This window comes from Pseudomonas sp. BN102 (assembly GCF_029871245.1).
Taxonomy (GTDB): Bacteria; Pseudomonadota; Gammaproteobacteria; order Pseudomonadales; family Pseudomonadaceae; genus Metapseudomonas.
This window is the reverse complement of the sequence record NZ_SSON01000035.1, coordinates 1-51580: the sequence shown is the minus strand read 5'-3', so window position 1 is coordinate 51580 and position 51580 is coordinate 1. Positions and strand designations below refer to the sequence as shown.

General features: G+C 65.6%; 56 protein-coding genes. 28 read left to right on the top strand and 28 right to left on the bottom strand.

Translation table 11 applies throughout. From position 1 onward, the window contains the following. Positions 1-576 (top strand): FAD-binding protein (locus E8F12_RS05645; RefSeq protein WP_280324307.1); only part of this gene is annotated, 576 nt, incomplete at its 5' end. Positions 577-638: 62 nt separating this feature from the next. Here the strand turns inward: E8F12_RS05645 and E8F12_RS05640 are convergent. Then, positions 639-1568, bottom strand: coding sequence for an alpha/beta hydrolase (locus E8F12_RS05640; protein ID WP_280324306.1), 930 nt, complete (start codon positions 1566-1568; stop codon positions 639-641). Positions 1569-1683: 115 nt separating this feature from the next. Here E8F12_RS05640 and E8F12_RS05635 point away from each other — a divergent pair, with 115 nt between their 5' ends. The 8 genes from E8F12_RS05635 (at position 1684) to E8F12_RS05600 (ending at position 8976) form a co-directional block, all read left to right on the top strand. Further along, the gene (locus E8F12_RS05635) at positions 1684-2502 is read left to right on the top strand and encodes a transporter substrate-binding domain-containing protein (RefSeq protein ID WP_280324305.1); all 819 of its coding nucleotides are present in this window, start codon (positions 1684-1686) and stop codon (positions 2500-2502) included. Between the two features lie 14 nt (positions 2503-2516). Beyond that, positions 2517-2873 (top strand): DUF4398 domain-containing protein, encoded by a 357-nt coding sequence (locus E8F12_RS05630; protein ID WP_280324304.1) that lies wholly within the window; start codon positions 2517-2519, stop codon positions 2871-2873. Next, the gene (locus tag E8F12_RS05625; protein WP_280324303.1) at positions 2870-3682 is read left to right on the top strand and encodes an OmpA family protein; all 813 of its coding nucleotides are present in this window, start codon (positions 2870-2872) and stop codon (positions 3680-3682) included. Before E8F12_RS05630 ends, E8F12_RS05625 begins: the two co-directional genes overlap by 4 nt. A gap of 153 nt (positions 3683-3835) precedes the next feature. Then, positions 3836-5269 carry a PLP-dependent aminotransferase family protein gene (locus tag E8F12_RS05620; RefSeq protein ID WP_280324302.1) on the top strand — a complete coding sequence of 478 codons (1434 nt, stop codon included), beginning with the start codon at positions 3836-3838 and terminating at the stop codon, positions 5267-5269. A 123-nt stretch (positions 5270-5392) separates the two neighbouring features. After that, complete coding sequence (locus E8F12_RS05615) at positions 5393-7120, top strand: VWA domain-containing protein (RefSeq protein ID WP_280324301.1); 1728 nt, start codon at positions 5393-5395, stop codon at positions 7118-7120. A gap of 1 nt (position 7121) precedes the next feature. Continuing rightward, positions 7122-7712 (top strand): RNA polymerase sigma factor, encoded by a 591-nt coding sequence (locus E8F12_RS05610; protein ID WP_280324300.1) that lies wholly within the window; start codon positions 7122-7124, stop codon positions 7710-7712. Then, positions 7709-8380, top strand: coding sequence for a hypothetical protein (locus E8F12_RS05605; RefSeq protein ID WP_280324299.1), 672 nt, complete (start codon positions 7709-7711; stop codon positions 8378-8380). Before E8F12_RS05610 ends, E8F12_RS05605 begins: the two co-directional genes overlap by 4 nt. A 77-nt stretch (positions 8381-8457) precedes the next feature. Further along, entirely contained in the window at positions 8458-8976 is a 519-nt protein-coding gene (locus tag E8F12_RS05600; protein ID WP_280324298.1) for a hypothetical protein, read from the top strand. Positions 8977-9107: 131 nt separating this feature from the next. Here E8F12_RS05600 and E8F12_RS05595 read toward each other — a convergent pair whose 3' ends face one another. The 8 genes from E8F12_RS05595 to E8F12_RS05560 form a co-directional block, all read right to left on the bottom strand. Continuing rightward, the gene (locus E8F12_RS05595; RefSeq protein WP_280324297.1) at positions 9108-10931 is read right to left on the bottom strand and encodes a long-chain-acyl-CoA synthetase; all 1824 of its coding nucleotides are present in this window, start codon (positions 10929-10931) and stop codon (positions 9108-9110) included. 176 nt (positions 10932-11107) lie between these two features. Further along, the gene (locus tag E8F12_RS05590; protein WP_280324296.1) at positions 11108-11932 is read right to left on the bottom strand and encodes an NAD(P)-dependent oxidoreductase; all 825 of its coding nucleotides are present in this window, start codon (positions 11930-11932) and stop codon (positions 11108-11110) included. Positions 11933-12021: 89 nt separating this feature from the next. Then, positions 12022-14004 (bottom strand): geranyl-CoA carboxylase subunit apha, encoded by a 1983-nt coding sequence (atuF, locus tag E8F12_RS05585; protein ID WP_280324295.1) that lies wholly within the window; start codon positions 14002-14004, stop codon positions 12022-12024. 67 nt (positions 14005-14071) lie between these two features. Then, complete coding sequence (atuE, locus tag E8F12_RS05580) at positions 14072-14869, bottom strand: isohexenylglutaconyl-CoA hydratase (protein ID WP_280324294.1); 798 nt, start codon at positions 14867-14869, stop codon at positions 14072-14074. Positions 14870-14898: 29 nt separating this feature from the next. Continuing rightward, positions 14899-16059 carry a citronellyl-CoA dehydrogenase gene (gene atuD, locus E8F12_RS05575; RefSeq protein WP_280324293.1) on the bottom strand — a complete coding sequence of 387 codons (1161 nt, stop codon included), beginning with the start codon at positions 16057-16059 and terminating at the stop codon, positions 14899-14901. 70 nt (positions 16060-16129) lie between these two features. After that, positions 16130-17746 (bottom strand): geranyl-CoA carboxylase subunit beta, encoded by a 1617-nt coding sequence (atuC, locus tag E8F12_RS05570; RefSeq protein WP_280324292.1) that lies wholly within the window; start codon positions 17744-17746, stop codon positions 16130-16132. 4 nt (positions 17747-17750) lie between these two features. Further along, complete coding sequence (locus tag E8F12_RS05565; RefSeq protein WP_280324291.1) at positions 17751-18626, bottom strand: SDR family oxidoreductase; 876 nt, start codon at positions 18624-18626, stop codon at positions 17751-17753. A gap of 137 nt (positions 18627-18763) precedes the next feature. Beyond that, on the bottom strand, positions 18764-20554 hold the full coding sequence (locus E8F12_RS05560) for a DUF1446 domain-containing protein (RefSeq protein ID WP_280324290.1): 1791 nt from the start codon (positions 20552-20554) through the stop codon (positions 18764-18766). A gap of 192 nt (positions 20555-20746) precedes the next feature. Here E8F12_RS05560 and E8F12_RS05555 point away from each other — a divergent pair, with 192 nt between their 5' ends. Beyond that, positions 20747-21376 carry a TetR/AcrR family transcriptional regulator gene (locus E8F12_RS05555; RefSeq protein WP_280324289.1) on the top strand — a complete coding sequence of 210 codons (630 nt, stop codon included), beginning with the start codon at positions 20747-20749 and terminating at the stop codon, positions 21374-21376. 105 nt (positions 21377-21481) lie between these two features. Beyond that, on the top strand, positions 21482-22303 hold the full coding sequence (locus tag E8F12_RS05550) for a transporter substrate-binding domain-containing protein (protein WP_280324287.1): 822 nt from the start codon (positions 21482-21484) through the stop codon (positions 22301-22303). On the opposite strand, the gene E8F12_RS05545 is transcribed toward E8F12_RS05550, so the two are convergent. Then, positions 22254-23009 (bottom strand): CPBP family intramembrane metalloprotease, encoded by a 756-nt coding sequence (locus E8F12_RS05545; protein WP_280324286.1) that lies wholly within the window; start codon positions 23007-23009, stop codon positions 22254-22256. The two genes, E8F12_RS05550 and E8F12_RS05545, sit on opposite strands and share 50 nt — an antisense overlap. 48 nt (positions 23010-23057) lie before the next feature. Continuing rightward, on the bottom strand, positions 23058-23225 hold the full coding sequence (locus tag E8F12_RS05540) for a DUF2897 family protein (protein WP_280324285.1): 168 nt from the start codon (positions 23223-23225) through the stop codon (positions 23058-23060). 225 nt (positions 23226-23450) lie between these two features. Between E8F12_RS05540 and E8F12_RS05535 the strand changes: the two genes are divergently transcribed. Together E8F12_RS05535 and pyrF are read left to right on the top strand one after the other, a co-directional pair. After that, complete coding sequence (locus tag E8F12_RS05535; protein ID WP_280324284.1) at positions 23451-24185, top strand: hypothetical protein; 735 nt, start codon at positions 23451-23453, stop codon at positions 24183-24185. A 64-nt stretch (positions 24186-24249) separates the two neighbouring features. Beyond that, positions 24250-24948, top strand: coding sequence for an orotidine-5'-phosphate decarboxylase (gene pyrF / locus E8F12_RS05530; RefSeq protein ID WP_280324283.1), 699 nt, complete (start codon positions 24250-24252; stop codon positions 24946-24948). A gap of 45 nt (positions 24949-24993) precedes the next feature. Here pyrF and E8F12_RS05525 read toward each other — a convergent pair whose 3' ends face one another. Continuing rightward, positions 24994-25998 (bottom strand): NADP-dependent oxidoreductase, encoded by a 1005-nt coding sequence (locus E8F12_RS05525; protein WP_280324282.1) that lies wholly within the window; start codon positions 25996-25998, stop codon positions 24994-24996. Between the two features lie 225 nt (positions 25999-26223). Here E8F12_RS05525 and E8F12_RS05520 point away from each other — a divergent pair, with 225 nt between their 5' ends. After that, complete coding sequence (locus E8F12_RS05520; protein ID WP_280324281.1) at positions 26224-26985, top strand: SDR family oxidoreductase; 762 nt, start codon at positions 26224-26226, stop codon at positions 26983-26985. A 109-nt stretch (positions 26986-27094) separates the two neighbouring features. Here the strand turns inward: E8F12_RS05520 and E8F12_RS05515 are convergent, their stop codons facing one another. Both E8F12_RS05515 and E8F12_RS05510 read right to left on the bottom strand, forming a co-directional pair. Continuing rightward, positions 27095-28309, bottom strand: coding sequence for a benzoate/H(+) symporter BenE family transporter (locus E8F12_RS05515; RefSeq protein WP_280324280.1), 1215 nt, complete (start codon positions 28307-28309; stop codon positions 27095-27097). Next, the gene (locus tag E8F12_RS05510; protein ID WP_280324279.1) at positions 28309-28926 is read right to left on the bottom strand and encodes a LysE family translocator; all 618 of its coding nucleotides are present in this window, start codon (positions 28924-28926) and stop codon (positions 28309-28311) included. The genes E8F12_RS05515 and E8F12_RS05510 overlap by 1 nt, the downstream gene beginning before the upstream one ends. A 147-nt stretch (positions 28927-29073) precedes the next feature. Between E8F12_RS05510 and E8F12_RS05505 the strand changes: the two genes are divergently transcribed. Then, entirely contained in the window at positions 29074-29703 is a 630-nt protein-coding gene (locus E8F12_RS05505; protein ID WP_280324278.1) for a hypothetical protein, read from the top strand. Here E8F12_RS05505 and E8F12_RS05500 read toward each other — a convergent pair. Continuing rightward, positions 29700-30155, bottom strand: coding sequence for a MarR family transcriptional regulator (locus E8F12_RS05500; RefSeq protein WP_280324277.1), 456 nt, complete (start codon positions 30153-30155; stop codon positions 29700-29702). The genes E8F12_RS05505 and E8F12_RS05500 overlap by 4 nt on opposite strands. A gap of 82 nt (positions 30156-30237) precedes the next feature. Between E8F12_RS05500 and E8F12_RS05495 the strand changes: the two genes are divergently transcribed. From E8F12_RS05495 to E8F12_RS05485, 3 genes are all read left to right on the top strand, one after another. After that, on the top strand, positions 30238-31404 hold the full coding sequence (locus tag E8F12_RS05495) for a PLP-dependent aminotransferase family protein (RefSeq protein WP_280324276.1): 1167 nt from the start codon (positions 30238-30240) through the stop codon (positions 31402-31404). Positions 31405-31422: 18 nt separating this feature from the next. Beyond that, positions 31423-32025 (top strand): glutathione S-transferase family protein, encoded by a 603-nt coding sequence (locus tag E8F12_RS05490; protein ID WP_280324275.1) that lies wholly within the window; start codon positions 31423-31425, stop codon positions 32023-32025. Between the two features lie 224 nt (positions 32026-32249). After that, entirely contained in the window at positions 32250-32597 is a 348-nt protein-coding gene (locus E8F12_RS05485; protein ID WP_280324274.1) for a GFA family protein, read from the top strand. Here E8F12_RS05485 and E8F12_RS05480 read toward each other — a convergent pair whose 3' ends face one another. The 6 genes from E8F12_RS05480 to E8F12_RS05455 all read right to left on the bottom strand — a co-directional run bounded on the left by E8F12_RS05480 (position 32598) and on the right by E8F12_RS05455 (position 35532). Further along, the gene (locus E8F12_RS05480) at positions 32598-32831 is read right to left on the bottom strand and encodes a hypothetical protein (protein ID WP_280324273.1); all 234 of its coding nucleotides are present in this window, start codon (positions 32829-32831) and stop codon (positions 32598-32600) included. Positions 32832-32872: 41 nt separating this feature from the next. After that, complete coding sequence (locus E8F12_RS05475; RefSeq protein WP_280324272.1) at positions 32873-33058, bottom strand: hypothetical protein; 186 nt, start codon at positions 33056-33058, stop codon at positions 32873-32875. 186 nt (positions 33059-33244) lie between these two features. After that, complete coding sequence (gene folE / locus E8F12_RS05470; protein WP_280324271.1) at positions 33245-33793, bottom strand: GTP cyclohydrolase I FolE; 549 nt, start codon at positions 33791-33793, stop codon at positions 33245-33247. 101 nt (positions 33794-33894) lie between these two features. Next, positions 33895-34467 carry a Smr/MutS family protein gene (locus E8F12_RS05465; protein WP_280324270.1) on the bottom strand — a complete coding sequence of 191 codons (573 nt, stop codon included), beginning with the start codon at positions 34465-34467 and terminating at the stop codon, positions 33895-33897. Between the two features lie 50 nt (positions 34468-34517). Further along, on the bottom strand, positions 34518-34838 hold the full coding sequence (locus tag E8F12_RS05460; protein WP_280288018.1) for a hypothetical protein: 321 nt from the start codon (positions 34836-34838) through the stop codon (positions 34518-34520). 97 nt (positions 34839-34935) lie between these two features. Then, positions 34936-35532 (bottom strand): cysteine hydrolase family protein, encoded by a 597-nt coding sequence (locus E8F12_RS05455; RefSeq protein ID WP_280324269.1) that lies wholly within the window; start codon positions 35530-35532, stop codon positions 34936-34938. A 225-nt stretch (positions 35533-35757) separates the two neighbouring features. On the opposite strand from E8F12_RS05455, the gene prmB reads away from it, so the two are divergent. Then, entirely contained in the window at positions 35758-36672 is a 915-nt protein-coding gene (gene prmB / locus E8F12_RS05450; protein WP_280324268.1) for a 50S ribosomal protein L3 N(5)-glutamine methyltransferase, read from the top strand. A 12-nt stretch (positions 36673-36684) separates the two neighbouring features. On the opposite strand, the gene E8F12_RS05445 is transcribed toward prmB, so the two are convergent. Together E8F12_RS05445 and E8F12_RS05440 are read right to left on the bottom strand one after the other, a co-directional pair. Continuing rightward, complete coding sequence (locus E8F12_RS05445) at positions 36685-37464, bottom strand: hypothetical protein (protein ID WP_280324267.1); 780 nt, start codon at positions 37462-37464, stop codon at positions 36685-36687. Positions 37465-37519: 55 nt separating this feature from the next. Continuing rightward, positions 37520-38500 carry an alpha/beta fold hydrolase gene (locus E8F12_RS05440; protein ID WP_280324266.1) on the bottom strand — a complete coding sequence of 327 codons (981 nt, stop codon included), beginning with the start codon at positions 38498-38500 and terminating at the stop codon, positions 37520-37522. A gap of 132 nt (positions 38501-38632) precedes the next feature. Here E8F12_RS05440 and aroC point away from each other — a divergent pair, with 132 nt between their 5' ends. The 6 genes from aroC (at position 38633) to E8F12_RS05410 (ending at position 43646) form a co-directional block, all read left to right on the top strand. Then, positions 38633-39724, top strand: a complete 1092-nt coding sequence (gene aroC, locus E8F12_RS05435) for a chorismate synthase (RefSeq protein ID WP_280324265.1) — start codon at positions 38633-38635, stop codon at positions 39722-39724. Then, entirely contained in the window at positions 39721-40881 is a 1161-nt protein-coding gene (locus E8F12_RS05430) for an MFS transporter (RefSeq protein WP_280324264.1), read from the top strand. The genes aroC and E8F12_RS05430 overlap by 4 nt, the downstream gene beginning before the upstream one ends. After that, positions 40878-41492, top strand: coding sequence for a methylthioribulose 1-phosphate dehydratase (locus E8F12_RS05425; protein WP_280324263.1), 615 nt, complete (start codon positions 40878-40880; stop codon positions 41490-41492). The genes E8F12_RS05430 and E8F12_RS05425 overlap by 4 nt, the downstream gene beginning before the upstream one ends. Before the next feature lie 87 nt (positions 41493-41579). Then, positions 41580-42125 carry an acireductone dioxygenase gene (locus tag E8F12_RS05420; protein WP_280324262.1) on the top strand — a complete coding sequence of 182 codons (546 nt, stop codon included), beginning with the start codon at positions 41580-41582 and terminating at the stop codon, positions 42123-42125. 98 nt (positions 42126-42223) lie between these two features. Beyond that, the gene (gene mtnC / locus E8F12_RS05415) at positions 42224-42907 is read left to right on the top strand and encodes an acireductone synthase (RefSeq protein WP_280324261.1); all 684 of its coding nucleotides are present in this window, start codon (positions 42224-42226) and stop codon (positions 42905-42907) included. Between the two features lie 181 nt (positions 42908-43088). Further along, complete coding sequence (locus E8F12_RS05410; RefSeq protein WP_280324260.1) at positions 43089-43646, top strand: histidine phosphatase family protein; 558 nt, start codon at positions 43089-43091, stop codon at positions 43644-43646. A gap of 261 nt (positions 43647-43907) precedes the next feature. On the opposite strand, the gene E8F12_RS05405 is transcribed toward E8F12_RS05410, so the two are convergent. Both E8F12_RS05405 and E8F12_RS05400 read right to left on the bottom strand, forming a co-directional pair. Then, positions 43908-44408 carry a methylated-DNA--[protein]-cysteine S-methyltransferase gene (locus E8F12_RS05405; protein WP_280324259.1) on the bottom strand — a complete coding sequence of 167 codons (501 nt, stop codon included), beginning with the start codon at positions 44406-44408 and terminating at the stop codon, positions 43908-43910. Between the two features lie 2 nt (positions 44409-44410). Then, positions 44411-45271 (bottom strand): DNA-3-methyladenine glycosylase, encoded by an 861-nt coding sequence (locus tag E8F12_RS05400; RefSeq protein ID WP_280324258.1) that lies wholly within the window; start codon positions 45269-45271, stop codon positions 44411-44413. A 220-nt stretch (positions 45272-45491) separates the two neighbouring features. Here E8F12_RS05400 and speE point away from each other — a divergent pair, with 220 nt between their 5' ends. Further along, a complete protein-coding gene (speE, locus tag E8F12_RS05395; protein ID WP_280324257.1) occupies positions 45492-46352 on the top strand; it encodes a polyamine aminopropyltransferase in 861 nt (286 codons plus the stop codon). Between the two features lie 274 nt (positions 46353-46626). Here the strand turns inward: speE and E8F12_RS05390 are convergent, their stop codons facing one another. Genes E8F12_RS05390 through E8F12_RS05380 form a run of 3 tightly spaced genes read right to left on the bottom strand, consistent with a single transcriptional unit; the run spans position 46627 to position 49685 of the window. Continuing rightward, positions 46627-47613, bottom strand: a complete 987-nt coding sequence (locus E8F12_RS05390; protein WP_280324256.1) for an alpha-L-glutamate ligase-like protein — start codon at positions 47611-47613, stop codon at positions 46627-46629. A gap of 3 nt (positions 47614-47616) precedes the next feature. Next, the gene (locus E8F12_RS05385) at positions 47617-49143 is read right to left on the bottom strand and encodes an inactive transglutaminase family protein (protein ID WP_280324255.1); all 1527 of its coding nucleotides are present in this window, start codon (positions 49141-49143) and stop codon (positions 47617-47619) included. Between the two features lie 5 nt (positions 49144-49148). Then, positions 49149-49685, bottom strand: a complete 537-nt coding sequence (locus tag E8F12_RS05380) for an ATP-dependent zinc protease (protein WP_280324254.1) — start codon at positions 49683-49685, stop codon at positions 49149-49151. Positions 49686-49989: 304 nt separating this feature from the next. Between E8F12_RS05380 and E8F12_RS05375 the strand changes: the two genes are divergently transcribed. Both E8F12_RS05375 and prpB read left to right on the top strand, forming a co-directional pair. Then, on the top strand, positions 49990-50712 hold the full coding sequence (locus E8F12_RS05375) for a GntR family transcriptional regulator (protein ID WP_280288035.1): 723 nt from the start codon (positions 49990-49992) through the stop codon (positions 50710-50712). Beyond that, positions 50709-51580 (top strand): methylisocitrate lyase (gene prpB, locus E8F12_RS05370; protein ID WP_280324249.1); only part of this gene is annotated, 872 nt, incomplete at its 3' end. The genes E8F12_RS05375 and prpB, both read left to right, overlap by 4 nt.

Sequence of the window (51580 nt, the reverse complement as noted above, 5' to 3'; positions counted from 1 at the left end):
AGCGCCGACACCTTCAAGCGCCCGATCTACGCCGGTAACGCCATCGCCACCGTGCAGTCCTCCGCTGCCGTGAAAGTGATCACCGTGCGTGGCACCGGTTTCGATGCCGCCGCTGCCGAAGGCGGCTCCGCTGCCATCGAAGCCGTGGGCACCGTCACTGACGCCGGCAAGTCCGCCTTCGTCGGCGAAGAGCTGGCCAAGTCCGACCGTCCGGAACTGACCGCGGCCAAGATCGTCGTTTCCGGCGGTCGTGGCATGCAGAACGGCGAGAACTTCAAGCACCTCTACGCCCTGGCCGACAAGCTGGGCGCCGCTGTCGGTGCTTCCCGTGCCGCGGTCGACGCCGGCTTCGTGCCGAACGACATGCAGGTCGGCCAGACCGGCAAGATCGTCGCGCCGCAGCTGTACATCGCCGTGGGCATCTCCGGTGCCATCCAGCACCTGGCCGGCATGAAGGACTCCAAGGTGATCGTCGCGATCAACAAGGACGAAGAGGCGCCGATCTTCCAGGTCGCCGACTACGGCCTGGTGGCTGACCTGTTCGAAGCCATCCCGGAACTGGAAAAGCTGCTGTAATAGCGCTTCCCCGGCCTGCCGTACAAAAAACCCGCTCTTCGGAGCGGGTTTTTTATTGCGCCTCAGTTGCCGCTGGCGTCGAGGAAGGCCTGGTAATGCAGGGCGGTTTCCTCCGGGCGCTCGAGCATGGGCGCATGGCCGCAATTCTCCATGACCACCACGCTGGGTCTTTTCAGCAGCGGCTTCATCACCTCGATGCTGGAAGGATCGAGCACCCGGTCGCGATCGCCCCAGAGCAGCAGGGTAGGGGCCTCGATCCTGGGCAATTCCGGCTCCAGCGGGATGTAACGCTCACGGAGCTGGCGGAACACCTCGTCATAGTGGGCCTGGTTGGCCAGGGATTTTTCGGCCAGGTAGGCCTTGACCGAGGCGGGGAGGGGAGGCGGCTCAACGAAGACGAAAGCCAGCATGCGCTCGAAGTCTTCGGCGCTCCTCACCACCAGCGGGTTGGGCTGGCCGCTTTCGATCAGGCGGAACAGTTCGCTAGGCTTCGGCGCCTTCACGCCACCGCTGTCGAACAACGCCAGGCTGCGCACCTGGTTGGGGTAGCGGGCGGCGAAAAGTCCGGCAATATGGCCGCCCATGGAGTTGCCAACCAGATGCACCCTGCCCAGCTCCAGGGTCTTGATGAAGGACTCCAGGCGCTCGGCCTGGGTGCCGACGTCGTAGCTGCCGGCGGGCCTGTCGCTGTCGCCGAAGCCGGGCAGGTCAAGGGCTACGACGTGGTAGCGCTGGGTGAAGTGCCGGGCGAAGCGCAGCCAGTTGTCCTTGTTGGCGCTGAAACCGTGGATCATCAGGATGGTTTCGCCCCTGGCCGGGCCGCCCTCGTAGTAATGGATGCTAAGATCGCCCAGCGCGACCTGGCGTTCAGACAGGCCGGCGAGCTGGCGTTCCACCAGCAGCACGCTCGCCGTCAGCGCCGCGGGGGAGAAGTAGAGGGTTGCCGCCGCAGCTGTCAGGAGAGTGACGGCTGCGATGAGAAATTTCTTCATGGCCCACCTTATCGCGAATAGTTCTTGCATTCGCCTGTACGCTAGCATGAAGCTCGCCCCAGGCGATGCCGCCCGTTTGCGCGGCCAATCGAATGTCCAGTTCGGGAAACCTCAGATGCCAAGCCGATTTCGCCTTTCCTCCCTGCTCCTCGTGCTCTGCCTGCTGCCCGGGCTGGGTCAGGCCGCCGGGAAGTGCGAGCGGTTGGTGGCAACCGGCAATCCCGAGTATCCCCCCTATCTCTGGCGCGACCCGGAGAATCCCAAGCATTTGATAGGCGCCAACGCCGACCTGCTCAAGCAGATCGCCAAGGAGTTGGGCCTGAAGGTGGAAGTCATCTACACCGGCCCCTGGTCCCGTGCCCAGGACGAGGTGCGTACCGGCCGGGTCGACCTGATCGCCGGCGCTTTCCTCACCCTGCCGCGTCTGGAGACCATGGACTACGTCCACCCGGCCTTCCTTCAGACCCAGAGCATGGTCTGGGTCAAGCGCGACAAGCCCTTCCCCTATAGCGGATGGGACGACCTGCGCAGCCATCTTGGCGGCACCCTGGTGAAGAACAGTTTCGGCGAGGCCTTCGACCGCTTCGCGAAGGAGAACCTCAAACTCGAGGAAGTCCCCAGCCTGACCCAGGCCTATCAGAAGCTCCTGCTGGAGCGCACCGAGTACGTACTCTACGAACGCTACCCGGGCCTGGTCCTGGCCGACACCCTGGGCATGGCCGACGATCTGGTGGCCCTGGAACCACCGATATCCAGCGAAGGTCTCTACCTGACCCTGTCCCACAACTCGGCGTGCAACGACCCGTGGCTGCGCGGACAGCTCGCGAAAAAAATGACAGAATTGGTCGCCGCCGGGGTGCCGGAAACCCTGCTGCAGCGCAACCTGGAACGCTGGAAGACGCTGCAGATGCAGCCTGTCAGCACCCCCGAATGATTAGGAAACTTCTAGTGAGCAAGACACCCCTGTTTGCTGCCGGCCTGGCCGTGTTGGCCTTGGCCGGTTGCGCCAACGACCCGGCGCCAATAGAGCAGATGCGCCTGACCCAGAAGGCGGTGGAGCAGGCCACGGCCGTAGGCGCTACCGAGCAGATCGAGGAAATGAAGCTCGCACAGGAAAAGCTCGCCCTGGCCGAGAAGAACATGGGCGAGCAGGACTACAAGCGTGCTCGCGTACTGGCCGAAGAAGCCGAGCTGGATGCGCGACTGGCCGAAGCCAAGGTGCTGACCCAGAAGAGCCTGGACCAACTGGCCGAGCTGACCGCGCGGATCAATCGCCTGCGCAAGCAGTTGGGGGACGTTCAGTGAAGTCGAAACACCCATTGAGTCTCGGCCTGCTGCTCAGCCTCGGATTGCTCGGCGGCTGCGCCAACCAGCAGGCGACCGAACAAAACCTGGAGCAGGCCCGGCAGATGTTCCAGAAGGTCAAGGAGGACCAGAACGTCCTCAGCAGCGCACCCAAGGACGTGATCCGTGCCGGCGAATCCCTGGCCCGCGCCGAGCGGCTGTCCAGCTACCTGGGCAACGACGCCGACGTCGTTCACTACGCCTACCTCAGCCAGCGCTACAGCGAGATCGCCACCCAGCACGGCGAGCAGAGTCAGAACCAGGCTCGCGTGGCCAAGCTGCAATTGGAGCGCGAGCGCCTGCAACTGGCGCTGCGCGAAGCCAAGCTGCTCAGCGTCCAGCAGCAGGGCAAGTGGCTGGAGGAGCAGATGATCGCTCTGGCCGCGACCGAAACCGACCGTGGCCTAGTGATGACCCTGGGCGACGTACTCTTCGATACCGGCCGCGCCGACCTCAAGGCCTCGGCCAACCGCACCGTGCTCAAGCTGGTTCAGTTCCTTCAGCTGAACCCGCGGCGCATCGTGCGCATCGAGGGCTACACCGACAGCAGCGGCAAGAAACAGGACAACCTCAGGCTGTCCAGCGACCGTGCCCAGGCGGTGGCCGATGCCCTGGTCGACCTCGGCATCGACGCCAAGCGCATCCAGGTCCAGGGCTACGGCGAGGCCCATCCGGTGGCGGAAAACGCCTCCAACCGTGGCCGGGCGCAGAATCGCCGGGTAGAGATCCTCTTCTCCAATGACAAGGGCGAGCTCGGCCCGGCGCGCTGAGGGGTGACAGGGAAGCCCCGGTTGCCATTCGGCGCCGGGGCTTTTTCGTTTCTGGACAATAGCGCTGTATCGCCCACAATTTTCTGATCTGTACCGGTGCAGTTTTGCAGTCTTCCGATAGTGTTTCGGTTCAGTGATACAGGTGCCACCGTCATGACCAATCTGTTGCTCTACCAGCGCATCGCCCAGCAGCTGGCCGATGATATTCGCCGTGGCGTCTATCAGCCGGGTGAACGTGTGCCTTCGGTGCGCAAGCTCAGCTCCCAACTCAGTGTCAGCCACGCCACCGTGCTGCAGGCCTATGCCAGCCTCGAGGACCAGGGCCTGATCCGCGCCCGTCCGCAATCCGGCTTCTATGTGCACCAGACGCCAGCCCTGACCGCGCCTACCCCCGACATCGCCCGGGTCGAGCGGCCTGGTTTGGTCACCCGCGCCAGCATCATCCAGCAGGTCCTGGCCGAGTCGCGCCGCGAAGGCGTGTTCCCCCTGGGTGCGGCGGTGCCCCATGTCGACTACCTGCCGGTGCGCACCCTGCACCAGCAACTGGCCAAGGTCACCCGCTTCCACAGCCCGCGTGCGTTCAGCTACATGTTCAGCCCCGGCTTCGAGCCGCTGCGGCGCCAGGTGGCGATCCGCATGCGCGATGCCGGCGTGGTGGTGGACCCGAGCGAAGTGGTGATCACCCACGGCTGTGTGGATGCCCTGCAGATGAGCCTGCGGGTACTGACCCACCCGGGTGACCTGATCGCCACCGAGTCGCCCACCTACTACGGCCTGCTGCAACTGGCCGACCTGCTTGGCCTGAAAGTGATCGAGATTCCCAGCGACCCGACCACTGGCATCAGCCTGGAAGCCTTGCAGCTGGCCGCCAACCAGTGGCCGATCAAGGCCCTGGTGCTGACCGCGCGGCTGAGCAACCCGCTGGGCGGGACCATTCCCGAGGAGCGCCAGAAGCAGTTGCTGCGCCTGTCCTCGGACTTCGATATCCAGATCATCGAAGATGATATCTATGGCGAGCTGATGTTCGACCAGGGGCCGTCCAAGGCCATCAAGGCCTACGACCTGGACGACCGGGTGATCTACTGCTCCAGCTTCTCCAAGACCCTCTCGCCGGGCGTGCGCATCGGCTGGATGATCGCCGGCAAGTACCAGGCGGAGATCCAGCGCCTGCAGACTTTCAGCACTCACTCGGCGTGCAGCGTCACCCAGATGGGCGTGGCCGCCTACCTGGAGAACGGCGGCTACGACCGGCACCTGCGTTATATCCGCCAGGAGTACCGGAAGAACCTCACCGCCTTCCAGCTGGGGGTGCAGCAGTACTTCCCCGAGGGGACCCAGATGACCCGCCCGAACGGCGGCTTCATCCTCTGGATCAGCCTGCCGGCCAAGGTCAACACCAAAGACCTGCATGTACGCGCCCTGCAGCAGGGCATCAGCATCGCCCCGGGGCTGATCTTCAGTAACACCGAGCAGTTCAACCACTGCGTGCGGCTGAACTGCGGCATCCCGTGGAACCGCGAGGCCGAGCGCGCCATCATGACCCTCGGCATGCTGGCCAAGCAGCTCTGCCAGGAGGCTGGCCTGTAGGGGCGAATTCATTCGCCAAGGGCTGCAAGGCAGCCCCACAGGAAATCAGCGCAGCCTTAACCCGTTCAATGGAGGGCGTCCGTCTACTGGTGCGAATGGCTCATTCGTTCCCAGGAGGCGTCCATGTCCAGCCATAACTTCCTTCAGCAACAACCCCTCGCCGCCGGTTTCACGGCCGGCCTGCTGCTGGTCCTGGCGGCCTGCAGCGCCCAGGATGCCTCCGCGCCGCCCGCCGGCAAGCGCGAGGACGCGCCAGTGGTGAACCAGCCCGAACCGGAGCTGCGCGAGGAGCGCAAGGCCAGCGCGCCGGCCGAACTGGCCAAGCGCGCCGACTACTCTGCCGAAGCCCGGCAGATGCCGATGGTCGCGCCCATGCCCATGTCCATGCCGGACTCCGGCCTGCCGGGCTACCGCGACGTGCCCCGCGAGCAATACCAGCACATGGCCGACAACCCGGTGCACGCGGTGGCCAGCGAGCCAGTTTCCACCTTCAGCATCGACGTCGATACCGGCAGCTACGCCAATGTGCGGCGCTTCCTCAATGGCGGCCAGCTACCGCCGGCCGACGCGGTGCGTCTGGAGGAAATGGTCAACTACTTCCCCTACAGCTATCCGTTGCCGGAGGGCGATGTGCCCTTCGGCATCGGCATCGAGCTGGCGCAGACTCCCTGGAACCCGCAGACCCGCCTGTTGCGGGTGGCGATCAAGGCCTCTGACCGCAGCCTCGACCAGTTGCCGCCGGCCAACCTGGTGTTCCTGGTGGACGTTTCCGGATCCATGGACAGGCGCGAAGGGCTGCCCATGGTGCAGGGCACCCTCAAGCTGCTGGTGGACCAGCTGCGCCCGCAGGACCGCGTATCCCTGGTGACCTACGCCGGGGAGGCGAGGGTGGTGCTGGACTCCACGCCCGGCAGCGACAAGGCGAAGATCCGCGCCGCCATCGAACAGCTCAGCGCCGGTGGCTCGACGGCTGGCGAGTCGGGCATCCAGCTGGCTTACGCCGAGGCGCAGAAGGGGCTGATCCCGAATGGCATCAACCGCATCCTGCTGGCCACCGATGGCGACTTCAACGTCGGCATCAGTGATTTCGAGAGCCTCAAGCAACTGGCGGCGCAGAAGCGCAAGGGCGGGGTGTCCCTGACCACCCTGGGCTTTGGCGTGGACAACTTCAACGAGCGGCTGATGGAGCAACTGGCCGATGCCGGCGATGGCAACTACGCCTACATCGACAACCTGCGCGAGGCGCGCAAGGTGCTGGTGGACCAGCTCGGCTCCACCCTGTCCGTGGTGGCCAGGGACGTGAAGCTGCAGCTGGAGTTCAACCCGGCCGAGGTCAGCGAATACAGGCTGCTGGGCTACGAGAACCGCGCCCTCAAGCGCGAGGACTTCAGCAACGACAAGGTGGACGCCGGTGAAATCGGCGCTGGGCATACCATCACCGCGCTCTACGAGATAGTCCCAGCCGGTGCCAAGGGCTGGCTGGAGCCGCTGCGCTACCAGGCGGCCGCCAAAGCCGACGCCAAATCCGGCGAGCTGGCCTGGCTGCGGGTGCGCTACAAGGCGCCGGGAAGCGAGCAGAGCCGCCTGCTGGAGCGCCCGATCGCGGCCGGCCAGGTACCCAGCCTGCAGGATGCCAGCGAAGACTTGCGCTTCGCAGCGTCCGTAGCGGCCTTCGCCCAGCAGCTCAAGGGCGGCCAGTACACCGGCGAGTTCGGCCTGGCCGACAGCGCCCGCCTGGCCCGCAACGCCCGTGGCGAGGATCGCTTCGGCCTGCGCGGCGAATTCGTGCAACTGGTGGAACTCGCCCAAAGCCTGCAAACTCCCGCCCCATCCCAAGCGCGGAAGGAATGACGTGAACCCGATCCTCACGGATGACGACGCCGCCTTGCTGCGGCGTTACCGCAGCGGCAATGCCGAGGCCTTTGGCGTGCTCTACGCGCGCCATCGCCTCGGCCTTTACCGTTTTCTCTGCGGTCTTTGCGGCGACGGTGCCCTGGCCGAGGAAATCTTCCAGGAAACCTGGCTGAACCTGATCCGCAGCGCCTCCGAACAGCGCGGCCAGGCCAGCTTCAAGACCTGGCTCTACCAGATCGCCCGCAACCGCCTGATCGACCACTGGCGCAAGCATGGTCGCCAGCAGGGCCGCGAAGAAGCCTTCGACGAAGCCCTGCACGGCGAGGCGCTACCGGGCAGCAGCCCGGACCCCGAGCAGGAGCTGGCCCTGAGCCAGGACCAGCAGCGCCTGCGCGCGGCACTGGAGGAACTGCCGGGCGAGCAGCGTGAGGTCTTCCTGCTGCGTGCCCACGGCGACCTGGAGCTGCACGAGATCGCCGAACTCACCCGCACGCCCGCCGAGACGGTAAAGAGCCGCTTGCGCTATGCGTTGCAGAAGTTGCGTCGGCTGCTGGCCGACCCGGCCGCGGCCGAGGAGGTATCCGCATGAACCGAGACCCGCACAAGCCGGACGATATGGAACAGGCCCTGCTCGAACACTACCGCCGGCACAGCCAGGAAGAGCCGTCTGCTGCGCTGGACCAGCGCATCCTCGCCGCGGCGGCGGCCCAGGCGGAACAGAACCGGGCGGCGCATCGTCCCTCCTTCGGCGAGCGCCTGCATGCCTGGCTGTTCGGGGTTGGGGGCCGGCAGCGCTGGGCCGTGGCCATTGCCGGTTTTGCCAGCCTGGGAATCGGCCTGAGCCTGACCTTGCGCACCCAGGAAGAGGCCAAGGAACGCTTCGATGCTCCCCCGTCCAGCGTCGCGCCGCTTTCCGCGCCGGCGCCAGCGGCGGCGCCCATGCCCAGGGCGGCGCCAGCGACCTACGCCAGCCCGCCAGCCCAGACGGAGAAGAAGGCGTCCGCGATGGCCGATAGCAGCGCCGAGCTGCAGGAGCGACAGACCGAGCCGCTGCGTCTGGAGGAGGAAACTTCACCCAAGGCGGAGCTGGCCAAGTCGGCACCGCCTGGGGAACCGGAGGCCAGCCTGCGCCGGGTACTGGCACTGCAAGAGGCGGGCAAGCGCGAGGAAGCGCACAAGCTGTTGGATGAGTTGCAGGCGCGCTTTCCCCAGCGGGATATCGTCGCCGAACTGCGCGAGTTCGAGCGTGACCGCTAACAGCGGTCGCGCGACGCTTGCCTCACGGCTGGCGAAGGTAGAGCATGGCGCCATTACTGACTTCACCCTGATCGTCCATGCATCCGATTCGTCTTGTTTGTGCCTGCCTGGCACTGACCCTGCTGGTGGCCTGCGACAAGGAAGCGCCGCCAAAGCCCGGGGCGCCTCCCGCACCGCCCCCAGTCTCCTCCAGCCCGCCGCCCGCCCCACCGGCCCCCGCCGACGTCCCGGCGCCGCCGGTGGAGCCTGTCCCGGCCGCCGATCCCAAGCCCATGCCGCCTCCGCCCGCACCGGCCCCCAAACTGGTGCCGCCGGCCCCGGCGCCGATCGGGCCGAAGGAGACGCTGACCACGGTCAAGGCACACTTGCCCAATGCCAAGCTTGACCTCAGCCTGCCCAAGGACCTGGTCATTCAGCTGGAGCCGGGCGACGCCAAGGACGATGTGCGGGGCCAGACCGTGCTGCCGCAGCTGTTCGCGGATAAGCCCGCAGAGAACTCCTTCGGGCTCAATGGCAAGCTGATCACCAACGAGCGGGAAGCTGACGCCTGGCACTCGGTCGAGGGTGCCGAGCTGCAGTTCGAGTTCAAGCGCTAAGGCGCACTGGCTGTAGGTTGGGCCGGGCAGCGTTCCGCGAGCCGAGCGAAGCCCAACGGTCCAGCCCGTCACGTTGTGCTTCCCAGGCCCAGTGCCAGCCGACAAGAAACCAGCCCGGCTGCCCACATCCCTCAGAAGCGGTACTCCCCGCGCTGGATCGCCTGGTAGATCTCGCCATCCAGTGGCCGGAACGCCTGGTCGCCGGGCAGGCGGGCAAAGAGCGGGGCCCTGACCGCTTCCGGGTTGTAGGCTTCCCGCTTGAGGTCGGTCTTCTTGTACTTGAAGGTCCCGGTGGTCTCCACTTCCTCCAGCAGGCGCACGAACAGCGGCGCGGCATAGGCCGGCAGTTCGCGGTCCAGGTGGACGGCCAGCGCCTCCCGGTCCAAATGCGCGCCGTGGGCCAGGCGCAGGGCCGCCATGCCACAGCGGCCGTTGGTGCCGGGAATCTCCACGCCATAGACCACGGCATCCTCCACCCCGGGGAAGGCCCCCAGGGCGTTCTCGACCTCGGTGGTCGAGACGTTCTCACCCTTCCAGCGGAAGGTGTCGCCCAGGCGATCGACGAACTGCGCGTGCTTGCAGCCGATGCTGCGCATCAGGTCGCCGGTGTTGAACCAGGCATCGCCCTTCTTGAACACATCGCGCAGGACCACGGCTTCGCTCTTGGCCGGGTCGGTATAGCCGTCGAAGGGCCACTTGGGGCTGATCTCGCTGATCAGCAGTCCCGGCTCGCCCGTGGCCACTTCCTCGAGGAAGCCGCGGTGGTCGCGCAAGGGACGGTCGTTCTCCAGGTCGTAGCGGACCATGGCGAAGGTGGCGGGGGAGAAGCCCACGGTATTGTCGAAATTGAACACATTGGTGAACCCGATGTTGCCTTCGCTGGAGGCGTAGAACTCCATCACCCGCTCGATGCCGAAGCGCTCCTTGAACTCCGCCCAGATCGATGGGCGCAGGCCGTTGCCGATCATGCAGGTCAGGCTATTGCCCTGCTCTTCGGGGCAGGGCGCCTGGTTCAGCAGGTAGCGGCAAAGCTCGCCGATGTAGCCGAAGCAGGTGGCCTGGTATTGCGCCACGTCCTTCCAGAAGTTGCTGGCGGAGAACTTGCGGCGCAGGGCGATGGCGGCGCCGCCGGCCAGCACCGAGGCCCAGCTCACGGTGACAGCGTTGTTGTGGTAGCAGGGCAGCGTCAAGTAGAAGACGTCGCGCTCGGTAAGGCCCAGACCCGAGTGGCCGAAACCGCCGTAGGCCTTGATCCATTTGCCGTGGCTGAGGATGGAGGCCTTGGGCAGGCCGGTGGTGCCCGAGGTGTAGATGTAGAAGCAGGCATCCTTGAGGCGTATCCGTCCAGTTTCCACCGGGTTGCTTTCCGGCTGCCCCAGGGCGAGGCGCATCAGGTTCCGCCAGCCGGGCGGGGCATCAGCGGGACCGGCCAGGCTGTCGCCGTCGGCGACCCAGTAACAGTGGCGGGCATCCTCCAGCTCGCAACGGACTTCCTCGAAGGCTTCACGCAGCTCCTCGCCGACGACGAAATGACGGGCCTTGACCAGGTTCAGGCTATGGCTCAGCACCTTGCCGCGCTGGGTGGTGTTCACCAGGGCGGCGATGGCCCCGAGCTTGGCCAGGGCGCCCAGCGCCGCCAGCACTTCGATGCGGTTTTCCAGCATCACCGCTACCACGCTGCCATGGGTTACGCCTTCGGCCTTCAGAGCGTGGGCCAGGCGGTTGCACCAGGCATTGAACTCGGCATAGCCGAGGCGGCGCCGCTCGTCGATCACTGCTGGGCGCTGCGGGTACAGGCGTGCCGCACGCTCCAGGGCCCAGCCCAGGGACAGCGCCTTTTCGCGGTTGCGGATGCCGGTGTAGTAGAGGCCCAGCAGCATGCGCGGCAGGCGCGGCAGGTTGCTCGGCAGGCGGGCGATGAAACGCAGCGGGGAGATCAGTTCTGCTTGGCTCATGGTTCTCGCGTGTTGTCGTTGTTGTACGCAGGCATGGCCTCACTCTAGGACGGGGCGCAGGGCCCCGCCATGACCCTGGCGCGTTGGTGGCCGGGCAGATGGGCAAATGGTTGGGGCCGATTTCTTGTAGGGGCGAATTCATTCGCCCCTACAGGTTCACCGCCCAAGACCCTGCCTCAGTCCAGGAACAGATCCGGCACCAGCGAGCCACCCTGCGGGTCGAAGCGGTACTGCTCGAACTCGGTCTGGCCCTGTTCGCGCAGCAGTTCTTCGTCGATCAGCAGGCGCCCGGTGATGCTGCGGCCCTGGCTGGCGAGGATGGCGTGGGCCGCATCGGCCATGATCGCCGGGGTGCGGGCGCGCTTGAAGGCTTCGCGGCTGCCCAGTTCGAACTCGATGGCGGCGGTGGCGATCATGGTTTGCGGCCACAGCGAGTTGACGCTGATGCCGTACTTCTTGAACTCCTCGCTCATGCCGAGGGTGAGCATACTCATGCCGTACTTGGTGACGGTGTAGGGGCCGTGCTGGGCGAACCATTTCGGCGCCAGGTTGAGCGGCGGCGACAGGTTGAGGATATGGCCGCCGGCGCTTTTCTTGAGGTAGGGCAGGGCGGCCTGGCTGCAGACCATCACCGCGCGGGTGTTGATCTGGTACATCAGGTCGAAGCGCTTGGGTTCCAGGTGCTCGACACCCGTGAGGCGGATGGCGCCCGCGTTATTGACCAGTGCATCGATGCCGCCGAAGTGCGCGGCGGCCTTGGCCATGGCCTCACGCACGGCGTTCTCGTCGCGCACATCCAGCTGCATGGGCAGGGCCTTGCCGCCAGCGGCTTGGACTTCCTCCGCCACGCTGAAGATGGTGCCGGGGAGCTTGGGATGGGGCTCGGCGCTCTTGGCGGCGATGACGATGTTGGCGCCATCGGCCGCGGCGCGCAGGGCGATCTCACGGCCGATGCCGCGGCTGGCGCCGGTGATGAACAGGGTTTTGCCGGACAGTGACATGCGCGTTCTCCTGATAGTTGTTGTTCCTTGGGGGCCGCGTAGCGGCCCTTTCGCGAATGAATTCGCTCCCATTAGGGCTGCCGGGAGCGTCAGGCTTCTTCCACCTCCACCAGCAGCTGGCGGCTCTTCACCTGGTCGCCGCGGGTGACCTGGACGCGGCGGATCACACCGTCCACGCCGGCCTTCAGAGGGTGCTCCATCTTCATGGCTTCCAGTACCACCAGCAGCTGGCCCTTGCCGACCCGCTCGCCTTCGCTCACCAGCACCTCGACTATCGCGCCATCCATGGGCGCCTTGACCGTGCCCGAGCCCGCGCCGCCCTGGCTGCCGACCGGCTCATGGGTGACGTCCTGCAGTTCCAGGTCGCCGTTCTGCCCGAACAGCCAGAGCTGCTGTGCCTGTTGATGGTAGGCAATGCGGCGGCGGATGCCGTCCAGCTCCACCACCGCCCAGCGGCCATCGGCGCGTAACAGACGGATGGCGATTTCCGTTGAGCTGACCCTGGCCAGCAGGCGCGGCTGCTGGCCGGCGTCGTGTACGGCCAGCTCCACCGCGTGCTTCTGCTCGCCCTGGCGCAGCACCAGGCGCCAGGGCGCATTGCCGGCGCTGCGCCAGCCGGCCAGCCCGCCCTGGTGGGCGTTGGCACTGGCCGAAGCTTGGTAGAGCAGGGTGGCGGCGATGGCCAGTTCGGCCGGCGAGATCGGTTGGGGGCTCAGGCTGGCATCGCTGCCGAATTGTTCGCCGATAAAGGCCGTGGTGGCTTCCCCGGCGGCGAAATGCGGGTGCCTGAGCAGGTTGCTGAGGAAACGCTGGTTGCCCTTGACCCCCAGCAGCACGCAGTCCTCCACCGCCCGCGCCAGCTTGCGCCGGGCTTCGTCGCGGGTGGCGCCCCAGGCGATGACCTTAGCCAGCATGGGATCGTAGAAGGGCGTGACCGCCTGGCCTTCCACCAGGCCGTGGTCGATGCGGATCCCATCCACCTCCGCCGGCTCCCAACGCAGCACCTGGCCGGTCTGGGGCAGGAAACCGGCGGCCGGGTCCTCGGCATAGAGCCGCACTTCCATGGCGTGGCCATTCTGCTTGATTTCGTCTTGCTCGAGCGGCAGCGGCAGGCCCTCGGCAACGATGATCTGCCAGGCCACCAAGTCCTGGCCGGTGACCAGCTCGGTCACCGGGTGCTCCACCTGCAGGCGGGTGTTCATTTCCAGGAAGTAGAAGGCGCCGCTGGCGGCCAGCAGGAATTCCACCGTGCCGGCGCCAACGTAGTTGACGGTGCGCGCGGCCTTCACCGCCGCCTCGCCCATGGCCTGGCGCAGCTCGGGCGTCATCACCGGGCAGGGCGCTTCTTCGATGACCTTCTGGTGGCGACGCTGCACCGAGCAGTCGCGCTCGCCCAGGTAGACCAGGTTGCCCAACTGATCGCCGAATACCTGGATTTCCACGTGGCGCGGCTCGATCACGGCCTTTTCGAGGATCAGCTCGGCGCTGCCGAAGGCGTTCTGTGCTTCGGAGCGGGCGGTGCGCAGTTGCGCCAGCAGTTGGTCGGGCTCCTCGACCAGGCGCATGCCGCGCCCGCCGCCGCCGGCACTGGCCTTGATCATCAGCGGGTAGCCGATGCGCTGGGCTTCGCGCGCCAGGGTGGCGTCGTCCTGTTCGGCGCCTTCATAGCCCGGAATGCAGGGCACGCCGGCCTCCAGCATGGCCAGCTTGGACAGGCGCTTGCTCCCCATCAGGTGGATGGCTTCGACGGTCGGGCCGATGAAGGTGATGGCGGCCGCTTCGCAGGCGCGGGCGAAGTCGGCGTTTTCGGAGAGGAAACCGTAGCCGGGGTGGATGGCGTCGGCGCAGGTCCTGCGAGCGGCGTCGATGATGGCGTCGATCGACAGGTAGGACTGGGCGACCGGGGCCGGGCCGATGCAGACCGCCTCGTCCGCCAGCTGCACGTGGCGCGCATCGGAGTCGGCCTCGCTGTAGACCGCGACCGTGCGGTAGCCGAGGGCCTGGGCGGTGCGCATCACCCGGCAGGCGATCTCGCCTCGGTTGGCGATCAGGATCTTGTTGAAGCTGGGCATGGGTCTTTTCCCCTCTCCCCGGCCCTCTTCCTCGAGGAAGAGGGGGAATGTTCGGTGCGGGCGGCTGTCACTCCGCCCAGTTCGGTTTGCGCTTCTGCATGAAGGCCAGGGTGCCCTCGGCGCCTTCGGCCCCCGTGACGGCCAGGGCGAATTGCTCTGCCGCGCTGTCCAGCAGCGGGCCCAGGGGTTCGCTTTCGGTGGCCAGCAGCAGGGCCTTGGTCCGGGCATTGGCGCCGGGAGCGCAGCGGCGGACCTGTTCCAGGCTGTCGGCCAGGCGCTGTTCCAGGGCGGCGGTATCCATCTCGGCGAAGTGCACCAGGCCCAGGCGCAGGGCCTCCTGCCCGTCGAAGCGGGCGGCGGTGAGGGCCAGGCGGCGGGCCTGGGTCAGGCCGATGCGCTTGACCACGAAGGGCGCAATCTGCGCCGGCAGGATGCCGAGGCTGGTTTCCGGCAGGCCGAACTGGGCGCCTTGCAAGGCGATGGCGATATCCGAGACGCAGGCCAGGCCGAAGCCGCCGCCGAGCACCGCGCCTTCCAGCAGGGCGATCAGCACCTGGGGCTGAGCCTGGGCTTCTTCCAGCAGGCTGCCGAAGGCACGATTCAGCGCGCGGTAGGCATCGATGCCTGTGGTTCGTGCGCTGGCCATGTCCTTGATGTCGCCGCCGGCGCAGAAATGCCCGCCGGCACCGCGCAGCACCAGGGCGCGCACGCTTGCGTCATCGCGCACGGCGGCCAGCACCGCGCTCAGTTCCTCGACCATGGCCAGGCTCATGGCATTGCGGCTGTCCGGCCGGTTGAGGGTGATGTGCAGCACGCCGCCGGCCTGTTCCAGCAGAAGGGCTTCGCAGTTCGGCAATTTACTCATGCCGGTGTCCTCATCAGCGTGTCGTGGGGTCAGCCTTTCTTTTTGCCGGGCAGGATGCCCATCAGCTTGCAGATGATGCCCAGCATGATCTCGTCGGCGCCGCCGCCGATGGACACCAGGCGGGTATCGCGGTACGCGCGGGAGACGTGGTTGTCCCACATGAAGCCCATGCCGCCCCAGTACTGCAGGCAGGCGTCGGTGACCTCGCGGCCGAGGCGGCCGGCCTTGAGCTTGGCCATGGAGGCGAGGCGAGTGACGTCCTTGCCGCTGACGTAGAGTTCCACGGCCTGGTAGACCAGGGCGCGCAGGGCCTCGATCTCGGTCATCAGCTCGGCCAGGCGGAAGTGGATCACCTGGTTGTCGATCAGCGCGTTGCCGAAGGTCTTGCGCTCCTTGCAGTAGTCGATGGTGACGTCCACGCAGTGTTCCAGGCCCTTGATCATGTTGGCCGCGCCGAACATGCGTTCCTCCTGGAACTGCAGCATCTGCATCATGAAGCCGGCGCCTTCGTGGCCGATGCGGTAGCGCTGCGGCACGCGGACGTTATCGAAGAACACCTGGGCGGTCTCGGAGCTGCGCATGCCGAGCTTGTCCAGGTGGGCGCTGAGGGTGATGCCGGGGGTGTTCATCGGCACCATGATCAGCGACTTGTTGACGTGAGGCTTGTCGTCCGAGGTGTTGGCCAGCAGGCACATGAAGTCGGCGGAGGGCGAGTTGGTGATCCACATCTTGCTGCCGTTGATCACGTAGTCGTCGCCGTCCTTGCGGGCGGTGGTCTTCATGCCCGCCACGTCGGAGCCGGCGCCCACTTCCGAGACGCCGATGCAGCCGACCATCTCGCCGGCGATGGCCGGGCGGAGGAACTCCTCGCGCAGCTCATCGGAGCCGAAGCGTGCCAGGGCCGGGGTGCACATGTCGGTCTGCACGCCGATGGCCATGGGGATGCCGCCGCAGTGGATGGTGCCGAACTCTTCGGCGGCGACTATCGAGTAGCTGTAGTCCAGGCCCATGCCGCCGAACTTCTCCGGCTTGGAGATGCCCAGCAGGCCGAGCTCGCCGGCCTTCCTGAAAATCTCGTGGATGGGAAAGCGGCCTTCCTTTTCCCACTGGTCGACATGAGGGTTGATCTCCCTGTCGACGAAATTGCGCACGGTGCGGCGGAGTTCTTCGTGTTCCTGGGTGAAGATCATTGTTGTTGTTCTCCTGATCGGATCGAACTGGGTCTTGTTGGGCTTCGCTTCGCTCTGCGCCAACCTACGGTCAAAAACGAGAGACGCCGAAGCTGTTGGCCTTGAGCGGACGCTGCTCCGCCTCGGCGCAGATATCCAGCAAATAGCCCAGCAGCCGGCGGCTGTCACGGGGGTCGATCAGGCCGTCGTCCCAGAGGCTGGCGGTGCCATAGAGCGCGGTGGACTGGCTGTCGAGCTTCTGCGCGGTCACCTGCTCCAGCATGTCGAGCATCTTCGGATCGGGCTCCTTGCCTTCCTTGGCGTGCTTCTCCTCGGTGACGATGCGCAGCACCTTGCCGGCCTGGGCGCCACCCATCACCGCGGTGCGGCTGTTGGGCCAGGCGAAGATGAAACGTGGATCCAGGCCGCGGCCGCACATGGCGTAGTTGCCGGCGCCGTAGGAGCCGCCCACCACCAGGGTGAGCTTGGGCACGCGGGCGTTGGCCACCGCCTGGATCATCTTCGAGCCGTGCTTGATCACGCCCAGCTGTTCGGACTCGGTGCCGACCATGAAGCCGGTGGTGTTGTGCAGGAACAGCAGTGGCACATTGGCCTGTTCGCACAGCTGGATGAACTGCGCCGCCTTGGCCGCGCCCTGGGGCGTGATGGGTCCGTTATTGCCGATCAGGCCGCAGGGGCGGCCTTCTATACGCAAGTGGCCGCAGACGGTCTGGCTGTCGAACTCATTCTTGAAGTCGAGGAATTCCGAGCCGTCGGCGATGCGGGCGATGATCTCGCGCACGTCGTAGGGCTTCTTCGGGTCCGCCGGGACCACGCCCAGCAGTTCCTCGGCGCTGTACAACGGCTCACGCCATGCGCGTTTCGTGCTGGCCGGCAGCTGTGCGTTCCAGGGCAGCATGGCGAGGATGTCGCGGGCCAGGCGCAGTCCGTCGGCGTCGTTCTCGGCCAGGTATTCGGCGGTGCCGGCCACCTGGGCGTGCATCTCGGCGCCACCCAGTGCCTCATCCGTGGCCACTTCGCCGGTGGCGGCCTTGAGCAATGGGGGACCTGCGAGGAACATCTTGGCCTTGCCGCGCACCACGATCACGTAGTCGGACAGGCCCGGCTGGTAGGCTCCGCCGGCGGTGCTGGAGCCGTGCACCACGGTGATCTGCGGCAGACCCATGGCGGACATCCGCGCCTGGTTGGCGAAGCCGCGCGCACCCTCGACGAAGATTTCCGCGGCGTAGTTGAGGTTGGCGCCGCCGCTTTCGGTCAGGGCCACCAGGGGCAGCTTGTTCTCCACGGCGATCTGCTGCAGGCGCAGGGTCTTCTTCAACCCGGTTGGGGAGATGGTGCCGCCCTTGATTGCACTGTTGCTGGCGCTGACCAGGCAGCGGATGCCGGCGATATAGCCGATGCCGGCGATGATGCCGCCGCCGGCCTGTGTGCCATCCTTGTCGTCGTGCAGCTTGTAGCCAGCCAGGGAGCAGAGCTCGAGGAAGGGGCTGCCGGGGTCCAGCAGCAGGTTCAGGCGCTCGCGGGGCAGCAGCTGGCCGCGCTTGTCGAATTTCGGCTTGGCCTCGGCAGCCTTGTCCAGCACCTTCCGCTCGATCTCGCGGAAGCTGGCCACGGCGGCGAGCATGGCCTCGCGGTTGTTCGCGAAGTCTTCGCCCAGGACGTCGAGTTCGGATTGGATCACGGCCATCGTGTTACTCCTGGTCCTTCAGCACATCGGGCAGGTAGGCCCGGTGGAAACCGTTGTAGGCGCGGCTCTGGCCCGGTTTGGCCTTGGCCAGGGGGAAGGCGCGGCTGCCCTGGCTGGCGGCCCCGTCGATGCGAATGGTGGTGCCGCTGATGAAGGCCGCGCCGGGGGAGAGCAGAAAGACGATGGCAGCGGCCACTTCCGATTCGCTGCCGATGCGCTTGAGCGGCACGTGCTCGCGCAGTGTGGGGATGATGGCCTTGAAGGCGCCTTCGTAGGTGTCCATGCCGCTGGAGGCGATCCACCCGGGCGCCACCGCATTGACCCGCACCCCGGCGTGGCCCCACTCGACGGCGGCGGTCTTGGTGAAGTTCTCCATGCCGGCGCGGGCGGCGCCGGAGTGGCCCATGCCGGGCATGCCGCCCCACATGTCGGCGAGCATGTTGACGATGCTGCCGCCGGTCTTGCTCAGGCTCTGGTTGAACACCTCGCGGGCCACCAGGAAGCCGCCCACCAGGTTGGTGCGCACCACGGCCTCGAAACCTTTCTGGTTGATCGAGGCGAGCGGGGCGGGGTACTGGCCGCCGGCATTGTTGACCAGGTGGTGGATGGCGCCGCGTTCGCCCAGTACCGCCGCGACCATGGCCTTGACCGCGTCCTCGTCGCGGATGTCGCAGGCCTGCCAGCTGGCGCTGCCGCCGTCTTCGACTATCTCGCCGGCGGTCTTTTCCAGTTTCTCCGGCTTGCGCCCGACCAGCACCACATGGGCGCCCAGCGCCGCCAGCTCGTGGGCGGTGCAACGGCCGATGCCGCTGCCGCCGCCGGTGACCATGATGGTCTGGCCGCTGAACAGGCCGGGTTTGAATACCGAGTCGTAGCTCATTCTTGTCGTCCTTCCGTCTGTCGCGTCGGGGATGCGTTATCCGCGCCTTGCTCTTCGTAGGAGCGAGCTTGCTCGCGAAACTCGGCGCGGTGCGGTTCGCCAGCAAGCTGGCTCCTACGAGCCGGGTGCCGTGTCATTCATTGCAGACTATCGGCCAGGGCCTGGGGCACCGGCACCGGGAATTCCAGGAGTTGCTGGGCGAACGCCTTGCCTTGCGGGTCGATGCGCAGGCTGGCGACGCCGCCGCCGCCGAGGGCGTTTTCCAGCAGGAAGTTCAGGCTGTGGCTGCCCGGCAGGTACCAGCGCGCCACGCGGCCCAACTGCGGGTCGAGCACGTGATCCATCCAGTCGACCACCGCCTCCGGGGTCAGGGCCTCGGCTATCCAGGGCAGGTACTCGGGCCGGCGTGCCATGACGCCGATATTGCTGTGGTTGCCCTTGTCGCCGGAGCGGGCCACGGCCAGCTTCACCAGGGGCACGCTGGCACTGGCTTGGCCTGCGGTCGGCGGCGGGGCCAGGTCGTCGGCCAGGGCGGTGACATCGAAGCTGTCGACCTGCGGCAGCTCGGTGGCGCGGCGCTGGCCGTCCAGTTCCACTTCCAACTGGCAGGCGGACTTGTTCACCAGGAAGGAGAAGAGGCGGATCACCGGGTAGACGGTCGGACGGCCGCCGACTATGCCGGTCAGGCCCGGCGCCATGCCGGTGGCGGCCTGGGCGATCTCGCGGGAGAACAGCACCAGGGCTTCCTTGCGGCTGTGGCTGACGGCGATCTTGATCACCACTTCGCGACTGTCCTTGCGCTGGCCGTGAGGACCGTAGGTGGCTTCGCTGCCCAGGAGCTCGACGTTAACCTCGCGGTAGCGGCCCCAGCCGCGCTCGGCGAAGAGTTCCTCGGTCTTGGCGATGATGGCGCGGCTGACCCGTTCGGCTTTCTTCACCGCATCGATGCCGGCCAGCAGACAGCTGGCAGTGCAGCGGAAACCGTCCGGGTAGGTGGCGCTGACCTTGTACTGCGGAGTCGGTGGCAGGCCGCGGGCGCCCAGCACGCGCACGCGATGCGGGCCCGCCTGCTCCAGGGCCACCCGGGTGAAGTCGCAGACCACGTCGGGCAGCAAGTAGGCACGCGGGTCGCCGATCTCGTAGAGCATCTGCTCGCCGACCGAGAAAGGCGTGACCAGGCCGCCGGAACCTTCCGGCTTGGTCACGCAGAAACTGCCATCGGCTTCGACCTCGACTATGGGGAAACCGATGTGCTCGTAATCCGGCACCGACTCCCAGTCGGTGAAGTTGCCGCCGGTGCACTGGGCGCCGCACTCGATCAGGTGGCCGGCGAGTGCGGCCTGGGCCAGCTTGTCGTAGTCGCTCCAGGCCCAGCCGAACTCGTGGACCATGGCGGCGCTGACCACCGCGCTGTCCACCACCCGGCCGGTGATGACGATATCGGCACCCTGTTCCAGGGCGGCCACTATGCCCGGCGCGCCCAGGTAGGCGTTGACCGAAACGCACATGGGCGGCAGTGGGGCACCGCTGAACATCTCGCGGATGCCCGCTTTGGCCAGTTCACCGAGCTTGGGTTGCAGGTTGTCGCCATGCAGCACGGCGATCTTCAGAGATATACCGGCCTTCTCGCAGGCGGTTGCCAGGACGGCGGCGCAGGCCGCTGGGTTGACCCCGCCGGCATTGCTGATCACGCGGATCTTCTTTTCTGCGATGCTCGGCAGCAGCGGCGTCAGCACTTCGATGAAGTCCGTGGCGTAGCCGGCGTCCGGGCTCTTCAGCCGGGAGCCGGCCATGATCGACATGGTGATTTCGGCCAGGTAATCGAATACCAGGTAGTCCAGCGTAGCGCCCTGCACCAGCTGGGCGGCGGCGGTGGAGGTGTCGCCCCAGAAGGCGGAGGCGCAGCCGATGCGTACGGTTCTTGTCATTGGAGTGGTCCGCAGCACTGAGGGAAGATGCGCTCAACACTACCAAGCAAGCGCTTGGTTGAAAAGTGCCGAATATGCTCTTTTTTACCCGAGCGCTTGCTTGGGCGCATCGCCCAGCATAAATTTCGTTAATCAAGACAGAGACTTGCGAACCATTCTTAAGTTGGATGGCTAAGCGCAGCGGGGATTCAGATGAGCCTTGACGACGAAAAAGCCCAGGCGGTGATGCGTGAACTGGTGGCCAGTGGCCAGATCACCGACCCTGACAGTGCGCGGGGCAAGCTGCTGCAGACCGCCGCCCACCTGTTCCGCAGCAAGGGCTACGAACGCACGACGGTGCGCGACCTGGCCAGCGCCGTGGGCATCCAGTCCGGCAGCATCTTCCATCACTTCAAGAGCAAGGATGAGATCCTCCGCTCGGTGATGGAGGAGACCGTCCTCTACAACACCGCCATGATGCGCGCGGCCCTGGCTGAAGCCGGTGACCTGCGCGAGCGGGTGCTGGCGCTGATCCGCTGCGAGTTGCAGTCCATCATGGGCGGTACTGGAGAGGCCATGGCGGTGCTGGTCTACGAATGGCGATCGTTGTCCGAGGAGAGCCAGCACTACATCCTCCAGTTGCGCGAAAGCTATGAGCAGATCTGGCTGGGAGTCTTGGGCGAGGCGCGGGCCGAAGGCTATTTCACGGCCGACCCCTTCATCCTCCGGCGTTTCCTCACGGGGGCCCTGAGCTGGACCACCACCTGGTTCCGTCCTGAGGGGCCGATGAGCCTGGATGAACTGGCGGAGCAGGCCCTATCGCTGGTAATCAAGGACGTCTGAAAAGCGTGATCTCTATCACGTCAGGGGCGCGCGGCTTGGGGTGTAGTGGCACTTTGTCGTAGGTTGCGGGCCAGCTGACAGAAATCTGCAGGGAGCAGTGGTGGCATGGAAGGTTGCAGGGGCGTTTCCCTGGGGGTGTTATGGTTCTCCGTGGTTTCGCTGTTCTCCACTCCGGTGTTGGCAGCGCAGACCGTGCAGGTCGCCGGAGCGCATTTCCCGCCTTATGTGATCAAGCCGGAGTCTGCCGAAGCCAGCGGCCTGCTGCCAGAATTGCTCGACGCGCTCAATGGTCTGCAGGCGGACTACCGATTCGTCATGCGGCCCACTGCCATTCCCCGACGCTTCCGGGATTTCCAGGAAGGACGCATCGACCTGGCGGTATTCGAGAACCCCGACTGGGGATGGCAGGGCATTCCCGGGGCGCGCATCGACCTGGGCCTGGAAGATGCGGAGATCTTCGTCGCCAAGGCCGAGCCCGGGCGCACCCAGCAATTCTTCGACGCTCTGGCCGGCAAGCGCCTGGCGCTCTACAACGGCTACCACTACGGCTTCGCCGGCTTCAATGCCGACCCCGAGTTCCTCCAGCGACAGTTCAACGCCCAGCTCACCTATTCCCATGACAGCAACCTGCTCATGCTGCTGCGGGGGAGGGCGGATATCGCCTTGGTGACCCGTTCTTATTTCAACGCCTACCTGGAGCACAACCCGAAGCAGTCCGGCAGTTTCCTCGCCAGTGAGCGGCTGGACCAGCGCTACCTCCACTACGCCTTGCTGCGGCCGGAAGCGCCGATCCGTGCCGCGAAATTTTCCGAGCTGCTGGACCGGCTCCGCGCCCATGGTGACTTGCAGCGGATCTTCGGCCGCTACGGAGTGGTGGTCAGCCCAGCCGCAGCGGATAGCTCAGCAGCAGTAGATGGCAGAGATTGACCGACAGGTGCAGGGCGACCGCAACCGATAGCCGGCCACTGGAGTAAAAGGCCAGGCCGTAACCCAGGCCAGCGAGGCCCGCCAGCACCGCGAACAGCGGGCTGAAGGGCAGGTGGACGGCACCGAACAGCGCCGCCGTGAGCAGGATGCCATTGCGCGCGCCCAGCCTCGAAACCAGCGCCGGCTGCAGTAACCCGCGAAATACCAGCTCCTCAGCCAGGACGGTGACCAGCAGGTTGACCGCCAGCCATTCCCAGATCAGCGCTGGCCATTTTGGTTGCCAACCCACCAGGCCCAGGCCCATGGCCAGGAGTGGCACCAGCAGCAGAGTTGCCAGCACCACTATCCAGGCACGGTGCGGCGAAGGCGCCGGCTGCGCGGGGCGGCCCAGCCACCAGGCCAACAGGGCCATCCCTACCAGCAGCTTGTCCCAGGACAGGCGCAGGGCGTAAGGCGGTGCATCGGGGCTCAGCTTCTGGGCTTCGCCGAGCGGCAGGGGGCTGAAGCCCGGCAGCAGATGGGCGGCCAAGGCTACGGAAGAGAGCAGGGTGACTGGCAGCCAGAGCCGCGTCGGCAGTTGACGTTCGGCGAAGACCCAGCCGGTATAAGCGACGCCGGCCAGCAGGGCGCTGACCTCGATGCCGCCCAGCCCCTGGCCCAGTGCCAGGACGATCAACGGAAACAGCAGTTGCAGATGGAGCGGCATGGCGCCTCGCTGTGGCGATGCCGCAGTGCGGATTTCGGGAGACACGGGTCAGCGGTCCTTGGCTTCCTTGGCATCCATCTCGGCATTGCGCTTGTGGATGCGTTTGAGTTGTTCTTCAGTCAGCGGCAGCTTCTTCGCCGTGTCGCGCAACAGCATCAGGCTACCGACTATGGAGCCGATGGCCAGGACCAGTATCAGCCAGGCATACCAAGGCATGATGATCTCCTCCGGGAAGGGCCTCTACTCTATTCGATTGTGCGCGCCTTTCCACGTTCCCGAGAATCATTCGATCCGTTGGGAGATCTGGGCAGGCGGGCCCCAATTGGCCTTGGCCGCAGCTGATTCGGACCGGGCTGGCGATTTTTCCGGAACATTCCGGCAGCCTAGGGGCGGAGAAGTGGCTATTGCTGGCTGCTCTCAGCTCCCATCAAGGAGGATTCGATGCAGATCCCCGTCACCCTCCAGGCCGGCCTCTGGGGCTGGCTGGCCGCCAGCAGCCTGCTCATCGGCGCGGCGGTCGGTTTCCTGGTGAAGCTGCCGCAGAAGGTGGTGGCTTCGATCATGGCTTATGGCAGCGGCGTGCTGGTGGCGGCTCTGTGCTTCGGGCAGATACCTGAGGCGGAACGCATCGGCGGTCTCTGGCCGACCATGGCCGGGCTACTGGCCGGTGGCGCCATCTTTGTCCTCGCCAGCCAGTACATCGACCGGCTGGAGCAGCACCATCGGAGCAAGAGCGGCAGCGGCATGGTTGCCTTGATGATCGCAGTCGGCGCCTTCCTCGACGGCATTCCAGAGTCGCTCGGTCTGGGGCTCGGGCTGCTGGATGGCGGCGAGGTCAGCTTGTTGATGCTGGTGGCCATCTTCCTCGCCAACCTCCCGGAGGGCCTCGCCAGTGCCGCCGGGTTGCGCGAGGAAAAACGTAGCGGCGCTCTGGTGTTCGGCCTCTGGGGCGTCATCGCCTTGTTGTCCGGGCTGGCGGCCATGGCCGGGCCGGGACTGTTCGCCGAGCTGCCGCCGCACTGGCTGGCGTTTGCCCTGGGGTTCTCGGCGGGGGCGGTGCTCTGCATGCTGGTGGACACCCTGATCCCCGAAGCCTTCGAGAGCACCCATGCCTGGACCGGGCTGATCACCCTGGCGGGATTCATGACCGCTTTCGCCCTGGACCACATCGTGTAAGGCAGCGGCGCGCGCCGGCTTCCGCTACAATGCGCGCCGTTTCCGATTCGTAAGAGATTGCCCCATGTCCGCCTGTCAGACGCCGATCATTGTCGCCCTCGACTTCCCCACCCGCGAAGCCGCCCTGCGGCTGGCCGACCAGCTGGATCCCAAGCTGTGCCGGGTCAAGGTGGGCAAGGAGCTGTTCACCAGCTGCGCTTCGGAGATCGTCTCGACCCTGCGTGACCGCGGCTTCGAGGTGTTCCTCGACCTGAAATTCCACGACATCCCCAACACCACGGCCATGGCGGTGAAGGCCGCCGCCGAGATGGGCGTGTGGATGGTCAATGTGCACTGCTCGGGCGGCCTGCGCATGATGGCGGCCTGCCGCGAGACCCTGGACAAGTTCAACGGGCCCAAGCCGCTGCTGATCGGCGTGACCGTGCTGACCAGCATGGAGCGCGAGGACCTGGCCGGCATCGGCCTGGACATCGAGCCCCAGGAACAGGTGCTGCGCCTGGCGGGCCTGGCCGAGAAGGCCGGTATGGACGGCCTGGTCTGCTCGGCCCAGGAAGCCACCGCGCTCAAGGCCGCCCACCCGCGCCTGCAACTGGTGACCCCGGGTATCCGCCCGGCCGGCAGCGCCCAGGACGACCAGCGCCGCATTCTTACCCCGCGCCAGGCCCTGGATGCCGGCTCCGACTACCTGGTGATCGGCCGCCCGATCAGCCAGGCCGCCGATCCGGCTAAAGCCCTGGCCGCGGTAGTGGCCGAGCTGGCTTGATGCATTCCTTGCGCTGCCTACCCGGCAGCGCACTCATCGCGCCGATCAGCGCACTTTCAGCACCAGTTTCCCGAAGTTCTCCCCGCTGAACAGCCTGCCCAGGGTTTCCGGGAAGGTTTCCAGCCCCGTCACCACATCCTCCTTGCTCTTCAGTTCACCGCTGGCCAGCCAGCCGGCGATGTCCTTGACCGCCTCGCCGAAACGCGGCGCGTAGTCGAACACCACCATCCCTTCCATGCGCGCGCGGTTGACCAGCAGCGCCAGGTAGTTGGCCGGGCCCTTCACCGCCTGCTTGTTGTTGTACTGGCTGATAGCGCCGCAGATCACGATCCGTGCCTTGCGGTTGATGCGGGTGAGGACGGTGTCGAGGATGTCGCCGCCGACGTTGTCGAAATACACGTCCACGCCTTTCGGGCATTCGCGCTTGAGGGCGGCATGCAGGTCCTCGGACTTGTAGTCGATGGCGCCGTCGAATCCGAGCTCCTCCACCAGGAAGCGGCATTTCTCCGCGCCGCCGGCGATGCCCACCACGCGGCAGCCCTTGATTCGCGCGATCTGTCCGGCCACGCTGCCCACCGCGCCGGCGGCGCCGGAAATGACCACGGTTTCCCCGGCCTTTGGCTGGCCCACGTCGAGCAGGGCGAAGTAGGCCGTCATGCCGGTCATGCCCAGGGCGGAGAGGTAGAGGGGCAGGGGCGCGCGGTTCGGGTCGACCTTCTGGAAGTCGCGCGGCTCGCCGAGGAAGTAGTCCTGCACGCCCACCACGCCGCAGATATGGTCGCCCACGCTGAAGTCCGGATGCTGCGAGGCCACCACCTTGCCAACGCCGAGGGCGCGCATCACTTCGCCCAGGGCCACCGGCGCAATGTAGGACCTGGCGTCGTTCATCCAGCCGCGCATGGCCGGGTCCAGCGACAGGTAGAGGTTTTCCACCAGCACTTGGCCGGGGCCGGGATCGCCGGCCGGGGTTTCCACGTAGGAGAAGGTCTCGCGGGTAGCCGGGCCGACCGGACGCTGGGCGAGGAGGAACTGGCGATTGAGCAGGGGCATGGCAGGAACTCCGGATTGGAAAGCTTTGGTGATAGTCCTCCGTCGGGCCTGGGGCAAGCTCGGGGGTCGGGCGGAATGTAACGCCATGAATATCTGTGATTCAGACGTCCGGGGTTCATCAGCAATCTGGATGGCGTGCCCACCAAGGTCTTGATAGTGCTGACGCCATGCACCGGCGACTGACTAGACTTCGCCGCAGTTCCCACTCCCGTCGAGGATGCATAGATGAGCATGAAGTTCTCCGGCCAGGTTGCCCTGGTGACCGGCGCTGCCAACGGTATCGGTCGTGCTACAGCCCAGGCGTTCGCCGCCGAAGGTTTGAAGGTGGTGGTTTCCGATGTGGACGTTGCTGGCGGCGAAGGCACGGTGGAGCTTATTCGCGCGGCCGGTGGCGAAGCGCACTTCATCCGTTGCGACGTGACCCGCGATGCCGAGGTCCAGGCGTTGATGGAGGGCACGGTCGCCTCCTATGGCCGCCTCGATTACGCCTTCAACAACGCTGGTATCGAGATCGAGAAGGGCAAGCTGGCGGAAGGCAGCGACGCGGAGTTCGACGCCATCATGGGCGTCAACGTCAAGGGCGTCTGGCTCTGCATGAAGCACCAGATTCCCCTGCTGCTGGCCCAGGGCGGCGGCGCCATCGTCAACACCGCCTCGGTGGCGGGTCTCGGCGCGGCGCCGAAGATGAGCATCTATGCCGCCTCCAAGCACGCGGTGATCGGTCTGACCAAGTCGGCGGCCGTCGAGTACGCGAAGAAGAAGGTGCGGGTGAACGCGGTGTGCCCGGCGGTGATCGACACCGACATGTTCCGCCGCGCTTACGAATCCGACCCGAAGAAAGGCGAGTTCGCCGCCGCCATGCACCCGGTGGGGCGCATTGGCAAGGTGGAAGAGATTGCCGCGGCGGTGCTCTACCTCTGCTGCGACGCGGCGGGATTCACCACCGGCCATGCCCTGGCGGTGGATGGGGGCGCCACGGCGATCTGAAGAACGGTAGGAGCGAGCTTGCTCGCGAACGGTTCCGCCTTCGCGAGCAAGCTCGCTCCTACAAAGACGTGTGCCCTTGCGAATTCAAGGCGCCTTGTGGCGATTTTCTTCATTTGTCCCGGCCGCTGTCCGAGTTGAGGATCAGCAAGGTCAGTACCCCGGCGATCAGGCCCCAGAAGGCCGAACCGATGGACAGCAGGGTCATGCCCGAGGCAGTGACCATGAAGGTGATCAGCGCGGCCTCGCGCTCCTTGGGCTCCTGCATGGCGACGGTCAGGCCGTTGCTGATGGAGCCGAACAGCGCCAGCGCGGCGATGGACAGCACCAGCTCTTTTGGAAAGGCGGCGAACAGTGCCGCCAGGGTGGCGCCGAAGGTGCCGGCGACGCCGTAGAAAATCCCGCACCAGACCGCGGCCGTGTAGCGCCTGTCGCGGTCTTCATGGGCGTGCGGGCCGGTGCAGATGGCCGCGCTGATGGCGGCCAGGTTGATGCCGTGGGAGCCGAAGGGTGCCAGCAGCAGCGAGGCGATACCGGTGACCGAGATCAGCGGCGAGGCCGGCATCTGGTAGCCGTCGGCGCGCAGCACGGCGATGCCGGGGATGTTCTGCGAGGCCATGGCCACCACGAAGAGCGGGATGCCGATGCTGATTACCGCGGTCAGGGAGAATTCCGGCTTGGTCCAGACCGGCTCGGCCAGGGCGAAGCGGAAGCCGCTGAAGTCCAGCAGGCCCAACGCCGCTGCGGCAGTGCAGCCCACCAGCAGTGCCGCCAGCACGGCATAGCGCGGCTGCAGGCGCTTGAACACCAGATAACTGAAGAACATCGCCAGCACCAGGGTGGTGCGGTGCTGGGCGGCGATGAAGATCTCGCTGCCGATCTTGAACAGGATGCCGGCCAGCAGGGCGGCCGCCAGGGAGCCGGGCAGCCGGCGCATCAGCCGCTCGAAGCCGCCGGTCAGCCCGACCAGCGCGAGCAGCACCGCACAAACGATGAAGGCGCCAATCGCCTCCCCATAGCTCACCCCTGGCAGGCTGGTGATCAGCAGCGCAGCGCCTGGGGTGGACCAGGCCACCACTATGGGGGCGCGATAGCGCAGCGACAGGCCGATGGTGGTGACGGCCATGCCGATGGACAGGGCCCAGATCCAGGAGGAGATCTGCGCGTTGCTCAGGCCGGCGGCCTGGCCGGCCTGGAACATCAGCACCAGGGAGCTGGTGTAGCCGGTGAGCATGGCGATGAAACCCGCCACCACGGCGGAGGGCGAGGAGTCCGCCAGGGGGCGCAGGCGCGGTACGTTGGTCGGGGTTTCCGAACTAGGGGTCATCAGATCTTTCCGTTGACGTCGACCAGGATGGGGTAGAGCGAAGCCACCAGCAGCAGGGCCATGCCGATATTGAATAGGCGCAGGATGCGCGGCTCCGCCAGCCAGCGGCGCAGCAGACTGCCGGCGACCGTCCAGAGGCCAACGCTGGGGCAGTTGATCAGGGCGAACAGCGCGGCGATCAGCACCACGTTGACCACGAAGTTTTCCTGCGGGGTGTAGGTGGTGATAGCACCGATGGCCATTACCCACGCCTTGGGGTTCACCCACTGGAAGGCGGCGGCCTGAAGAAAGGTGAAGGGTTTCGGCCGCTTCTCCGCGTTGCCTTCGTCCGGCGCGCCGGAACCGGCGATCTTCCAGGCCAGGTAAAGCAGGTAGGCAGCGCCGCCATAGCGCAGCAGGGTATAGAGGGCCGGCACCTGCTCGAACACTTGGCTCAGGCCCAGGCCGACGGCTATCACCAGCACCATGAAACCGAGGCTGATGCCGAGCATGTGCGGCAGGCTGCGGCGCACGCCGAAGTTCACCCCGGAGGCGAGCAGCATCATGTTGTTGGGGCCGGGCGTCACCGAAGTGACGAAAGCGAAGAGGACGAAGGCGAAGATCAGTTCCAGGCTCATGGCGGTCACTCGGTTGTTGTGTCCGCAGACTAAGGCCTGGTGCCTTGCAACGTCTCGATACAGCGACACGCGCGTTGACCGATACAGTCGGTTGGCACCCTGGGGATCAGCGGCTACTGTGTTGTTTTTCCGCCTGGAGAGATGCACATGGATGAGAACCCCTACGCCGCCCCGCGGGTCGAGCTGGTGGAGGACGTCGGGACGCGGCAGATGAATGGCTGGAGCCCCAAGCAGTTGAGGGTGCTGGCCTGGCTGAGCCTGGTCTGCGTGGTGGGAACCGTGACCTTGACCGGACTGGCCGTGGCCGCTGGCGCCCTGGAAGATCCGCTGATGATCCGCCTGTCCGATTGGCTGGGCGTGGCCCTGACCTTGCTCGGCTGCTACCTGCTGATCCGCCTGAAGCTTTTCGCCGAGGCGCGCTTTGCCGCCGAAGGGCTGGCACCACCGGTCTGGGCCGTGATCATCGGCAGTCTGGTCGTCGAAGTGCTGGATTTCCTGATGGGCGACGCCAGCACCCAGCCGGGTTGGCCGATGCTGCTCTACTTCGGGGTGATCGCCGCGCTTGGCGCCCTGACCGCCTGGCTGGCGGTGCGGATGCTGAAGGTGCAGAACGCCTACCCGGCATTCCGGGTCATGGCCTGGCTGAACCTGGTGGGAGGCATCATGATGGCCACCATCGTGCTGATGCTGCTGGGCCTGCTGCCGCTGATCGCCGGCAATGTGGCCATGATGCTGGTGTTCTTCCGCGCCGCGCGGGAGCTTCAGTCCCCCGCTTAACCCTCGGCGGCTTCGTTCTGCCGTGCGGTGGAAATGGCCTGGTTGACCTGCAGCCAGCCGCGCACCGCCTCTTCCCCGGCCTCACCGAAGGCGCGCTGCAACAGACGCGCCTGCTCCCGGCGCAGGGCCTGTTCCAGCTTCGCTCCCTCGGCGGTGAAGCCCAGCAGGCGTTTACGCTTGTCTTCGACCGCGGCCACGCTTTCCACCAGGTGCATCTCGATAAGTTGGCGCAGTGGCGTGTTCAGCGCCTGCTTGGTCACCCCCAGGTAGCCCAGCAGTTCCTTGACGCTCAGCCCCGGGTATTTGGCGATGAAGAACAGGATGCGGTGGTGCACCCGCGACAGGCCGCGGCGGGCGAGTATCTCGTCCGGCTTGCTGGTGAAGGCCTGGTAGCCAAAGAAGAAGGCTTCCATGGCAGCTTGCTGAATGGCGGAATTTTTCAGGTCAAGCATATTGACGTATCTGTCGCGGGCATCGTAGTTTCGGTCAAGCAGTTTGACTTAATTTCCTCGCTTCCGCACCCGGTGACAATCCATGGCCTTCTCCGAACGCATCGCCCGCCTGAAAAGCTCTCTGATCCGCGAAATCCTTGCCGCCGCCCAGCGTCCGGAAGTGATGTCCTTCGCCGGAGGCCTGCCGGCCGAGCCAATGCTGCCGAAGGTGGAGTGGGCCGAGATGCCAGCGAGCATGGGCCAGTACGGCATGAGTGAAGGCGAGCCTGCCCTGCGCGAGGCCATCGCCGCCGAGGCGAGGGCGCTCGGCTTGCCCTGCGAAGCCAGCCAGGTGCTGATCGTCAGCGGTTCCCAGCAGACCCTGGACCTGGCCTCCAAGCTGTTCATCGATCCGGGCACCGAAGTGCTGCTGGAAGCGCCCACCTACCTGGCGGCCCTGCAGGCCTTCCAGCTATTCGGCGCCGACTGCATCGCCGTGCCCCAGGAAGCCGACGGTCCGGAAATCGCCGCCCTGCGCCAGCGCCTGGAGCAGCACAAGCCGGCCTTTGCCTATCTGATCCCGACCTTCCAGAACCCGTCCGGCACCCGCTACAGCGAGGCCAAGCGCGACGCGGTCGCCGCGCTGCTGGACGAGTTCGGCGTGACCCTGATCGAAGACGAGCCCTACCGCGAGCTGGTGTTCGACGAGGGCAGCGCCACCCCCATCGTCACCCGCCTGAAGAAGGCCAGCTGGATCTACACCGGCACGGTGTCCAAGACGCTGCTGCCGGGCCTGCGGGTGGGCTTCCTGATCGCCACCCCGGACCTGTTCCCGCACCTGCTGCGCCTGAAGCAGTCCGCCGATCTGCACACCAACCGCATCGGCCAGTGGCAGGCGCTGCAATGGTTCGGCACTGAGCAGTACCGCCAGCATCTGGCCGAGCTGCGTGACTTCTACCGCGTACGCCGCGATTCCATGCAGGCTGCGCTGGAGCAACACTTCGGCGAGTTGGCCAGCTGGGAAGTGCCCCAGGGCGGGTTGTTCTTCTGGCTGACCCTGAAGCAGCCGCTGGACACCCGTACCCTGCTGAAGCCTGCGCTGGAGCAGAACGTCGCCTTCATGCCGGGCGAGCCGTTCTTCATCGACCCGGACAAGCACCCGGGCCACCTGCGCCTGAACTTCAGCCATGTGGCGCCCGAGCGCCTGGGCGAAGGCCTCAAGCGGCTTGCGGGCGTCATCCGCCAGGCACAAGCGGCCGAGGCCGCCTGACAGTTAAGGAGGGGAGAGATGTACAAGGTCTACGGCGATTACATTTCCGGCAACTGCTACAAGGTCAAGCTGATCCTCAACCTGCTCGGCCTGCCGTATCAGTGGATTCCGGTGGACATCCTCAAGGGTGAGACCCAGAGCCCCGAGTTCCTGGAGAAGAACCCCAACGGCAAGATCCCGGTGCTGGAGCTGGACGACGGCACCACCCTGTGGGAATCCAATGCCATCCTGAATTTCCTCGCCGAGGGCAGCGACCTGCTGCCCAGCGAACCGCGGCTGCGCACCCAGGTGCTGCAGTGGCAGTTCTTCGAGCAGTACAGCCACGAGCCCTATGTTGCGGTGGCGCGCTTCATCCAGCTGTACCAGGGGATTCCGGAAGAGCGCCTGGAGGAATACAAGGTGTGCCATGCGCGTGGGTACAAGGCGTTGAAGGTGATGGAAAAGCAGCTGCAACGCACGCCCTACCTGGTAGGCGAGCACTATTCCATCGCCGATATCGCCCTCTATGCCTACACGCATGTGGCCCACGAAGGCGGCTTCGACCTCTCCGGCTATCCGGCGATCCTCGCCTGGCTGGACCGCGTGGCCAGCCACCCGCGACATGTGGCCATGCTCGACTGAGCGTGCTCAATCCCAGGAAGAAGCCGGCGCAAGCCGGCTTTTTCGTCCAGGGTTGTTGGCGACATGAAACCAAGTAGGGTGCGCCGTGCACACCAGGATGCTCGCGCGCAGGTTTCGGTGCGCATGGCGCGCCCTACGGCCTGGCTTTTCCGTGGCGGGTTCATCAGCCCTGTACTAAGTTGGACGCTTCAGCCTGCCAGCAGGCATTGAGCGGAGTGCCGGCCATGAGATACCGAGGCAGTTGCCACTGCGGGAAGATCGCATTCGAGGTCGAGGGCACCCTGGAGCAGGTCATGGAGTGCAACTGCTCGCTGTGCAGTCGGCGCGGCTACCTGCTGTGGTTCGTTCCCCGGGAGCAGTTCAAGCTCTCCACGCCCGAGTCCGACCTGTCGACCTATCGCTTCAACCGCATGCACATCGCCCATCACTTCTGTGCCACCTGCGGCTGCGCACCCTATGGCGAAGCCACCGACCCCAAGGGCAACGCCATGGCCGCAGTGAATGTCCGCTGCCTGGAGGATGTGCCCCTGGATGGGCTCAAGGTGGTGAAGGTGGACGGCAAGAGCTTCTAGTCAGACCCGGTCGCCAAAACCCAGGTAACTCACCAGTCCGCTGTCGAACAGCCCACCGAGGGCCTCGGCCGCAGTACCGACGTCATCCTGGCTGGTGATGATCCAGACATCTGCTTCGAGGGCGTCCAACTGGCCGCCAAGACTCGCGACCAGGCTTTGCAGGTGTGACGAAAGTCCGTCGGTGGATTGCCGGGCGGCGCGGATCAGGATGGTGAGGGTTGCTTGGTTCGACATGGTCCATCTCCTGCTGCAGGTGGCGGAACGGTCGGTGGCGATCAGCGGCTGTCCGGGGCGCCGGCCGGCCTGACTTCGAAGGCCTGGAAGCGTTCACCGCTCTCCGGTGTGATGTCCCGGGCGAAGCCATGGGGTGAGCCGGAGGTCGCTATCGCCATGCGGGCAGTGGAAAAGCCGAGACGCCCGAAGATGACGGGAAATAGTGGGTGGAGTCGGGGCGGGTGCATCTGGATCAACCTTGCCGAAGCGAGTTCTGTGACGGGCTCAGATTGCGCCTGGCGCCGTTGAATCCCCATATCCAATTGCCTGGAAAATTCCGGGGCCAATGCCTGGGCGGTCTCATTTGCCGGTTCCTTGTCCGGCGCCCACAAAAAAAGCCGGCTTGCGCCGGCTTTTTCGTGGGAGAGCGAAACTCAGTTGTTGATCAGGCTGAGGAACTCGCTGCGAGTGGCGGCGTTCTCGCGGAACTCGCCGAGCATCACCGAGGTGACCATCGAGGAGTTCTGCTTCTCCACGCCGCGCATCATCATGCACATGTGCTGGGCTTCGATGACCACGGCCACGCCCAGGGCGCCGGTGACTTTCTGCACGGCCTCGGCGATCTGGCGGCTGAGGTTTTCCTGGATCTGCAGGCGGCGGGCGTACATGTCGACGATGCGTGCCACCTTGGACAGGCCCAGGACCTTGCCGTTGGGAATGTAGGCGACATGGGCCTTGCCGATGAACGGCAGCAGGTGGTGTTCGCACAGCGAATACAGCTCGATGTGCTTGACCAGCACCATTTCGCTGTTATCGGAGCTGAACAGGGCGCCATTGGTGACTTCTTCCAGCGTCTGCTCGTAGCCGCGGCAGAGGTACTGCATCGCTTTTGCGGCGCGCTTCGGGGTATCGAGCAGGCCTTCGCGGGAGACGTCCTCGCCGATCTGGCCGAGGATCGCGGTGTAATGCTGTTCCAGGGACATGGAAATTCCTGTGGGGTTTTACGCAAGGGCGCAGGGTAGGGCGCGCCGGGGCCGTTGGCAAGGGCAGGCTGTACTTGCCGACAGCCTGCGGACCGGATGCCTCATTCGTCGCGGCCTTCCAGCATGGTTCGGCGCAGCATCACATAGACGGCGCCGGTGCCGCCGTGCTTGGGCAGGCAGGAGGTGAAGCCGAGCACCTGCGGGTGCTGGCGCAGCCAGGTGTTGACGTGGCTCTTGATCAGCGGGCGCTTGCCGTCCAGGCGTGCCGCCTTGCCGTGGGTCACGCGGATGCAGCGCACCTCGAAGCGGGTGGCTTCGGCAATGAAGTCCCAGAGCGTTTCGCGGGCCTTCTCCACGGTCATGCCGTGCAGGTCGAGGCTGCCGTCGAAGCCGATCTGGCCCTGTTTGAGCTTACGCATCTGGCCTTCCTGCACGCCATCACGGGCCCAGGATAGCTCGTCCTCGGCACCCACATCGATGACGAACTGATCGGACAGGCCATCGACCTTGACGCTGGCCACGCTCAGGGTGGCGTTCTGTCGGCGGCTGGCCAGTTGGGTCTTGTCCGGGCGCACCTTGCCGGTGTCGGCGCGATCGTTGCGGATGCGCTTCACGCCACGCATTTCCATGGCGAACAGAGTGCTTTCGTCGTCTTTTTGGGCTTCGTCTTGCATACAGGCCTCCGCGAAGGGCGGCTAGTTTACCCAAATGGCCCGCGCGCGGCTCAGTCGCGTTTCTTCATCAGATGCGGGGACAGGCTGAGGTCGCTGCGTCGTCGCGATCGGCGCCGGCACAGGCGCCAGGCCAGCACGCCAACCCAGAGGAACAGCAGGCCAAAGAGCAGCAGCACGATGGCGGCGCCGGTGCTGTCGTTGAGCGGGCCAAGTGCTGGTGGGCGGCCCAGCAGGGTGGCTGTGCCGGCCATCGCCAGCAGCACGCCAAATCCGGCAAAGAGCGCAGCCAATGCCGCCGCGAATCGCCAGCGCCAGCTGCCCGGCCCCCTTGGGCGCAGGCGGCGGGCATCGAAACCATCGGATAACTTCATCCGGACGTCCTCTTGCTTGATCGGGGTATGACCGGCACCAGCTGGCGTGGTTCCGGTCGTCCTTCCGATGGATGTCGCGGGATGTAACGGCGTTTCCCTAGATGAGCGCCTTGGCCTGCGGCACCACGCTGGCGAAGTTGTCGGCGAGGGCGATCACTTCGACACGGTGCATCTCCTCCGCGCTGATCACGCCGCCATCGACGGTCGGCAGGTCGCGGGTCGCGCAGGCGGCACTCACCAGCGTACAGCGATAACCATAGTCCTTGGCGGCGCGAACCGTGGTGCTGACGCTGGAGTGGGTCATGAAGCCGCAGACGATCAGGTCCAGATGGCCGATCGCCTGCAGGCGATCATGCAGGTCGGTACCGGCGAAGGCGTTGGGCAGGCGCTTCTCGACCACGATCTCGCCGGGCAGGGGCGCGGCTTCTGGAAGGTGCTGGCCGCGTTCACCGCGAGGGTCGAGCAGGCCGCCGGGAACGCCGAGGTGCTTGACGTGCACGATGGCGCTGCCCATGGCTCGGGCGGCGGCGAGCAGGCCGGCGATCTCGCCGAGGGCGGCATCCAGGCCGGGCAGGGCGAGGACACCGCTGCGGTACTCTTCCTGAGCGTCGATGATCACCAGGGTGGCATTGTTCAGGCTGGCCGGCGGGTAGCCGCGGCCACTGAGCTGGAACATGGATTTCGGGGCGGACATGCGAATCTCCGGGTACGACTTGGCCACTATTGTCCGCCCTGCGGAGGAATAAGTGAACCATGGACCAAGGTCCAGTTGCCCACCAGCGCCTCGGCAGGTCGCCGGCCAAGGGGCGCTGACCCCACCTGCCGTCGGTTCCGCCGGTTGCCGCTCGTCGCCCCCTGGAAGCTGCTCCGAAACTGGAGGGGTGCTAGAATCGACGGCCCGCTTTCTGAGGTAGTCGACGTGTCCGAGTCCCGCCTGCGCACCCTGCGTGATCACATTCGCTGGGCTGTCAGCCGTTTCCATGCTGAAAACCTGTTCTTCGGTCATGGCACCGACAATGCCTGGGATGAGGCCCGACAACTGGTGCTGGGCGCCCTGCACCTACCATACGAGATCGCCGACAGTTACCTGGACTGCCGCCTGGAAGAGGATGAATGCGCGCACCTGCGGGAGCTGCTGCGCCGCCGCATCGACGAGCGTGTGCCGGTGGCCTATCTACTTGGGGAGGCCTGGTTCTGCGGCATGCCCTTCGTGGTCGACGAGCGCGTGCTGGTACCCCGTTCGCCCATCGCCGAGCTGATCCAGCAGCGCTTCTCCCCCTGGCTGCCCCAGGGCCCGACGCGCATCCTCGACCTATGCACCGGCTCGGGCTGCATCGGCATTGCCTGCGCCCACGCCTTCCACGAGGCCGAGGTGGTCCTGGGCGACCTGTCCTTCGATGCCCTGGAAGTGGCCAACCTCAATATCGAGCGCCACGGCCTGGAGGACCGCGTCTATACGGTGCAGGGCGACGGCTTCGATGGCCTGCCGGGGCAGCGCTTCGACCTGATCGTCTCCAACCCGCCCTATGTCGATGCCGAAGATTTCGCCGACATGCCGGCCGAGTACCATCATGAGCCCGAGCTGGGACTGGCCTGCGGTCACGACGGCCTCGACCTGGTCCGGCGGATGCTGGCCGAGGCGGCCGATCACCTGAACGAAAAGGGCTTGCTGATTGTGGAAGTGGGCAACAGCCAGGAGCATGTGGAAGCGCTCTACCCGGAGGTGGACTTCCTCTGGCTGGACTTCGAGCATGGCGGCCACGGCGTATTCATGCTCAGCGCCAGGCAGTGCCGAGAGCACCAGTCGCTGTTCCGTTCGCGGTTGCGCGGCTGACCCCGATCGGGGTCAGCGGGTAATGATCCAGATCAGCAGGCCGGCCTGGAACAAGGCGAAGACCACCAGGCAGGCGATGGTGAAGCGCAGGCCTCCGTCCTCGTGCTTGTAGACGGCGATCCGTTCTTCCAGGTTGCGGATCGCCACGTCCTGCCGCTGCAGGTTCTGGTCGGCCTGCTCCAGCATCGCGGCGGCCTCCTGCAGACCCACCCATTGCACCTTCTCGCGGTGCCAGTCGCCGTGCAGTTCGCTGACCCGGCCGGCGCCATAGCTGGCCTTCAGCTGCAGGCTGTCCAGATAGTTGACCTGAAAGCCCTGGGCCTTGAGCACATGGTCACGGCGCAGGCGCGCGTCGTTGTCTAGGGCGTCCTTGGCCGGCAGGGCGCCGCCCTCGACCCGGTAGTGCGCCCAGCGTTGTTTGGCCCAGGCAATGCCCTGGGCCAGCAGGAAACGCCCCAGCCCGCGATTCTGCGGCTCCAGTTGCAGGCCGCCATCGGGACCGAAGCGTACCTCCTTGCTGCGGTGATCGGCCCAGACTTCCAGCAGGTTCTGTTCCTTGCGCACCTTCTGTCCCGGCAGCTCGATCACCAACCGCAGCAGGCTCTGCTCCCGGCTGTGCCGTTCCACCCGGCCGAGCTCGACGAAGCGCAGGGGCCGCACACCGGTGTGGCGGTCGATGGGCAGCGGGGACAGGCGCAGCAGTTCGCAGCGCTCGGTCGCCAGATCTGCCCAAGGGTGGGGCTGGGGCGCGGCTTCCTCGCCACTCTGTTGCTCGGCTGGGCTTTCAGTCATCGAGATGTACCTTCCAGGAACCTGCGAGACGAATGTAGTACGTCCGTCTAAGGCCTTATCGGCTGTTTCCCGCATTTCTGGAGGCCGGCAGTGCCTGGATGAAGTCCAGGATGCGGTCGCCCAATTCCCGCGCCAGGGGCAAATGCGGGTCGCGATAGGACGCCAGTTGCTGCTCCATGTCCATGGGCACTATGCGCAGCATGTGGTTCATGCCGTCAATGATCGTCAGTTGCGCGTCCGGTCGCGCGGCCTTGAGCTGCTCGGCATCCGCCACACCGACCTGGATGTCGTGGCTGCCCTGCAGGATCAGCGCCGGAATCCGCAGTCGGCCGAAGGCCTGCGCCGGGTCCTGGCGGAACAGGGAAATCAGGTAGGGCTGCACGCTGGGCCGAAACAGCACTTCCAGCGGTTTCGGCACCTCGGCCACCTGCTGGCCGGCCCGCAGGCTGCTCAACAGCGACTCGCTCTGCGCCAGCAGGGGCGGCGGCAGGCGGTCCTGCAACTGCGCGCGCAGCAGCTGGTCGATGGGGCGGGCGCTGCCGGCGATGCTGACCAGGGCATCGGCGCCGGCGCTGTCCGCCGCCAGACTGGCGATCAGCGCGCCCTCGCTATGGCCGATGAGGATGAGCCTGGAGAAGCGCGCATCCTGTTTCAGGCGCCTGCCCCAGGCCGCCGCGTCGCTGGCGTAGAGCTCGATGCTCAACTGGCGCTCGTCCGTGCCCGCATCCTGGCTGGCGGCAATGCCGCGCTTGTCGTAACGCACGCTGGCGATGCCGTTGCGCGCCAGCAGCTGGGCGAGCTTCTTCAGGCTGTCGTTGCGCCCGCCGAGCGGATTGTTGCCGTCGCGGTCGGTGGGGCCCGAACCGGCGATGATCAGCGCCACCGGCACCGGCTGGTCGGTCTTGGGCCGCAGCAGGGTGCCGCGCAGGGTGCCGCTGCCGGTGTCCAGCTCGATGGGGCGTTGCAGTACGCTCTGCGGGGCGGCCTGGGCCAGGCCGGCGAGGAGAGGAAGGATCAGGAGCAGGAGTCGCAGCATGGGATGGGGTCAGTGTCCAGGTTGGCGGGTTGGACGCGGGCAGCGGCGCAAGGTTCGAGGGGTGAACTGGCCGGACGCCGCGGGTATACTGCTCGACCTTCGATCGAGGCCCATTTCTGCGGAGCACTGTGCATGTCCGGCAACACCTACGGCAAGCTGTTCACCGTCACCACCGCTGGCGAAAGCCATGGTCCGGCGCTGGTCGCCATAGTCGACGGCTGCCCGCCGGGGTTGGATCTGTCCCTGGAGGACCTGCAGCGTGACCTGGACCGCCGCAAGCCGGGGACCAGCCGCCACACCACGCAGCGCCAGGAGGCTGACGAGGTGGAGATTCTCTCTGGCGTGTTCGAGGGCAAGACCACCGGCTGCGCCATCGGCCTGCTGATCCGCAACACCGACCAGAAGTCCAAGGACTACTCGGCGATCAAGGACCTGTTCCGCCCGGCCCACGCCGACTACACCTACCACCACAAGTACGGCATCCGCGACTACCGGGGCGGCGGCCGTTCCTCGGCGCGGGAAACCGCCATGCGCGTGGCCGCCGGTGCCATCGCCAAGAAGTACCTGGCGACCCTGGGCATCAGCGTCCGTGGCTACATGAGCCAGCTCGGCCCGATCGAGATTCCCTTCAAGACCTGGGATTCGGTGGAGCAGAACGCCTTCTTCAGCCCCGACCCGGACAAGGTGCCGGAGCTGGAGGCCTACATGGATCAGCTGCGCCGCGACCAGGATTCGGTGGGCGCGAAGATCACCGTGGTCGCCGAAGGCGTGCCGCCAGGCCTGGGTGAGCCGATCTTCGACCGCCTGGACGCCGAACTGGCCCATGCGCTGATGAGCATCAACGCGGTCAAGGGCGTGGAAATCGGCGCCGGCTTCGACAGCGTGGCCCAGCGCGGCACGCAGCATCGCGACGAGCTGACCCCGGAAGGCTTCCTCTCCAACAATGCCGGCGGCATCCTCGGCGGGATTTCCTCCGGCCAGCCGATAGTTGCCAACCTGGCGCTGAAGCCGACTTCCAGCATCACCACTCCCGGCCGCTCCATCGACATCCACGGCAACCCGGTGGAAGTGGTCACCAAGGGCCGCCACGATCCCTGCGTGGGCATCCGTGCCACCCCGATCGCCGAAGCCATGATGGCCATCGTGCTGATGGACCACCTGCTGCGCCACCGTGCGCAGAACGCTGGCGTGCAGGTTGAGACCCCGGTGCTCGGCCAGCTGTGACGGGCGGCGCGAACGCGCTGCCCTACTGGCGGCTGTCCAGCTTCTACCTCTTCTACTTTTCCCTGCTGGGCGCCACGGCGCCCTTCCTCGGCCTGTACTTCGCGCACCTGGGCTTTTCCAGTGCGCGCATCGGCGAGCTGCTGGCCATCCCCATGCTGATGCGCTGCGTGGCGCCGAATCTCTGGGGTTGGCTAGGGGACCGCAGCGGCAGGCGGCTGGATATCGTGCGCTTCGGCGCCTTCTGCACCCTGGTCACCTTCTCGCTGATCTTCGTCAGCCACAGCTACGCCTGGCTGGCCCTGATCATGGCTCTGCATGCTTTCTTCTGGCATGCGGTGCTGCCGCAGTTCGAGGTGATCACCCTGGCGCACCTCAAGGAGCAGGCGGCGCGCTATAGCCAGGTGCGGCTCTGGGGCTCCATCGGCTTCATCCTCACCGTGATTGGACTGGGCACGCTGTTCGACCTGTTCAGCCTGGATCTCTATCCCTGGGCGCTGGTGCTCATCATGGCTGGCATCGTCCTCAGCAGCTTCTGGGTACCCAATGCCATGCCCCAGATGCGGCCAGACGCCATGGGGCAGGGCGGTTTCCTCGCCCAACTGCGCCAGCCCGGCGTGTTGGCCTTCTACCTGTGCGTGGGGCTGATGCAGCTGTCCCATGGGCCCTACTACAGTTTCCAGACCATCTACCTGGAATCCCTCGGTTACCCGCGCAGCCTGATCGGCCAGCTCTGGGCCCTGGGTGTGGTGGCCGAGGTGTTGCTGTTCCTAGTGATGGCGCGGGTCCTCGCGCGCTACTCGGTGCGCGTGGTGCTGATAGCCAGTTTCCTGATCGCCGCGCTGCGCTGGCTGCTGCTGGGCAATTTCGCCGAGCAGTTGCCGGTGCTGCTCTTCGCCCAGTTGCTGCACGCTTTCACCTTCGGCAGCTTTCACGCTGCCGCCATCCATTTCGTGCAACGTCGTTTCGGGCCGCGCCAGCAGGGCCAGGGCCAGGCGCTCTACGCTGCCCTGGCCGGTACCGGCGGCGCCCTCGGCGCGCTTTACTCAGGCTACAGCTGGAGCAGCCTGGGGCCGGTCTGGACTTACGTCATCGCCAGTCTCGCGGCACTCGCCGCAGCCGTTATCATTGCCACCCGATTGCAAGAGGAGCGGGCATGAATCGCCAACAACTCGCCCAGGAAATCATCGAAGCCGGTCGCTTCCTGTACGACCGCGGCTGGTCGCCAGCCACCAGCAGCAACTACTCGACGCGGCTGTCCGCCTCGGAGGCGCTGCTGACCGTTTCCGGCAAGCACAAGGGCCAACTGGGCCCGGACGACGTCCTGGCCACCGACCTGGACGGTAACAGCCTGGAGCCGGGCAAGAAGCCGTCGGCGGAAACCCTGCTGCATACCCAGCTCTACCGCTGGAAGCCGGAGATAGGCGCGGTGCTGCACACCCATTCGGTGAACGCTACCGTGCTTTCGCGCCTGACCCTGGCCGACTCGCTGGTGTTCGCCGACTACGAACTGCAGAAGGCCTTCAGTGGCATTTCCACCCATGAATCCCAGGTGCTGATACCGATCTTCGACAACGACCAGGACATCGCCCGCCTGGCCGCCAAGGTGCAGCCCTGGCTGGACCAGCACCCGGACTGCGTGGGTTACCTGATCCGCGGCCACGGCCTCTATACTTGGGGGTCGCGAATGAGCGACGCCCTGCGCCAGGTCGAGGCCTTCGAGTTTCTCTTCGAGTGCGAGCTGAAGACCCTCTCGATCAGCAAGCGCTGATGCTTCCTTCGCACGAAGATGCCTGATTGATACCGGGGCCGTCCGACCCGCCCGAGAGCCGGGAGGAGGCCCGCAAGGAGTTCCCAGATGAGCAGCCTGACCGTCTACCACGAATCCAACCCCGACCTGCCGAACAAGGTGTTGACTCACCTGGATGACATCGCCTCCACCCTGGCATCCGTCGGCGTGCGCTTCTCGCGCTGGGAGGCCTCCGCTCCCATCACCCCCGGCGCCAGCCAGGACGAGGTGATCGCCGCCTACCGGCCGCAGATCGACCGCCTGATGCAGGAGCAGGGCTATGTCACGGTAGACGTGGTCAGCCTGACCGCCGACCACCCGCAGAAGACCGAGCTGCGCGCCAAGTTCCTCGACGAGCACCGCCATGGCGAGGACGAGGTGCGCTTCTTCGTCGCTGGCCGTGGCCTTTTCACCCTGCATATAGACGACTACGTCTACGCCGTGCTCTGCGAGAAGAACGACCTGATCTCGGTGCCGGCCGGCACCCGTCACTGGTTCGACATGGGTGAGCATCCGCACTTCGTGGCCATCCGCCTGTTCAATAATCCGGAAGGCTGGGTCGCCCAGTTCACCGGCGACGATATCGTCAAGCGTTTCCCGCAGCTGGAAGACTGACCCTTTAGGAGCGAGCTTGCTCGCGAATTCGCTTCTGGCCCTGTCGCCAGCAAGCTGGCTCCTACGCCGGCACCATCCGATTCACCTGGAGTTTCCCCATGCTCATCAAGGCCATCCTCACTGATATCGAAGGCACCACCAGCGCGGTGAGTTTCGTCTTCGACGTGCTTTTCCCCTTTGCGGCGCGGCATTTGCCGGAGTTCGTCCTGAACCACGCCGAGCAGCCGGAGGTGGCCGAGCAGATCGCCGCCGTGCGGGCGGAAAGCGGCGAGGCCGGGGCCAGCCTGGAACGGGTGGTGGAAATCCTCCTCGGCTGGATTGCCGAAGATCGCAAGGCCACGCCGCTGAAAGCGCTGCAGGGCATGGTCTGGGCGCAGGGCTACCGGGCCGGCCAGCTCAAGGGGCATGTCTACCCGGATGCGGTGGAGGCGCTGCGTCGCTGGAAGGAGGAGGGCTATGACCTCTACGTCTATTCCTCCGGCTCCATCCAGGCGCAGAAGCTGATCTTCGGCTGCTCCGAGGCCGGCGACCTGAGCTCGCTGTTCTCCGGCTACTTCGACACCACGTCCGGGCCCAAGCGCGAAGGGGCTTCCTATCAGCGCATCGCCGCGGCCATCGGCCTGCCCGGCGAGCAGATCCTCTTCCTGTCCGATGTGGTCCAGGAGTTGGATGCCGCCCGCGAAGCGGGCCTGCAAACCATTGGCCTGGCCCGCGAAGGCGGCGAGCTGGGTGATCACGAGACCGTGGCCAGTTTCGCGGTGATCGACCTGGCGCGCCTCTAACGCCACAAGAATCGTCTGACGGAGCGTGAGGATGGCTTCTGTCAGCCGATCTATCCTTGGGGTGACTGCATCCACTTGGGAGCGTCCCCATGGGTTCCTGCCTCTGCGTCGTTGCGGCCCGGTCTGATCCGGACCTGTACAGGGCAACCTCAGGCTCGGCGTTGACGATCGCGACCCGACCATGACCCGGCTTATCGTTTTGCTGCTGGCCGTGTTGCTGGCATTGCCGGCGGCCGCCGACCAGAAATCCGCCTGGCAGGCCCTGCGCGAGGGCAAGGCGTTTCTTCTGCTGCGCCACACCACCGCGCCGGGTACGGGTGACCCGGAAGGCTTTCGCCTGGGGGATTGCAGCACCCAGCGCAATCTCAGCGACAGGGGTCGGCAGGAAGCGCGACGCTGGGGCAAGCTGCTGGTGCGGCGCAAGGTGGAGCAGCCGCGCCTCTATACCAGCAGCTGGTGCCGTGCCCAGGACACCGCTCTGGAGATGGGGCTGGGGGCCGTGGAGACGCTGCCGGCGCTGGACTCCTTCTTCAGCGACCCTGACAGCCAGGAGGCGCAGATGGTCGAGATGCGCAAGGCCATAGAGAAAGTGCCCAAGGACCGGCCGGTGATCATGGTCAGCCACCAGGTGAACATCAAGGCGCTGACCGGCGTGTCGCCGAGGAATGGGGAGGGGCTGATCATCGCCCTGCCGCTAGGGGAGCCGGCCAAGGTGCTGGCGCGCATCCGCCAACCCTGAGAGCTTGCCCACGATCAGCTGCGCGTCGGAATAGCTGCGTTGAAAATGGCTTCGGAAAGCCGCTTGCGGCTAACGCGCTTCATAGCGGCCCGGAGGGCGAACAAAGTGAGCACTGCTCATTTACAACTCGTAAACTCCGCGTCCTCAGCCATTTGATTCGCTGGCGCTCCCCTTCGGGCCAGCCTGCGGCTGTTACTCCCGTTGGTCGTTGCGCCTTGTTCTTCTCTAGCTCGCGGGAACGTGAACAAGCTCTGAACTGGCTCAGATAAGCAGCAGCTGGTCTTGCTCCGGCTGCAACCGCACCCCCTCCAGCTTGAGCAGCAGCGCCTTGCGCGAAAGGCCCCCGGCATAGCCGGTAAGGCTGCCGTCGCGGCCGATCACCCGGTGACAGGGGATGACGATTGCGATCGGGTTCGCGCCGTTGGCCGTGCCGACGGCACGCACCGACTTCGGCTTGCCGATGCGTTCGGCCAGCTCGCTGTAGCTGGTGGTCTGACCGTAGGGGATGCCCTGCAGGGCCTGCCAGACCTGCTGCTGGAAGACGGTGCCACGGGGCGCCAGGCGCAGCTCGAAGCGTTTCAGACGGCCCTGGAAGTAGAGGTCCAGCTGGCGGCAGGCTTCGTCCAGTTGCTGGTGCGCCGGTTGCCAGTCGGCGGCCAGTTCCCAGGGCTGTGCGGCATCCATGTGCAGCAGTTGCAGGCCGCTGTCGTCACCAGCCAGCAGCAGCGGGCCGATGGGGCTGTCGTGGTAGCGGAAATACATGGCTAGTTCTCCTTCGCGTAGCTCTGCCAGAGATAGACGGCGGCGTAGGCGCGCCAGGGGCGCCACTGCTCGGCACGGCTGGCCAGGTCCCTTGCACTGATGCCCCCCGGGCCCCAGAGCGGCGATTTGAGCAGACCCAGGTCGGCGGTGGGGAAGGCATCCGGTTGGCCGAAGGCGCGCAGTGCGATGTATTCGGCGGTCCAGCGGCCGATGCCAGGCAGGGCGCAGAGGCGTTCGACCAGGGTTTCGACGCCAGCGGCCAGGCTCAGTTCCAGGCTGCCATCGGCCACCGCCTGGGCGAAGCGGCGCAGGGTGTCGACACGTTTGCCCGGCATGCCGATGCCGGGCAGCGAGTCTTCAGCTATGGCCTGCGGGGTGGGGAAGAGCCGCTGCGGGCCATCGACTTCTGCGTCTTCCAGGGCATCTCCGAGGCGTTCCACCAGGCGTCCAGCGATGGTCACTGCGGCCTTCACCGTGACCTGCTGGCCGATGATGGTGCGCGCGCCCTGCTCGAAGGGGTCGAAGGCGACCGGCAGGCGCAGGCCCGGATAACGGGCCAGCAACCCCTGCAGCAGCGGGTCGCGGCCCAGGTGCCGGGCGATAGCGGCGGGGTCGCTATCGAGGTCGAACATCTGCCGGATGCGTGGCTCCAGCAGTGGCGCAAGATCCCGGGTCGAGGGACTGAGCTCCAGCTCCAGCGCGCCAGGCAGCGGCCGCAGGCGGAACCAGCCGCTGCGACCGCCCAGGCGGAAACTGCGGCAATAGCTGTCTGCCGTCAGCTGTTCGACGCCGGGCAGGCGCCGCAGGGCGAAATGTTGCTGGAACTGCTGCCAGCTCCAGGGCTCGAAATAATCAAGGCGCATGGGCTCGGTAGGCTCGCGAGGATAAGGAACAGGAAGCGGTTTTGTCATGGTGCGACGATATTCTCATGGCGCCGCCTCGTCTCTGCAAAACTGACTTTCAAATTCCTCCACTGCGGTTCGACCTGACATCCAGGCCATCGTAGAATGCGCGCCTTTTCTTGGGGCGGCCTTTTTCAGGACAGGCACCGTCCGCCACTACAGCCATCACGGGAGACAACCCATGAGCGACTATCAGGAAACCCTTTACGACGGTTACGGCCAGCGCTTTCGCATGGACCGGCTGCTGCACGAGGTGCGCACCGAGCACCAGCACCTGGTGATCTTCGAGAACTCGCGCATGGGTCGCGTCATGGCCCTGGACGGCGTGATCCAGACCACCGAGGCAGACGAGTTCATCTATCACGAGATGCTCACCCACGTGCCAATCCTGGCCCATGGCGCGGTGAAGAGCGTACTGATCATCGGCGGCGGCGATGGCGGCATGCTGCGCGAGGTGCGCAAGCACCGCGATATCGAGCGCATCACCATGGTCGAGATCGACGGCACAGTGGTCGAAATGTGCAAGGAGTTCCTGCCCAACCACTCCAAGGGCGCCTATGAAGACCCGCGCCTGAACCTGGTGATCGACGACGGCATGCGTTTCGTCGCCACCACCGAGGAGAAGTTCGACGTCATCATCTCCGACTCCACCGACCCCATAGGTCCGGGTGAGGTGTTGTTCTCCGAGAACTTCTACCAGGCCTGCCGCCGCTGCCTGAACGATGGCGGCGTGCTGGTGACCCAGAACGGCACGCCCTTCATGCAACTGGACGAGGTGCAAACCACCGCCAGCCGCATGGACAGTCTGTTCGCCGACTGGCATTTCTACCAGGCGGCGGTGCCCACCTACATCGGCGGCGCCATGGCCTTCGCCTGGGGTTCCACTGACCCCGAGCTGCGCAAGTTGCCGGTGGAAACCCTGCGCCAGCGCTACGCCGGCAGCAGCATCGTGACCCGCTACTACAACCCGGAAATCCACGTCGGCGCCTTCGCTCTGCCGGAGTACGTGCTGCATGCGGTGAACAAGCCGAGCAACGACTGAGTTGCGGGATGGGTAGAAGAAGGGGCCGCAAGGCCCCTTTTTCGTTGCCAGATGCCGAGCGGCCGTATTGCCGTTGTGGGGCCCGGCTCTTGTCAGGAAACCGGGATTCAGGACTGAATCGAGTAGGGTGCACTGCGCGCACCGAAACCCCGGCACCGGATTGCCGGTGCGCACGGCGCACCCTACGGGGCCTTGAGCTTCGCAGATTGGGCTGTGGTGGCCCGCTCCATGAAAAAGCCCGGCACTTGGCCGGGCTTTTTCATGCAGCAGATCGTCAGATCTCCGCCGGCCTTACATGGCCGTAGAGTTCCTGGGATACCCGCACGCGTTCTTCCGGGGTTTCCTGGATACCCTTGGCTTTCAGCTCTTCGAGGCGAGCCTCGACGGCGTGGGCACGATGGGTCAGGCCGCAGTCGTTGGCGATCTGGATGTTCAGGCCAGGGCGGGCGTTGAGTTCGAGGATCAAGGGGCCCTTTTCCTGGTCCAGCACCATGTCGACACCAATGTAGCCCAGGCCGCACAGCTCGTAGCAACCGGCGGCCAGCTTCATGAAGCCGTCCCAGTTCGGCAGTTGCACGCCGTCCACCGCGTTGGTGGTGTCCGGGTGCTTGGCGATCTTGTTGTTCAGCCAGGTGCCGCGCAGGGTGACGCCGGTGGCCAGGTCCACGCCCACGCCGATGGCACCCTGGTGGAGGTTGGCCTTGCCGTTGGACTGCCGGGTCGGCAGGCGCAGCATGGCCATCACCGGGTAGCCCATCAGCACGATGATGCGGATGTCCGGTACGCCTTCGTAGCTGATGCTCTTGAAGATCTGGTCCGGGGTCACGCGGTACTCGATCAGCGCGCGGTCACGGTGCCCGCCGAGGGAGTAGAGGCCGGTGAGGATGGAAGAAATCTGATGCTCGATTTCCTCGTGGCTGATGATCTTGCCCGATACCGTCTTGTAGCGGCCTTCGAAGCGGTCGGCGATCACCAGGATGCCGTCGCCGCCGGCGCCTTGCGCCGGCTTGATCACGAAGTCGTTGCGCTCGCCGATGATCTCGTTGAGCTTCTCGATTTCCTTCTCGGTGGAGATGACCCCGTACATCTCGGGTACGTGGATCCCCGCCTCGATGGCGCGCTGCTTGGTGATGATTTTGTCGTCGACGATCGGGTACAGGTGCCGTTTGTTGTACTTCAGCACGTAGTCCGCGTTTCGCCGGTTGATGCCCATGATGCCTTTGGCTTCGAGGGCTTTCCACGTTTTGAGCAGGCCGAACATGGCTCAGTCCTTCAGGAAGGCTTTGAAGCGGAAGAGTTCGGTCAGGCGGTAGCCGCGGTAGCGACCCATCGCCAGCATGAAGCCCACCATGATCAGCAGCACAGCCGGGAAGGTGAAGATGAAGTAGGTCAGCTCCGGCACGCTCATCAGCAGGTGCGCCAGGGTGGCCGCGACCAGTGTGCCGATCGCCACCTTGAAGGCATGGCCGCCGCCGCGTTCTTCCCAGGTGATCGACAGGCGTTCGATGGTCATGGTCAGGATCACCATCGGGAACAGGGCGACGGACAGGCCGCGCTCCAGGCCGAGCTTGTGGCTCAGCAGGCTGATGACTGCGATCAGTACCACCACGAAGGTCAGCACCACCGAGAGCCTTGGCAACATCTGCAGCTTCAGGTGCTCGAGATAGGAGCGTAGCGACAGGCCGAGCGCGGTGATGATGGTGAACAGCACGATGCCGAAGCCCAGCTGGGTCTCGCGGAAGGCGAGGGCGATCAGTACAGGGGTGAAGGTACCCAGGGTCTGCAGGCCACCGAGGTTGCGCAGGATCAGGATCACCAGTACGCCGATCGGGATCATGATCATGATCTGGTAGGTCTGCTGGGTCTGCAGCGGCAGGCCGTAGAGCGAGTACTCGAGGAAGTCGGCGTCGGTGTTCTCGTCGGTCAACTTGGCCAGGCGGATGGCATTCATCTCGCTGTTGTTCATGCTGAAGGTCACCTGGACCTTCTTGCCGCCGTCGACATTGATCAGGTTGCCGTCACCGGTCCACCAGATCAGGCGATCGCTGGGCAGGCCCTGCTCGCCGGTCTCGGGGTTGAAGTACAGCCAGTTCTCGCCATTGAAGCTTCGTAGCCAGAGCTCGGGGCTCTGCGCCTGCTCGCTGACCAGGCGGATGGTGTGCACGCGTTCCATCGGCACGTGGGCGATGGACAGCAGCAGCTCGATGACCTTGGCCTTGTTCGGCGTGCCCGGATCGCCGGCCAGCAGCAGCTTCACGTTGTCATCGTTGATGTTGTTGACCCGCTTGATGGTCTCGGTGATGAAGGTCTCGACGTCGGCCGAGTGCTGGCGGATGGGGGCCAGCAGCGCTTCGGCGGCGATCTTCTCCGGGCCTTCGACCGGGATGCTGTCGCGGAAGATCGGTCCCTTGTCCTTGGCCTTCTCGCCGCTGTAGCGCTTGGTCAGCACCAAGCGGTAGTAGAGGGTCTGGTTGCCGCTGGCGCGACGGGCGGACCAGGTCACCTTGCGGTTGCCGTCGACGCGGTTGATGCTCACCCCGTAGTTGTTCGAGATGAAACTCTCGTTGAGGCTGACGTAGTCCCGGTTCAGCGGCGGAACGAACATCTGGACCTTGACCGGGTCCTTCGGGCTCGCCTGGAACTCGACCTTGGCGTCGATGTTCCACAGGTCGTCGGTCGCGTCCTCGGTGATCGGGATGCCCTGGATGAATATCTGGTAGGCCGTTATCAGAATGCCCAGGCTCACCAGGAGGGTGATCAGGACTTTCAGATGCAGGGTAAGAGAGCGCATGTGGGTTACTCGTCAGAGTTTGCGTCGGTGGCACAGCCGGGTTGGCCGGCAGCGTATTTAAGGCTCGGGTCGACCAGTGCATCGAAGCGCTTGAGCGCCTCGGAACCGATCAGAAGCGGGTATTGGAAAGCGCTGCGGTCGGTGAGGTTCACTTCGATCTGCCGCATGGCCTTGCCCATGCATACATCCAGTTCGATGACCGGGCGCGCGGTATAGGTCTTGCCCTCTTCGGGGTCGAAGTCCCCGGCGCGGCGCTTGATCTTGCTGATCCGCGCCAGGGGGCGTTCGATCGGGTGTTCGTGGGCGTCGTCGATGGCCAGGTAAAAGCGCACCCAGGTCTCGCCATCTTTCTTGAAGCGCTTGATGTCGCGGGCACTGAGAGAGGCGGTCTTGGCGCCGGTGTCGAGCTTGGCGGCGACCACCAGGTCGAGGTCCTTCAGCCTGGCATATTCATTGAGGCCGTAGACGGTCTTCTCGGCGGCGAAGCCGAGGCCGGGGAGGGCGAGCAGGCAGGCAAACAGTGCGAAGGGCTTGAGTGTCATAAGTCCTTTGAGCGTAACGCGGTCATCGGTCCAGTAGCCCGGCCCTCGGCCTTCATGGCTGCGGCGCCGGGTCTGGGAGTCTGGCAGGCATGTCACTGGCGCCCAGACTGGCGCTGGCGGCGCGCATTCTAGCACGCGGATTTTCCGCGGCGACAGACGCATATGGCACGGGTGGTGTGAGCACGGTGCCATTCTTAGATACTTTGGTATAAGCCGATTGTCGACAATCCATGGATTGACGTTTGACAAGGCGGCCTTGCTGGCGGTAGTTTTTGCGCCACCGCAGACAAATGTGTCGACAATCATGCTGGAAGTCACTGAAAGCCCTATCAGCGAGCAGTTGGACTCGGAAACCCTCGCCGAACACGTCTTCCGGCGTATCCAGGCCGCCATAGTGCGGGGCGAGATCGCCCCGGGCAGCAAGATCTCCGAGCCCGAGCTGGCGCGCACCTATGGCATCAGCCGTGGCCCGTTGCGCGAGGCGATCCATCGCCTGGAAGGGCAGCGCCTGCTGGTGCGGGTGCCTCATGTAGGGGCGCGGGTGGTTTCCCTCAGTCATGCCGAGCTGATCGAACTCTACGAGATTCGCGAGTCGCTGGAAGGCATGGCCTGCCGCCTGGCCGCCGAGCGCATGACCCAGGCCGAGATCGATGAGCTGCGCCGGGTGCTGGATACCCACGAGCGCGACGAAGCCTTTCAGGCCGGCCTCGGCTACTACCAGCAGGAAGGGGATTTCGACTTCCACTACCGGATCATCCAGGGCAGCGGCAACCAGACCCTGACCAAGATGCTCTGCGGCGAGCTCTACCAGCTGGTGCGCATGTACCGCCTGCAGTTCTCCACGGTGCCGAACCGGCCGCGCCAGGCCTTCAGCGAGCACCACCGGATTCTCGACGCCATCGCCGACCGAGACGGCGAACTGGCCGAGTTGCTGATGCGCCGTCACATCGGTGCATCCAAGCGCAATATCGAGCGCCACTACCAGGAAGCGCTCGCCAACCCGTCCAAAACACGAGGTGAGTCATGAACTTGAAAACCCCGGGCCAGCGTTTCCGCGACGCCATCGCCGAGGAACATCCGCTGCAGGTCATCGGCGCGATCAACGCCAACCATGCCCTGCTGGCCAAGCGCGCCGGCTTCAAGGCCATCTACCTGTCCGGTGGCGGCGTGGCCGCTGGCTCCCTGGGCCTGCCGGACCTGGGCATCAACACCCTGGACGACGTGCTCACCGATGTGCGCCGCATCACCGACGTGTGCGACCTGCCGCTGCTGGTGGATATCGACACCGGTTTCGGCCCCAGCGCCTTCAACATCGAGCGCACCGTGAAGAACCTGATCAAGGCCGGCGCGGCCGCCGCCCATATCGAGGACCAGGTCGGCGCCAAGCGTTGCGGCCACCGTCCGGGCAAGGAGATCGTCTCCACCGAGGAAATGGTCGATCGCGTCAGGGCCGCCGCCGATGCCAAGACCGACCCGAACTTCTTCCTGATCGCGCGTACCGACGCCATCCAGGCTGAAGGTGTGGACGCTGCCATCGAGCGCTGCCTGCAGTACGTCGAAGCCGGCGCCGATGCCATCTTCGCCGAGGCGGCCTACGATCTGCCGACCTACAAGCGCTTCGTCGAGGCGCTGGACGTGCCGATCCTGGCCAACATCACCGAGTTCGGCGCCACCCCGCTGTTCTCCCGCGACGAGCTGGCCTCGGTCGGCGTGGCCATCCAGCTCTACCCGCTGTCGGCCTTCCGCGCCGCCAACAAGGCAGCCGAAGCCGTGTACACCGCCATTCGCCGCGACGGTCACCAGAAAGAGGTCATCGACCTGATGCAGACCCGCGCCGAGTTGTACGACCGCATCGGCTACCACGCCTTCGAACAGAAACTGGATGCCCTGTTCGC

Coding starts and splice junctions, on each gene's coding strand:
- E8F12_RS05565 (WP_280324291.1), bottom strand. CDS start 18,626: ATGAGCTACGACTCGGTATTCAAACCCGGCCTGTTCAGCGGCCAGACC.
- E8F12_RS05515 (WP_280324280.1), bottom strand. CDS start 28,309: ATGACCCCTAGTTCGGAAACCCCGACCAACGTACCGCGCCTGCGCCCC.
- E8F12_RS05520 (WP_280324281.1), top strand. CDS start 26,224: ATGAGCATGAAGTTCTCCGGCCAGGTTGCCCTGGTGACCGGCGCTGCC.
- E8F12_RS05595 (WP_280324297.1), bottom strand. CDS start 10,931: ATGAGCCAAGCAGAACTGATCTCCCCGCTGCGTTTCATCGCCCGCCTG.
- aroC (WP_280324265.1), top strand. CDS start 38,633: ATGTCCGGCAACACCTACGGCAAGCTGTTCACCGTCACCACCGCTGGC.
- E8F12_RS05550 (WP_280324287.1), top strand. CDS start 21,482: ATGGAAGGTTGCAGGGGCGTTTCCCTGGGGGTGTTATGGTTCTCCGTG.
- E8F12_RS05455 (WP_280324269.1), bottom strand. CDS start 35,532: ATGTCCGCCCCGAAATCCATGTTCCAGCTCAGTGGCCGCGGCTACCCG.
- E8F12_RS05405 (WP_280324259.1), bottom strand. CDS start 44,408: ATGTATTTCCGCTACCACGACAGCCCCATCGGCCCGCTGCTGCTGGCT.
- E8F12_RS05545 (WP_280324286.1), bottom strand. CDS start 23,009: ATGCCGCTCCATCTGCAACTGCTGTTTCCGTTGATCGTCCTGGCACTG.
- E8F12_RS05480 (WP_280324273.1), bottom strand. CDS start 32,831: ATGTCGAACCAAGCAACCCTCACCATCCTGATCCGCGCCGCCCGGCAA.
- E8F12_RS05590 (WP_280324296.1), bottom strand. CDS start 11,932: ATGTCACTGTCCGGCAAAACCCTGTTCATCACCGGCGCCAGCCGCGGC.
- E8F12_RS05475 (WP_280324272.1), bottom strand. CDS start 33,058: ATGCACCCGCCCCGACTCCACCCACTATTTCCCGTCATCTTCGGGCGT.
- E8F12_RS05620 (WP_280324302.1), top strand. CDS start 3,836: ATGACCAATCTGTTGCTCTACCAGCGCATCGCCCAGCAGCTGGCCGAT.
- E8F12_RS05560 (WP_280324290.1), bottom strand. CDS start 20,554: ATGACAAGAACCGTACGCATCGGCTGCGCCTCCGCCTTCTGGGGCGAC.
- atuC (WP_280324292.1), bottom strand. CDS start 17,746: ATGGCCGTGATCCAATCCGAACTCGACGTCCTGGGCGAAGACTTCGCG.
- E8F12_RS05615 (WP_280324301.1), top strand. CDS start 5,393: ATGTCCAGCCATAACTTCCTTCAGCAACAACCCCTCGCCGCCGGTTTC.
- E8F12_RS05375 (WP_280288035.1), top strand. CDS start 49,990: ATGCTGGAAGTCACTGAAAGCCCTATCAGCGAGCAGTTGGACTCGGAA.
- E8F12_RS05605 (WP_280324299.1), top strand. CDS start 7,709: ATGAACCGAGACCCGCACAAGCCGGACGATATGGAACAGGCCCTGCTC.
- E8F12_RS05420 (WP_280324262.1), top strand. CDS start 41,580: ATGAGCAGCCTGACCGTCTACCACGAATCCAACCCCGACCTGCCGAAC.
- E8F12_RS05390 (WP_280324256.1), bottom strand. CDS start 47,613: ATGTTCGGCCTGCTCAAAACGTGGAAAGCCCTCGAAGCCAAAGGCATC.
- E8F12_RS05510 (WP_280324279.1), bottom strand. CDS start 28,926: ATGAGCCTGGAACTGATCTTCGCCTTCGTCCTCTTCGCTTTCGTCACT.
- E8F12_RS05500 (WP_280324277.1), bottom strand. CDS start 30,155: ATGCTTGACCTGAAAAATTCCGCCATTCAGCAAGCTGCCATGGAAGCC.
- E8F12_RS05445 (WP_280324267.1), bottom strand. CDS start 37,464: ATGACTGAAAGCCCAGCCGAGCAACAGAGTGGCGAGGAAGCCGCGCCC.
- E8F12_RS05540 (WP_280324285.1), bottom strand. CDS start 23,225: ATGCCTTGGTATGCCTGGCTGATACTGGTCCTGGCCATCGGCTCCATA.
- E8F12_RS05495 (WP_280324276.1), top strand. CDS start 30,238: ATGGCCTTCTCCGAACGCATCGCCCGCCTGAAAAGCTCTCTGATCCGC.
- E8F12_RS05465 (WP_280324270.1), bottom strand. CDS start 34,467: ATGCAAGACGAAGCCCAAAAAGACGACGAAAGCACTCTGTTCGCCATG.
- atuF (WP_280324295.1), bottom strand. CDS start 14,004: ATGCCCAGCTTCAACAAGATCCTGATCGCCAACCGAGGCGAGATCGCC.
- E8F12_RS05635 (WP_280324305.1), top strand. CDS start 1,684: ATGCCAAGCCGATTTCGCCTTTCCTCCCTGCTCCTCGTGCTCTGCCTG.
- E8F12_RS05600 (WP_280324298.1), top strand. CDS start 8,458: ATGCATCCGATTCGTCTTGTTTGTGCCTGCCTGGCACTGACCCTGCTG.
- E8F12_RS05640 (WP_280324306.1), bottom strand. CDS start 1,568: ATGAAGAAATTTCTCATCGCAGCCGTCACTCTCCTGACAGCTGCGGCG.
- E8F12_RS05385 (WP_280324255.1), bottom strand. CDS start 49,143: ATGCGCTCTCTTACCCTGCATCTGAAAGTCCTGATCACCCTCCTGGTG.
- E8F12_RS05535 (WP_280324284.1), top strand. CDS start 23,451: ATGCAGATCCCCGTCACCCTCCAGGCCGGCCTCTGGGGCTGGCTGGCC.
- mtnC (WP_280324261.1), top strand. CDS start 42,224: ATGCTCATCAAGGCCATCCTCACTGATATCGAAGGCACCACCAGCGCG.
- E8F12_RS05490 (WP_280324275.1), top strand. CDS start 31,423: ATGTACAAGGTCTACGGCGATTACATTTCCGGCAACTGCTACAAGGTC.
- folE (WP_280324271.1), bottom strand. CDS start 33,793: ATGTCCCTGGAACAGCATTACACCGCGATCCTCGGCCAGATCGGCGAG.
- E8F12_RS05555 (WP_280324289.1), top strand. CDS start 20,747: ATGAGCCTTGACGACGAAAAAGCCCAGGCGGTGATGCGTGAACTGGTG.
- E8F12_RS05440 (WP_280324266.1), bottom strand. CDS start 38,500: ATGCTGCGACTCCTGCTCCTGATCCTTCCTCTCCTCGCCGGCCTGGCC.
- atuD (WP_280324293.1), bottom strand. CDS start 16,059: ATGATCTTCACCCAGGAACACGAAGAACTCCGCCGCACCGTGCGCAAT.
- speE (WP_280324257.1), top strand. CDS start 45,492: ATGAGCGACTATCAGGAAACCCTTTACGACGGTTACGGCCAGCGCTTT.
- pyrF (WP_280324283.1), top strand. CDS start 24,250: ATGTCCGCCTGTCAGACGCCGATCATTGTCGCCCTCGACTTCCCCACC.
- E8F12_RS05425 (WP_280324263.1), top strand. CDS start 40,878: ATGAATCGCCAACAACTCGCCCAGGAAATCATCGAAGCCGGTCGCTTC.
- E8F12_RS05505 (WP_280324278.1), top strand. CDS start 29,074: ATGGATGAGAACCCCTACGCCGCCCCGCGGGTCGAGCTGGTGGAGGAC.
- E8F12_RS05400 (WP_280324258.1), bottom strand. CDS start 45,271: ATGCGCCTTGATTATTTCGAGCCCTGGAGCTGGCAGCAGTTCCAGCAA.
- E8F12_RS05460 (WP_280288018.1), bottom strand. CDS start 34,838: ATGAAGTTATCCGATGGTTTCGATGCCCGCCGCCTGCGCCCAAGGGGG.
- E8F12_RS05525 (WP_280324282.1), bottom strand. CDS start 25,998: ATGCCCCTGCTCAATCGCCAGTTCCTCCTCGCCCAGCGTCCGGTCGGC.
- E8F12_RS05410 (WP_280324260.1), top strand. CDS start 43,089: ATGACCCGGCTTATCGTTTTGCTGCTGGCCGTGTTGCTGGCATTGCCG.
- E8F12_RS05380 (WP_280324254.1), bottom strand. CDS start 49,685: ATGACACTCAAGCCCTTCGCACTGTTTGCCTGCCTGCTCGCCCTCCCC.
- E8F12_RS05485 (WP_280324274.1), top strand. CDS start 32,250: ATGAGATACCGAGGCAGTTGCCACTGCGGGAAGATCGCATTCGAGGTC.
- atuE (WP_280324294.1), bottom strand. CDS start 14,869: ATGAGTAAATTGCCGAACTGCGAAGCCCTTCTGCTGGAACAGGCCGGC.